This window comes from uncultured Microbulbifer sp. (assembly GCF_947504145.1).
GTDB lineage: Bacteria > Pseudomonadota > Gammaproteobacteria > Pseudomonadales > Cellvibrionaceae > Microbulbifer.
In genome coordinates this window covers 1-57,226 of sequence record NZ_CANNGQ010000004.1, presented here as the reverse complement: position 1 = coordinate 57,226, position 57,226 = coordinate 1, and the positions used below count along the sequence as shown (strand labels likewise).

The following is a 57,226-nucleotide window of genomic DNA, read 5'->3' as shown; positions in this document are numbered from 1 at the left end:
CTTTCGGACTTTCGCTTGCTGAGAAAGGCCGTAAAACGAAGATGTTACTTCAGCGCATTTCTTCCACTCGGGCTGCGAGCTCTGGATCCATCGCTACCGCGCGTGCGATTGCATTGTATTCGTCCGTGCTGAATCCCGCGTTTTCTACAGCGGTCAGCATTCGCTGATTCCCTTCTGTGCGAATTTCCATTGCCTTGCTTGGGTCATCTTCCTGCTGCAATTTCGCATTGATCTTTTCCCGGGTCTCATCTACTTCTTTGCGCACTTCAACAAACGACTTCAGTTTTTCATCGGAAAAATTAGCGGCATCGGCGGTGTCTTGGGCCGAGCTGTAGGGCGACGCTGCCTGGGCCGTGCCGTGTTCCGGTGCGTTACCGGTCTGTGCGTGGGCCGTCAGCGTAAGGGCGCCGAAAACTACCGCAGTAGTGAAGATGGCTCCGCGCGTGAGTGAAGGACGGCTGTTGAAATTGGCGGATTGAGAGTTGATGCGAAAAATGTTCATGCACAGTTCCTTTTCCAGTTGGCGTTCAATGTGTGCGGCCAGTTAATCGTCGCACTCATCCACTAAAACAATGCAGGTCTCCAGTGGGTTCCAAAAAAGAAAAATATTTTTTCAGTGGAACTGAGCAAGGGGCTCTCTTGTATAAAGAGGTAATGTCAGTAAATGTGAGCCAGATACAGGAAGCGAAAATGACATTCGAGGAGCGAGTTTGTGAACAGATTCCCAATATGCGGCGCTACGCATTGGCATTGTGTCGTGAAAAATCTTTGGCTGAGGACCTTGTCCAAGATTGCCTGGAGCGCGCATTGCGCAAGCGGCATCTATGGCGCCCAACGAGTAAAGTGAAGCCTTGGCTATTTCGGATGCTGTATCGAATTTATTTGAACTATCGAAGCTCCGCTCGCGTACGCAGGGAGTCGTTGATGGAAAATGCAGGAGAAGAAGTGCTGGTACCATCTGGTCACGAAGCCAGGCTTTTGTGCCGGGATGCCATGTCGGCGATTGAACGGTTGCCAGAAGACCAGCGTGCGGCTCTGCTTTTGATCGTGCTGGAGAACCCCAGCTACAAGGAAGCTTCCGAAATTCTCGGGATTAATTCGGGCACTCTGCGCAGTCGGATTTCTCGCGCACGCGAGTCCGTCCGCGATGCCTGTGCAGATACGTCCGATGAACGTTCGGAAGCTGTCTCTGAAGGGGCTGACGCTGAGGGTTTTGTCTCAAAAAGCGTTGCCTCAGAAGAAACGCGTTCTTCTGGCCGAATGACGTCCGGTGGCACCGTATTGCAGCGGGTGAAATGAATATGGCTCGATTTTTTTGAGTCAGACAATTCGAGGGTTGGCTATGTCTCTTTTCCGGGATAGAAACAATACGCGAAATATCACTGCCGAGGACTTATCCGCGTTTTCCGATGGCGAATTGATGCCGGAGCGCGCAAGAGCTGTCGCTGGTTTTTTGCGGCGAAACCCTGCGGCAGCGAAACAGGTATATGAGGCCTGGTGTCTGGAAGGGGACCTGCTCGGGCAATTGAGTGACGCGGCCGAGATTCCGGCAGAGGATGCTTCAGAGAGCTGCGGGTCGATAGAGAGCCAGCGCGGAAAGGAATGGGGCAACTGGTCGCCGGCACCCTGGTTGGGGGGCATGGCTGCCGGAGTGTTGTTCGCATTGGGCCTTTGGGTGGGGAGTCTCGATGGTTCCTCCGCCGGGGCGGGTGTGGGCGCGACGCCTTCTGTGAGTCACGTCGCACTTGGTGAGCAGATACGGCCGGACGTAGGGGCGGCCCAGGATTTTTCGGGCGGTGCGCTGGTACCAGTTTCGGCCGCTGCGCCGGAAACGGAAGTGCCAGACCTTGATCTGCCATCCCAGCCTCTAAACGGCCCGTCTTCTCCACAGAGCCCATCTGGTGACGAGTTGCTTCCGCAGCAGGATCTCCTTCCCAAGAGTCAGCACCCGGCCAGCGAAAGCGTTCAGCTGCATTTTCAGAGTGGGGATGGGCAAGCCTTGACGTTGGAACGTTTCTCTCTCGACCCCTCGGCCAATACGCAGTCGTTTGAGCAGCCCTCGCTGGAGGCACAGGGCGCACCAGGCGCGCAAGATGGAAAGGTGCACTGGATACAGGCCGGTAACTTATATGTGCTCTCGGGGAATGTCGGTGCGGCGGGATTGTTTGCGGTGGCATTGAATCTGCGGGAGCAACAGGGACCGAATGGAGTGCTGGGCGCCGTTCAAAGCCGCACGGCACCGCGATCGGCGGAAGCGATACCTGGCGCGACCGCAGGTGTAGCCGCTGAAACTGCTCCGGGGTTCAGCAAAATGTGATCCCCCGGCGTATAGCGAGTTTGCGGTCGGAGGGCGGTGAGCATTATCGCGGTCTAGATTGTGCAATCCGCACAGTAAAACGATTCATCTTCCAGCTTCATGGCCGTGAGGTATCCCCCCCACACGCAGCCGGTATCCAGCGCATACACATTCTTCGTATTCGCTTCCCCTTCCAGGGCTGCCCAGTGCCCGAAAATAATCCGGTCGTTTTTCGTCTTGCGGCTTTTGTAGCTGAACCAGGGTTTGTAATCGTGGTGGGCGGCCAGTGGGCCCTGTTTGGTGACTAGATCCAGAGTGCCGTCTTCCTTGCAGAAGCGCATTCGGGTGAAGTAGTTGGTGATGGAGCGCAGGCGTTCCACACCGATCAGGTGGTCGCTCCAAAGATGTGGTTCGTTACCGTACATGCCAAAGAAAAAGGCCTCGGCCATGGCCGGGTCCTGCAGGGCCCGGTGCACTTCCCCGGCTAGCTCCAGTGCTTTGCTCATGCTCCACATGGGGGGGATTCCCGCGTGCACCATGGAGAAGTATTTGTCGTTTACTTTTTTGTGCACCATCAGCGGCTGTTTCTGCAGCCAGCTCAGCAGTTTATCCGCGTCTTTGGCCCGCAGCACGTCCGCGAGGTCGTGTTCTTTGTCGGTCAGGCGCTTGGCGCCGTGGGCGATGGCCAGCAGGTGCAGGTCGTGATTGCCGAGTACCGCGGTGACCTGGCTGCGGTGTTTGTACAGGAAACGCAGGGTACCCAGACTGTCCGGGCCGCGGTGCACCATGTCACCGGCGAGCCACAGCCTGTCTTTGTCAAAATTGAAATGGACTTTTTTCAGCAGTCTTTGCAGTGGTTCCAGACAACCCTGGATGTCGCCGATTGCGTAGGTGGCCAAAGGACTTCCCCGTTTATTTTTGTGGTGACTCGGGCGTGGCCAACTGGCTGCAGTAGTTCGCCAGCTCCACGTATTCCTGGACGCTCAGGGTTTCCGGGCGGCGGCTGGTGTCTATGGGCAGCTGCGCGGGATCAAAATCCGGGAACAGCGGTTTGAGTGCATTGCGCAGGGTTTTGCGGCGCTGCTGGAAGGCGACACTGACGATGCGCTCCAGCAGGGCTTCGTCTTCTGCCGGGTGTGGCAGGGTCTGGTGGGGCACCAGGCGCACGATGGCGGAATCCACTTTCGGTGCCGGGCGGAATGACTGCGGCGGTACCGGGAATAGCCCCTGCACGCGGCAGTGGTACTGGGTCATCACACTCAGGCGGCCAAACGCTTTTACACCAGGCACCGCGCTCAGGCGGTCCACCACTTCTTTCTGCAACATAAAGTGCATGTCCTGGATCTTGCCGCGAAAACTTAGCAGGTGGAACAGCAGTGGCGTCGATATGTTGTAGGGCAGGTTGCCGACAATGCGCAGTTGCTCGCCGTCGCCCTCGGCGAGTGAACCAAAATCGAATTTCAGCGCGTCTTTTTCGATGATGCTGAATTCCGGGTATTCGCGGAATTTGAATTCCAGCATCGGGATCAGGTCCCGGTCCAGTTCTACTGCGGTCAGTGAAGGGCACTTGTCCAGCAGCAGTGCGGTGATGGCGCCCTGACCGGGGCCGATTTCCACCAGCTTGTCGGTTTCTTTGGGGCCGATGGCGCGCACGATGCGTTCAATGATGTTTTCGTCGACGAGAAAGTTCTGGCCGAAACGCTTGCGCGCCTTGTGTTGGAAAAAGTTGTCCATTCAATTTTGTTCGGTTAGGTGCATAGGGTGGGCAATACGCAGCGTGCCCACCAGGGAGTAGATTTTAAAGTTGGCGCAGCTGGACCAGCTCGATGGCCTGGCTCAGGGCGGCGTTGAGGCTGCCGGTATCGGCGGTGCCTGTGCCTGCAATGTTGAGCGCGGTACCGTGATCCACGGAGGTGCGTATAAACGGCAGCCCCAGGGTGATATTGATGGCGCGCCCGAACCCCTTGAATTTTAACACCGGCAGACCCTGATCGTGGTACATGGCCAATACCGCGTCACAGCGCGCCAGTTGTGGCGGGGTAAACAGTGTATCGGCGGGCAGGGGGCCAATGAGGTTCAGGCCGAGGGCGCGCAGGGTATCCAGTGCGGGTTCGATAATCTCGATTTCTTCCCGCCCCAGATGGCCGCCTTCTCCGGCATGGGGGTTGAGACCACATACGCCGATGCGCGGGCTCTCGATACGGAACTGGTGCTGCAGGCTGCGGTGCAGGATGGTCAGCACCTGCTGCAGTGACGACGCAGAAATGGCACCGCTCACGTCTTTCAGGGGAATATGGGTAGTGGCTAGCGCGACGCGCAGGTCGTCCGCGGCGAGCATCATCACCACCTTCTCTACACCGGCCTGCTCGGCAAAAAACTCGGTGTGACCACTAAACGGCACGCCGGATTCGTTGATTACCCCTTTGTGCACCGGGCCGGTCACTACCGCGTCGAAGCTGCGGTCTTTGCAGCCTTCGGCGGCGCGGCGCAGGGTTTCCAGCACATAGGGGCCGTTTTCTGGGTTGAGCTGGCCCGGGCTGGCGGCTTCGGCGAGAGAGACCGGCAGCAGGTGCAGGGCCCCGTCTGGCGTGGCTTCGGCGGGCTGTGCGGGATTGAAGGGGAGCAGTCGCAGGGATTTGCCCAGGCGGGCGGCTTCCTGTTGCAGCAGGTCCGGGTCGGCTATGGCAATGATCTGCGCGCGGGCAATATCTGGTGTGCGCCCGGAGTGGGCCAGTTTGGCCGCGAGCTCCGGGCCTATCCCGGCAGGTTCGCCGGGAGTGAAGGCAATGCGTGGGGTCATCCGCTTACTGACTTTCGTTTTCGCTTTCGCTGGCGCCGTCAGCGGTGGGCTCTTTCAGCTCCGGCAGTTTGATTTCCACGTAGGCCTGGTCGCGGATTTCCTGGCGCCAGTTCTGCAGCTCTTCCTCGTAGCGGCGGTTGCGCAGTAGGTTGGCAGCCTGGTTGCGGATGTACTGATCGGTCATATCTTGCTGGCGGCGGCCTTCCACTTGCAGGATGTGCCAGCCGAACTGGCTGCGGAACGGCATGGTGATCTCGCCTACCGGGGTGTTGTCCATGGCCTGTGTGAACTCCGGCACGAACTGGCCGGGGCTGGACCAGCCCAGGTCGCCGCCCTGCAGCATGGTGCCGATGTCTTCGGAGTTGTCGCGGGCGGCGTCTTCGAACTTGAGGTCGCCGGCCTGGATTTTTTCCCGCAGGTCGGCGAGTAGTTTGTAGGCGGCGTCGTCATCGCGGATGGCCGAGGTTTTCACCAGGATATGGCGCACCTTGGTCTGCTCCACCACCTGTTCGGTGGCGCCGCGCTGCTCGTGGATCTTGAGCAGGTGGAAACCGGCATCGCTGCGGAATGGCTTGGTGGTGTCGCCGACACCCAGGCCGTCCAGCGCATCGGCAAACAGGGTGGGCAGCTCTACGGTCTTGCGCCAGCCCAGGTCACCGCCCTGCAGGGCGTTCTGGCCGGCGGAGCTGGAAATGGCCAGGGCGCGGAAGTCCTCGCCAGCGTTGGACTTTTCATAGATGGACTCGGCCTTGGCGCGGGCCTCGGTCACTTCTTCCGCCGGGGCACTGGAATTGACCGGAATCAGGATATGCCCGAGTTGATACTGCGGGGACTTCCAAAATTCGCCTTCTTTGGAGCGCAGGAAGTTGTTGATGTCCTGATCGGTAATCTGGATACGGCGCCCCACACTGCCCTGTTCTACCCGGCGGATGATCAGTTCCTGGCGGATCTGCTGGCGGAAGGCGTTGTTGGAGATGCCGTCAGCCTCCAGTTTGCGCTGAAACTGTTCCGGGGATGCGCCCATATTCTGTTGTACCCGAGCGATGGCCTGGTCCAGTTCCTCTTCGGAGATGGTGACACCGGCGCGGGAGCCCATCTGCAGCTGCAGGCGCTCGACAATCAGTTGCTCCAGTACCTGGCGGCGCAGGATGTCCTCCGGCGGTGCCTGTACGTTCTGTGCGGCAATCTGCTGGGTGATGGTGTTCATGCGCTGGTACAGCTCACTGGCCATGACCACGTCGTCGTCGACGACGGCCACCACTCGGTCGAGCTTCTGTACCTGGGCAGTGGCGGGTAGCGCCAGCGCGCACAGGGCGGCGCAGGCCATCAGGCCGCGGCGAAAGGGGGTGAACATCTGCATTATTGTCATCACTGTTTCAGTACTTCTCTCTGTTCAAAGTTGGCAATGCCCTGGCTCAGGATACGGGTAACCGAGCCACCCAGGCCAGCCAGACCCTTCAACTGCAGTTCAATATAGATACCTTCATCGAACTCCAGCTCTTCCGGGGGCACTACATCGGCGAGATCGTTGTCCAGCTCGCGCCGCCACAGCACGCGGGTGCGGTAGCAGCAGGTGTCGTATTCGAGTCCGGCAAGATATTCCAGTTCCCTGTCAAAGGTGAAATCGTAGTTGGCCCGGGCGAGGATGGAAAGCCGGTCATTGATGGGCCACGCGGCGGAGACGTCCGCCTGCCGCACCGGACCCTGTACCAGGTAGGAGTCGGTAGTGTCGTAAATTTCTTCTTTGCGCAGGTAGCGATAACCCACATTGAACAGCCGGAAATCGTCATCCAGGTAGCGCAGGGTGAAGTTGCCGCGGTTAATCGTGTGGTCGGTGTCGTGATAAATCACTTCACTGCTGATGCGCAGGGAGTCCGTGGGGCGGCTTTCCAGGCGCGCGGCAAACTCCGAGCGGGGCACATCTTCGAGAAATTCCCGCAACTCGATGCGGCTGGCTTCGGAATAGAAAATCTGCCCGGCACTGGCGGAGAAAATATCGCGCCCGCTGCGCGGGTCCACAAACCGGGTGGTAAGACCGAAGGCGGCGCGGTCGGCGTCGTCGATGCGGTCGTTGCCGTTGAAGCGGCTGTCGCGGAACAGCTGATCGTAGCTGAAGGTAAACAGCGAGGTGTCGTAGAGCAGGTCGTTGCCACCGTCCGCGTTACTGGTGCTCACGTTGAGGAAGTCGGTCTGGTCCGCCTCGCTGCTGGCCATGAGGAACAGGCGCGGCTCCAGGGTCTGCACGTATTCGTAGTCGAACAGGGTGTCGTTGCGCTCGAAAAACAGGCCGCTGTCGATGGTGATCTGCCCGGCGGAGGTCTCCGGTGTGTCCATCGCCGGGTCGGCGAGGAAGGTGTCTGCCAGTTCGTAGCCGAGGTAGATACCGGTGATTTCCGGATTGAAAAAGCCCCACAACCACTGTTTGTCCCAACCGAAGCTGTAGTCCACCCGGGTGCGATTGGCGTTGACGAAATTCCGCGTGCTCGTGGTCTCGCTGGTGGGGTCGTCCACATCGGCAATGAAGCGGATGGTCTGGGTGTCATCGTGGTCGAAGCTGGTGACTTCGTGATCCATCAGCAGTTGCCAGTCACCCCATTTGTAGTTGCCGTCCAGATTGAAGCGCGGCAGTTGGCTGTAGGTGTCGAAGCGGTCCTTCACCAGCTGCTGGTATTCCTGCGCGCGAATACTGGCACGCCAGTGTTCGCTGGTGAGGCTGGCCTCTGCGGTCTGATTGAGGTTGGTGAGTGCGCGGGCACTGACATTCTGCGGGACTTTCAGCTCGGCATTGTCCAGATCGCGGAAGTAGTCCGGGTCGCTCACCTTGGAATAGTCGATACGGGTGCGCCAGAGTCCGCCGTTACCGCCGGCCTGGTCCAGGTTCAGGTACCAGCGGTCCTCGCCCTTGGCGGGTAGCACCAGTTCTTCGGGGAAGCCTTCATTGATCAGGCGTTGCGCATCCTCGTCGTCGCCGCCTTTGTCGTTCGGCAGGCCGGCCAATCGCGCCTCGGTACTGAACGAGGGGCTCAGGTGACGGGTTTCCAGTTCCAGCCCGGTGCCGCGGTACTGTATATAGCGAGGCACGATGGTGGCGTCCAGCTGCGGGGCTATGTTCCAGTAATAGGGGATGGCGATATCCCAGCCGTTCTCATCGCTGTTGCTGATACTGGGGAAGAGCAGGCCGGACATGCGGTCGTCGCCCACCGGGAAACGCAGGTACGGAAAATAGAACACCGGGATATCGGCGATCTCGAGGCGCACATTGCGCGCGGTGCCCTGGCGCTCCACATTGTCGATCGCAATCTCGCCGCCGCTCATTCGCCAGAAAACGTCGTCCGGTTCACAGCGGGTGTAGTTGCCTTCGGTCAGAATCAGCTCCCCGCTGGCCTCGCGGGAGGCAAAACGCGCCGAGCCGTGGACAAACTCCTCGTGCACCACATAGGTGGCGTCTTCGATGGAGGCGGCTTTGCTGTCGGTATGCACTTCGGCGGCCTTGCCGCGCACCAGCAGGCTGGGTTCGCGCATCTCGATGGCGCCGCTCAGGTAGGCGGTGCTCTCTTCGCGATTGACGTCTACCTGGTCGGCGAACAGCTGGCGGTAGCCCTGGGTGATATGCACATTGCCGCGCAGTTGCGCGGTTCCGTCTTCCAGCCAGTTGGAGCTGTCTGCGGTGGCGCGCAGCGGCGCTTCCTCCGGCAGCAGGTCTGAATTGGGATAAAGCCGCTGCGGTTCGATGAAGGCGCCGCCACAAACCGGTGCCAGACTGTGGCGCTCTACCGGGTCCAGCTGGGACTTGGGAAACCAGTCCAGGTACAGGTAGGGGTTTGCCGGAGTGGCGCTGGCGGAATTCGTTGTAGCCTCGGGGGAGTCGGCCTCGGTCGCGCTTGCCGCGGCAAGCCACAGCGGCTGGGCAGCGAGCAGGCCAAAAGCGAGAGAGCGCGGGCGTGATAATTGTCCAATAGCCAGCGCAAGGCGGCGCCAGCGGGAAGCTTCCAGCATCGAGTGATTGGTTCCAGCTATCTTTAGAGTCTGTTCCGTTGGCGAGAGTGTGCGATCAGATCGCAGTGCGCAGCCCGGTCTTGAGGCAATCTCCAGCCAGTGTGGCAGAATCTGCGGCGAAGTCCGCAAAATATGACGGCGCCGGCGCGATCTTGCCGACTGAAGCCGGAGCGTAAAAATCAGCGGTCGATTCTACTTGAATGGCCGCATCCATGGAAACAATAGCGGGTGATCCGCGGCGCCGGCGCAGTTACAATGCGCAGTTTTTAGGCGGCCGGAGCAGCGGGCGGGCGCTAGTTCTGATTAACTAGGCCCTTAATAACGCGTGCAGAGGTAAACAGGTGGCGGATGAATGAATGTGTAACCCAGGTCCAGGACGAGCGTCGCGAAGAGCTGCGCCTGTGGGCCGCCCGCGCCCTGGAAACCGGTCATGACGAACTGCAGGTGCCGCCACTGGCGAGCACCCTGAACCTGCAGCCCCTGTCCGGTGATGCGGGGTTCCGCCGCTACTTTCGTACGGACACCAGTCCAACGCTGATCGCGGTGGATTCTCCGCCCAGCAAGACCAACGTCAACCGCTTCGTCGCCCTCGCCGACTACCTGCGTCGCAATGGCATCCACACCCCACTGGTGATCGCTGCCGACATCGAGCAGGGCTACATGCTGCTGGAAGACCTGGGTGACACCCAGTTGCTGCGCGAGCTCAATGCCGACAGCGTCTCCGGCCTCTACGCGGAAGTGATGAACGAACTGCTCTGCCTGCAGCAGATGCGTCGCCCGGAGGGCATGTTCCGGCCCTACGACCGCGAACTCCTGCATATGGAAATGCGCCTGTTGCCCGAGTGGTTGATCGGCAAGCTGCTGCAGCGGGAGATCAGCGACGAAGAAAACCAGTTGATCGAGCGCACCTTCGCCCACCTGCTGGACAGCGCATGCGCGCAACCCCAGGTGCTGGTGCACCGGGATTATCACAGCCGTAACCTGATGATTCGCGACGGCGAGCGCCCGGGGGTGGTGGATTTCCAGGACGCCGTATGGGGGCCGGTCACCTACGACCTCGCCTCGCTACTGCGCGACTGCTATATCCGCTGGCCACAGGACCAGGTCGAACGCTGGGCGCTGGCCTACGCCTCCTCTGCCATCGATAGCGGCGTCATCCCCGAAGTGTCCGCAGAAACCTTCCTGCGCTGGTTCGACTGGATCGGCCTGCAGCGCCACTTCAAGGTGCTCGGCCTGTTTCCGCGCCTGTATCTGCGGGATGGAAAACACGGCTACCTGCCGGACCTTCCGCTGGTGATCCGTTACACTCTGGAAGTCTGTGACAAATACCCGGAGCTAAAGGCGTTTTCCGACTGGTTCCGTGAAGAAATCCTGCCATTGGTCGAAAAGCAGGACTGGTACCGCGACTATCGCAGCGCTGGCGAACGCCAGGTGACTGAAACCGAAATCCCCGAATAAACGCGAAGATGACAATCCGACAAAACACGGCGCCCGTCGCCATGGTACTCGCCGCCGGATTTGGCAAACGCATGCGCCCGCTCACCGACCGCATGCCAAAACCCATGATCCCGGTGCTGGGCAAACCACTGATCGAATACACCCTTGAGCGCCTCGCCGCCGCCGGCGTCAATCGGGTCGTCATCAACACCGCCTACCTCGGCGAGCAGATCCGCGATCACCTCGGCAATGGCGAGCGCTTCGGGGCAAGCATCCAGTATTCCGAAGAAAATGAACCCCTGGAAACTGCCGGCGGCATCACCAGCGCTCTGCCGCTGTTGGGGGGGGCGCCTTTCCTGGTAGTCAACGGCGACGTTTGGTGTGATTTTGATTTCACGAGTTGGGTCAACAACCCCCTACCGGAAAACTGCCCCGGCCGCCTGCTGATGGTGCCCAACCCGCCGCACAATCCGGAGGGCGACTTTGGTATTGACGATGGGCTTCTCTCCGGCACTACCAAACCCCGATTTACCTTCGCCGGTATCAGCTATCTGCGCCCGGAAATTCTTACCGCGTATCCCAATGCCCGCGAGCGCTACGGCCTGGGTGAAGTCTTTGCTCACAACGAAGACAAGATGCAGGCCGAAGTTTACGAAGGCGACTGGTGCGATGTGGGCACCCCGGAGCGCCTGAATAAGCTGGAAGAAAGACTAAGAGCGAGTTAACCCATCGGCTTACGAAGCACAAACGTACAAATCGAAGGCCGGGTGCCGGATGGAGCTTTTCGGGAGCGTCGCAAACAGGATGTTTGCGCCGCAGCGCCCAGGGATGGGTTTACAGCGGTCCCGAAAAGCTCCACCCGGTGCCCGGCCGCCACAAGGCCTGAATCAAAGGGGCCACGACGAAAGCACCGAGACGAGAAAATGCCAGACTACAAAATTGCACCCTCCATCCTCTCCGCCAATTTCGCCCGCCTGGGTGAGGAAGTCGACAATGTCCTCGCCGCCGGCGCCGACTGGGTGCACTTCGACGTAATGGACAACCACTACGTCCCCAACCTCACCATCGGCCCCATGGTCTGCAAAGCACTGCGCAACCACGGTGTAGAAGCCCCCATCGACGTTCACCTCATGGTCGAACCGGTCGACGATATGATCCGCATGTTCGCCGATGCCGGTGCCAGCTACATCACCTTCCACCCGGAAGCCAGCAAGCACGTCGATCGCTCCCTGCAGCTTATTCAGTCTCTCGGTTGCAACGCAGGCCTGGTGTTCAACCCCGCCTCCAGCCTCGACGCCGCCAAATACGTCATGGATAAACTCGACATGATCCTCCTCATGTCCGTAAACCCCGGCTTCGGCGGTCAGAAATTCATCCCCGCCACCCTCGATAAGCTGAAAGAAGCCCGCAAACTCATCGACGACTCCGGCCGCGACATCCGCCTGGAAATCGACGGCGGCGTAACCAAAGACAACATCCGTGAAATCGCCCAGGCCGGCGCCGACAGCTTCGTCGCCGGCTCCGCCATTTTCAACGCGGATGACTATGCGGAAGTGATCAAGGTGATGCGTTCGGAGCTGGCTCGAGCCTAATAAGCTCGAATCGAAGCCAGGGTGCCGGGTATAGCTTTTCGGAACCGTCGGCGACAGGACGTCGCCGCCGGAGCGTACAGGGATGTATTCACAGCGATTCCGAAAAGCTATACCCGGTGCCCTGGCGCCACTGAAGGTCAAAATGGCCACAGATCACCGGCGCTTGCCCACCCCACAAGAGATTTGTACACTTGCTCGCCGGAATACAGGGAAGCAACTCGACGCTGCGACCCCAACGCTGCGAGAAAGTGACATTGAACTGCACTGCCCCCCACATCAACAGCTGGCGATGGCGCCACTGATCCGCTGAAGCCTGAAGACCTGGTGAAACGAACCGGTCGCACGGGCGCATTTCTCGCGGGTAGGATTCCACAAACGATGCGTAATCCAGACCCCGTAACACGATACAAAGCATTGCACAGACCGGAGTCGCCATGACCCCCAGCGAATACGCCCAACTTGCGTCTGCAGGATACAACCGCATACCCCTAGTCCGCCGTGTACTGGCCGACATAGAAACCCCGCTCACCACCTACATGAAGCTCGCCGCCCGCGACGGCGGCCGCTACAGCTATCTGCTGGAATCCGTACAGGGTGGAGAAAAATGGGGGCGTTACTCCATTATTGGCCTGCCCGCGCGCACCGTACTGAAGGTGACCGGTCATGACGTAGTGGTCGAGCGCGATGGCAAGATCGTCGAGCAGAAACAGGTGGAAGACCCGCTGGCCTTCGTCGAAGAATTTCGCAACCGCTACAAGGTGCCGGAAATTGAAGGTCTGCCCCGTTTCAATGGCGGCCTCGTGGGCTACTTCGGCTACGACGTGGTGCGCTATATCGAGCCCAAACTGGCCGACAGCTGCCCGCCGGATAACCTGGGCAACCCGGATATCCTGCTGATGGTCAGCGACGAGCTGGTGGTGTTCGACAACCTCGCCGGTGCGGTGCTGTTTATCGTGCACGCCGACCCGGAACAGAGCGACGCGTTTGAAACCGCCCAGCGCCGCCTGGACCAACTGGTGGGCCAGCTGTCCCAGCCGCTCGCCAGTGTCGAGCCCCTGGGCATCGACGGCTACCACACCGCGGAAGATACTTTTACCTCCCATTTCGGCGAAGATGCCTTCAAGCAGGGCGTGCACAAGGTCAAGGATTACATCCTGGCCGGTGACGTTATGCAGGTAGTGCCGTCCCAGCGCCTGTCGGCACCCTTCACCGTGCCGCCACTGAATCTCTACCGCGCCTTGCGCAGCCTGAATCCGTCTCCATATATGTACTTCCTCGACCTGGGCGACCACCAGGTGGTGGGCTCCAGCCCGGAGATTCTGGTGCATTTGGAAGACGGCGACATGACCGTGCGCCCAATCGCCGGCACCCGCCGCCGCGGTGCCACCGAGGAACAGGATCAGGCGCTGGAGAAAGACTTACTGGCAGATCCGAAAGAGATTGCCGAGCACCTGATGTTGATCGATCTCGGCCGCAACGATGTGGGTCGGGTTGCACAAACCGGCAGTGTGCGGGTCACTGACAAAATGGTGGTGGAGCGTTACTCCCACGTGATGCACATCGTCTCCAACGTGACCGGGCGGATTAAGCCGGAACTCAATGCCATCGACGCCCTGCGCGCGGCACATCCGGCAGGCACGCTTTCCGGCGCGCCCAAGATCCGCGCCATGGAAATCATTGATGAGCTGGAGCCGGAAAAACGCGGTGTATACGGCGGTGCCGTGGGATACCTGGCGTGGAACGGCAATATGGATACCGCCATCGCGATTCGCACTGCGGTGATCAAGGACGAAAAAGTCTATGTACAGGCCGGTGCCGGCCTGGTGGCGGATTCCGATCCGCAATCCGAGTGGGATGAAACCATGAACAAAGCGCGGGCTCTGTTCCGCGCGGTGGCCATTGCCACCGGGCAATAACCTTTAACAAGTGTCATTGGAAGCAGTAAAGCCGATGAGTGAAATTTCCGTAGAACAGAAACGCAGTTTTTCCGAGCAATGTCGCCGTTTGGTGGAGGCACCGCTGTTCAATCAGGTGATTATCGCCCTGATCTTGGTGAATGCCGTGGTGGTGGGGCTGGAAACCTCAACCTGGGTACTGGAGCGGTTTAGCAGTGCGCTGCACGGGATCAATCAGTTGATCCTGCTGGCGTTTATGGTTGAAGCGGCGATAAAAATTTTCGCCCATGGCAATCGCCCCTGGCGCTATTTCGCCAATGGCTGGAACGTGTTTGATTTCTCCATCATTGTTCTGAGCCTGATCCCGGCGGCGGGCCCCATGGCCACACTCGCGCGGTTGGTACGGGTGCTGCGGGTTTTGCGATTGGTATCGGCCTTTCCGGAATTGCGGTTGCTGGTGGATACGCTGCTGCGCAGTCTGCCGAGTATGTTTCATATCAGCCTGCTGATGGGAATCATTTTTTACATTTACGGGGTGGCCGGTTATTTCCTGTTTCACGAAATCGACCCCACCCACTGGCGCAATCTGCCCATCGCGCTACTGAGTCTGTTCCGGATTGTGACGTTTGAGGATTGGACGGACATCATGTACACGGCGATGGAGTCCATGCCTTACGCCTGGATTTATTTCCTGAGCTTTGTGGTGATGGGCGCGTTTGTGATGATCAACCTGTTTATCGGGGTGGTGCTGAACAATCTGGAAGAGGCCAAGCTGCGCCGCCTGGACGAGCTGGCGATGCCGCCGAGCCAAACCGAAATTCTGCGCGAATTGCGCGCTACCCAGGATTCCCTGGCCCGCTTGCAGAAGCGTCTGGGAGATCTTGGGGATGAGAAAGGAAGCCAATCATGATCCTGATGATCGACAACTACGACTCCTTCACCTTCAACATCGTGCAGTATCTCGCCGAGTTGGGTGCGGAGGTTGTGGTCAAGCGCAACGATGAAATTACCGTTGCGGATATTGAGAAACTGAACCCGGAAAAAATTGTTATCTCGCCGGGCCCCTGCACACCGAACGAAGCGGGTATCTCCATGGAGACCATCCGCACCTATGCCGGCAAGCTGCCGATCCTCGGTATCTGCCTCGGCCACCAGAGTATCGGTCAGGTATTTGGCGGTCGCGTGGTGCGTGCGGGGGAAGTGATGCACGGCAAGACCTCGCCGATTATTCACAACAATCTCGGTGTGTTTAATGGTCTTTCCAATCCTTTCGAAGCGACCCGTTACCATTCGCTGGTGGTGGAGAAGGGCAGCCTTCCGGATTGTCTGGAGGTTACCGCCTGGACCGAGACCGAAAGCGGTGAGATCGACGAAATCATGGGCATCCGTCATCGCGAATTGCCGATCGAGGGGGTGCAGTTTCACCCGGAGTCGATTTTGACTCAGCATGGGCACGATATGCTGAGGAATTTTTTGGAGTCTTGAGGTTTGGGATTGTGCTTCGTAGGTGGGCTGGTGGCGGCGCTGCTGCCGGTATCCGTTTGCGAGACACGCCGTGAACCCATCCATGGGGGCTCTTCTAAAACGTCCCTGTTTTAGAAGGTCTCGCAAACGGATTCCGGCATCAGCACCTTCGCATCGAAGCGCTGAGTAATACCGGAAATCTGCTATCCAACCTGATTAGGGATTTGGGGGAGGAATAATAATGAATATCCAACAGGCCATCGGAAAACTGGTCGAGGGTGAACATCTCACCCGTGGAGAGATGCGCAAGGCCATGGGTCAGATTATGCGCGGGGAAGCGGAAGATGCGCAGATTGGTGCGTTTCTGGTGGCCCTGCGTATGGCCGGGGAATCCGTTGAGGAAATCACCGGTGCCGTGGAAGTTATGCGCGAGCTGTGCACCAAGGTCGAGATCGACCAGACCAACGCCGTGGATATTGTCGGTACCGGTGGTGATGGCGCCAACCTGTTTAACGTCTCCAGTGCTTCGAGTTTTGTTGCCGCCGCTGCTGGCGCGCGCGTGGCCAAGCACGGTAATCGCTCGGTTTCCTCTTCCTCCGGTGCCGCAGACCTGCTGGAAAAAGCCGGTATCTATCTTCCGCTGACTCCCGAGCAAGTTGCCCGCTGTATCGACGGCGTGGGGGTGGGCTTTATGTTTGCGCCTAGTTATCACAGCGCCATGCGCCACGCGATCGGCCCGCGCAAGGCGTTGGGCCTGCGCACCATTTTCAATTTGCTGGGCCCGCTCACCAATCCCGCCGGCGTGAAGCGCCAGGTGATTGGTGTGTTTGATCCGCACTACACACGCATGCTGGCAGAGGTGTTGCAGCAGCTGGGCTCTGAACATGCGCTGGTGCTACACAGCGACGATGGGCTGGACGAGGTGAGCCTCGCAGCAGATACCCGCGGTTGGGAACTGAAGAATGGTGAGCTGAAGAAAGTCACCATCGCGCCGGAAGATTTCGGTATCGAGCGGCAGAACCTGGACGGGCTGTGTGTGGACGGCTCTGAAGAGTCTCTGGCACTGATCCGCGATGCCCTCGGCAAGCGCGAGACCCCTGCGGGGGATAAGGCAGCTGATATCATTGCCATGAATGCCGGTATGGCCATCTACGCAAGTGGCGTGGCTGCGAGCCGGGCGGAAGGGGTGAGCATGGCACAGGACGCCATCTACAGTGGCCTCGCCGGAGAAAAAATTAACGAGCTGGCCGCCTTTACCAGTGCATTCCGAGAGTGAAGTAATGAGTACACCAACAATTCTGAAAACGATTGTCGAGCGCAAGTGGGAAGAGGTGGCCGAGCGCAAGCAGCGGATCAGCCTGGATGAGATGCAACAGCGTGCGCTGAAGCAGCCGCCCTGCCGGGGTTTTGTCAGTGCGATTGAAGCCAAGCGCAACGCCGGTGAAGCGGCGGTGATCGCCGAGATCAAAAAGGCCTCCCCGAGCAAGGGCGTGATCCGCGAAGATTTTATTCCCGCGGAAATTGCCACCAGCTATGAAAAGGGCGGCGCGGCCTGTCTGTCGGTGCTGACCGATGTGGACTTTTTTCAGGGGGCCGATGAATACCTGCAGCAGGCCCGCAATGCGGTGCGCCTGCCGGTGATCCGCAAGGACTTTATTGTCGATCCGTATCAGGTGTACGAGGCCCGCGCCATCGGTGCCGACTGCATCCTGCTGATCGCGGCCTGCCTCGACGATGCGCAGCTCATCAGCCTGAATGACCTGGCGATCGAGCTGGGTCTGGATGTGCTGGTGGAAGTGCACGATCGCGCGGAGCTGGAGCGTGCGCTGAAACTGCCGAACCGTTTGATCGGCATCAACAACCGCAATCTGCACACCTTCGAGGTACAGCTGGAAACCACCTTCGGGCTGCTGGATCTGATTCCTGAAGACCGTATCGTGGTCACCGAAAGTGGCATTCACACCACCGATGACGTGGCGGCCATGCGCGGTCACAACGTGGACACGTTTCTGGTGGGTGAAGCCTTCATGCGCGAAGAAGAGCCGGGCCGCCGTTTGATGGAGTTGTTCAACTAAGTCCTCCGCTTCCCCCGGCCGCCAGGCACCATCACTCTCCGTCATCCCGGACCTGACCCGGAATTCAGCCTCCAGAAGCTGGATTCCGGCATGCGCCGGAATGACGATGGTCTTTTCCCCGGCCTTTCAATACCCCCTCAGCAGACCCCGGATTTACTGCCGGTCACCCAGGCCACAACGGGACGAACGGTTGCACACGCGGGATAAGCCGCACTCGCCTGAATTCCCAGTCAGGCACAAGGTGATATATTGGCGCGTTAGGCATCTTTGTTGGTCTGATACCTGCAAGGTACCCGGACCTGAAACCCTTATCGGAGATCGAAATGCGCAAATCCCTGCTTGCCTTAGCCATCGTGGCGGTTGCCGCCTGTTCCGAGGCACCGAACGAGAACAAGTCCGCACAGTCAGCGGACGTGGAAAAAAACCAGACCGCCGCTGATCTGGCCACGCCAAATGCGCAGGACAATCCGCTGCTGACGCCCAGCAGCCTCCAGTACCAGGCGCCTGATTTCAGTGAGATCAAAGACGGTCACTTTGAGCCCGCCTTTGAGCAGGGCATGCACGAGCACCTGCAGGAAATCCAGGCCATCGCCAACAGTGCGGAGCCCGCCAGCTTCAACAACACCATCGTGGCCATGGAGCAATCCGGTGAGCTGCTGACTCGCGTTTCCCGCATTTTCTTCAACCTGGTGGGCAGCGACAGCAACGAAGCGCGCCGCGCTCTGCAGAGCAAGCTGGCCCCGAAACTGGCGGCCCACTCCGACAGCATCTACCTGAACGGCGCCCTGTTCGCCCGTGTAGAGCAGCTGTACAACCAGCGTGTTGAAAAGGAGCTGGATGCGGAGTCCGCACGCCTGCTGGAAAACACCTACGAGAAATTCGTCAAGGCCGGCGCCAAGCTGTCCGAAGAGCAGAAAGTCACTCTGCGTGCACTGAACGAAGAGCACTCCACCCTCACCACCCAGTTCAGCCAGAACCTGCTGAAGCTCAGCAAAGAAATCGCCGTAGTGGTGGATGAGAAGAGCGAGCTGGACGGCCTGACGGAAAACCAGATCAAGTCCGCCGCTGAGGCTGCCACCGCTGCCGGCCACGAAGGCAAATACCTGATCAGCATCACCAACACCACCCGCCAGCCGGTGCTCACCTCTTTGAAAAACCGCGAGCTGCGCCAGCGCATCTGGGAAGCGTCCGCCAACCGCGGCACCTCCGGCGAGCTGGATAACCGCCCGCTGGTGAAACGCCTGGTACAGATCCGCGCGCAGAAAGCCGATCTGCTGGGCTACGGCAACTGGGCCGAGTACCAGCTCACCAGCACCATGGCGGAAAAGCCGGAAAACGTGTTCAGCATGCTGAACTCCATGGTGCCGGCGGTGGTTAAAAACACCCAGGCGGAGCAGGCCGATATCCAGGCCATGATTGAAGCGGAAGGCGGCGATTTTGACGTGCAGCCCTGGGACTGGGCTTACTACGCGGAAAAAGTGCGCCAGGCAAAATACGAGCTGGATGAGAGCCAGGTGCGCGAGTACTTCGAATTTAACCGCGTACTGAAAGACGGCCTCTTCTACACCATGAACCGCCTGTACGGCGTTACCTTCAAGCCGCGCCCGGACCTGCCCGTGTACCACCCGGATGTGCAGGCATTTGAACTGTTCGATCACGACGGTGAAAGCCTGGCGATCTTCTATGCGGATTACTTTGCTCGTGACGGCAAGCGCGGCGGTGCCTGGATGAGTTCCTTTGTGGGGCAATCCGGGCTGCTGAAGCAGAAGCCGGTGGTCGTGAATGTAATGAACATTCCGAAAGGTCCGGAAGGGGAAGCGACCCTGGTGAGCTTCGACCACGTGACCACCATGTTCCACGAACTGGGCCACGGCCTGCATGGCATGCTCTCCAGCGTGCACTACCCGAGCCTGGCGGGCACTGCGGTTTCCCGCGACTTCGTGGAATTCCCATCCACCTTTGAAGAGGACTGGGCGAGCCACCCGGAAGTGCTGGCGAATTACGCCTACCACTACAAAACCGGCGAAGCCATTCCGGAAGAACTGCTGGCTAAAGTGATGAAGGCGAAAAACTTCAACATGGGCTTCGACACCCTGGAGTACATGTCTGCGGCACTGCTGGATATGGAATGGCACTCCCTGCCTGCGGACGCCAAGCCACAGGACGTGGAGAAGTTTGAAGCCGAGGCACTGGCCAAACACGGTGTGGACCTAGCGGCGGTACCGCCCCGTTACAAGTCCACCTATTTTGCCCACTCCATTGGCGGTGGCTACTCAGCCGGTTACTACGCGTATATGTGGAGTGAGATCCTGGCTGCAGATGCGTTCGCTTACCTGCGCGAGCGCGGCGGTCTGAGCCGCAAGAATGGTGACCTGTACCGCAAGAACATCCTGGAAGTCGGCAACTCGCGCCCGCCCATGGAGTCTTACGTGAAATTCCGCGGCAAGGAACCGACCACCGATGCGCTGCTGATTCGCCGCGGCCTCAAGCCGGTTGCCGGCCAGTAACCGGCGGCCAGTTGCAATCTTCGCAGGGACGCGGGATTGAGCAGGTTTGGAAAAGACACAAAAAAGCCGGGCATTTGCCCGGCTTTTTTGTGTTCGGTGTGCAGGTGTTGTCAGCGGGTGCCGTACACCACCATGGTCTTGCCCTTCACCGATACCAGTCCCTGTTCTTCCAGGGTCTTCAGTACCCGGCCAACCATCTCGCGGGAGCAGCCCACGATGCGGCCAATTTCCTGGCGGGTGATCTTGATCTGCATGCCTTCCGGGTGGGTCATGGCGTCTGGCTCGTTGCACAGGTCGAGCAAGGTGCGAGCCACGCGGCCGGTCACGTCCAGGAATGCCAGATCGCCTACTTTGCGGGTGGTGTTGCGCAGACGCAGGGCCATCTGGGTGGCGAGATTGAACAGGAATTCCGGGTGCTGACGGGTCAGTTCCTGGAATTTGGTGTAGGAAATCTCTGCCACTTCACATTCGGTCTTGGTGCGGACCCATGCGCTGCGGGTGTCCTGGTCGAACAGGCCCATTTCGCCGAAGAAGTCGCCGTCGTTCAGATAGGCAACGATCATCTCGCGGCCCTCGTCGTCTTCGATCAGCACGGTTACGGAACCGCGCATGATGAAGTACAGGGACTCACAGCGATCGCCGGCGTAGATAATCGTGCTCTTGGCCGGGTAGCGACGGCGGTGGCAGTGGGCGAGAAAGTCTTCAATGTTGCCAGTAGACAGGGTTTCTTCGGTAGCAACCGTCACGGATCTACTCCTTTTCTAGAATTTTTGTGCCTGATCCCGGTAAGCGGTGGATTATCCCGCTTATTGCGCGGGGCTGACAGGGGCTGTAGCCGGCAATGGTCCGCAATGTGATCTGGGCCACCCTTTATCGCTTTCGCTGATGTGGCCTGAGGCGTGCGGAATGTGATGTTGTTTATAACGGTTGTGCGAGGTCGATACAACCGCCGTGAGTGATGACTTACTATTCGGAAATCGGTAAGTGACGCTGGTCACGTTTTGAACAATGGTGGATCCGGCCGCAGCGCGATGGGGGGAGGGAGCGCCGGTGTGATAAGCTCCCCGCCCCATCAATTGAGAAGGAGTCTATCCCATGGCGGGTGGTGTTATGCAGGGTCAGGTGACCTGGGTCAATGGCGTTACGTTTATCGGTGAGTCCGGTAGTGGCAACGCCGTGGTGATGGAAGGTGGGCAGAAGAACAACGCGATTCGCCCGATGGAGATGATCCTGCTGGGTGTGGGCGGCTGCGCCTCCTACGATGTGGTGGGAATCCTGCAGAAGACCCGCCAGGATGTGGTCAGTTGCCACGTGGAATTGAAGGGCCACCGCCCGGATGCGGTGCCGGCACCGTTCGAGAAGATCGAGATGGAGTTTGTGGTGCGCGGGCGGGATATCAAGGAAAAGCACGTGGCCAAGGCGGTTGAGCTGTCGGCGGAAAAGTACTGTTCCGCTTCCATCATGCTGGGCAAGGCCGGGGTGGAGATAGTGCACAGTTACCGGATCGAGGAGGCCTGAGGGCTTTCGAGCGGTTGAATATGAAAAAGGGGAGCCAGTGGCTCCCCTTTTTCATGCTCGAGAATATCCGCCTGCTACAGCCTGTAGCTCGCGGAAGTCATCGCCTTGGAGACCAGCGTCATCAAGCCCTTAACGGGGCCGGGGAAGCGTGCGCCACCGGCATCCAGGGCAGCGTGCTGGTGTTTGGCTTCATCCACCAGCATCTGCTCCACCACCGCGCGGCTTCTTTCGTCCTGTGCCGGCAGTTCCTGTAGATGGCTCTCCAGGTGCTTGCACACCTGCTCTTCGGTGGCGGCGACGAAGCCGAGGCTGACCTTGTCGCTGACTTTGCCGGCCGCGGCGCCAATTCCAAAGGAAAGTCCGTACCAGACTGGGTTGAGTACACTCGGGCGGCTGCCCAGTTCGCCCAGGCGCTGTTCGCACCAGGCGAGGTGGTCGATTTCCTCGTCCGCGGCGTGTTCCATTTCCGCGCGTACCTGGGGCAGCTTGGCGGTCAGTGCCTGGCCCTGGTACAGGGCCTGGGCGCAGACTTCGCCACTGTGGTTGACCCGCATCAGGCCTGCCGCATGGCGGCGCTCGCGGTCAGACAGTTTCGCCTCATCGGTGGATTTGGCCGGCGATGGGCGCTCGTGGCAGGGCGAGCCCGGGCTCAGGGTGCGCAGGGCACGGTCCGCCTGCAGCAGCAGGCGGTCGAGTCCGGTTAATTGACGATGGCTGCTCACAGATGCGTTCCTTTGGAGTGATTATGTGGCGGAAATCAGGCTTTCTCGGATTCTTCCCGCTCTACCGCGCGGTAACCGATGTCCTTGCGGTAGAAGGAGCCTTCCCAGTAGATTTTGCGCGCGCATTCGTAGGCGTTCTCCTTGGCCTCGGCCACGGTGTCACCCAGTGCGGTGGCGCAGAGCACGCGGCCGCCGCTGGTCACTACGCGCTCGCCGTCCAGTGCGGTGCCGGCTTGGAAGACCTTGGCGTTTTCACCGTCGGCCTTGTCGAGTCCGGAGATGGCGTCGCCTTTGCGATAGCTGCCGGGGTAGCCGTGGGCGGCCAGAACTACGCCGAGCGCAGGGCGGGAATCCCACTCGACGGTGACCTGATCCAGGCGCTTTTCGATGGCGGCCATGCACAGCTCTACCAGGTCAGATTTGAGGCGCATCATGATGGGTTGGGTTTCCGGGTCGCCGAAGCGGCAGTTGTATTCGATGACCTTGGGCGCACCCTCTTCGTTGATCATCAGGCCGGCATATAGGAAGCCGGTGTAGGGCATGCCTTCACTGGCGAGGCCCTTGACGGTGGGTTCGATGACTTCTTTCATCACCCGATCGTGCACTTCTGGCGTCACTACCGGTGCTGGGGAGTAGGCGCCCATACCGCCGGTGTTGGGGCCGGTGTCGCCGTCGCCGACGCGCTTGTGGTCCTGGCTTGTGGCCATGGGCAGGATGTTTTCGCCGTCGACCATGACGATGAAGCTGGCTTCTTCGCCGGTAAGGAACTCTTCGATCACCACGCGGCAGCCGGCTTCGCCGAAGGCGTTGCCGCTGAGCATGTCGCGCACGGCCAGCTCGGCCTGTTCTACGGTTTCAGCGACGATGACGCCTTTACCGGCGGCGAGACCGTCGGCTTTGACGACGATGGGGGCGCCCTGTTCGCGCAGGTAGGCGATGGCCGGTTCGACTTCGGTGAAGTTCTGGTACGCGGCAGTGGGGATGTCGTGACGCTCGAGAAAGTCTTTGGTGAAGGCTTTGGAGCCTTCGAGCTGGGCGGGGGCTTTTTCGGGGCCGAAGATGTTGTGTCCGCGGCTGTTGAAGAAGTCGACGATGCCGTCGACAAGTGGGACTTCGGGGCCGACGATGGTGAGGTCGATGCCTTTTTCTTCGACGAGGTCGGAGAGGGCGGAGAAGTTGTCGACGCCGATGTTGACGTTCTGGAGTTTGGGTTCGCGGGCGGTGCCGGCGTTGCCCGGGGCGACGAAGACGGTGTCTACGGCGGGGTTCTGTGCGGCCTTCCAGGCCAGAGCGTGTTCGCGGCCACCAGAGCCGATTACCAGGATGTTCATTCTTGAGTTTCCCCGTGCCTGTTATTTAGGTGGGCTAGTTTAGCATTCAGAAGTGCAAATCTGACTTCGAACCGGCATCGGAGTTTCGAGGTACCTGGCCAGTCCGTGGCGGGGCTGCAACTGGTGGCCATTCGCGAGACACGCCGTGAACCCGTCCTTGGGGGCTCTGCACCGCCATCCATGGCGGTGAAGGTCTCGCGAATGGCCACCAGTCACAGCCCCTTCGCGCCTGACTCTGCGGGTTGTTTGCTGCAGAGTCATGACAGATCGCGTCGATCAGTGACGGAAGTGACGCATGCCGGTAAACACCATCGCCATGCCGTGCTCGTCCGCGGCGGCGATGACTTCTTCATCGCGCATGGAACCACCCGGTTGGATTACGGCGCTGATGCCGACCTTGGCGGCGTTGTCGATGCCGTCGCGGAAGGGGAAGAAGGCGTCGGAGGCCATAACGGCACCCTTCACTTCGAGGCCGGCGTGCTCGGCTTTGATGGCGGCGATGCGGGCGGAGTTGACACGGCTCATCTGGCCGGCGCCGACGCCGATGGTGCGGCCGTCTTTGGCGTAGATGATGGCGTTGGATTTAACCATTTTGGCGACTTTCCAGGCGAACAGCAGTTCGTCCATCTGCTCGTCGGTGGGCTGTGCCTTGGTGACGACTTTGAGGTCGTCTTTGGCGACCATGCCGTTGTCTTTTTCCTGCACCAGTAGTCCGCCGGTAACGCGCTTGTAGTCAAACGCGGTGGGGCGATTGGCGCTCCATTCGCCACACTCCAGCAGGCGTACGTTCTTTTTGGCGGAGACAGCTTCGGCAGCAGCGGTGCTGACTTTGGGGGCGATGATGACTTCGGAGAACTGCTTGTCGACGATCAGCTGGGCGGTTTCGGCGTCCAGCTCGCGGTTGAAGGCGATGATGCCACCGAAGGCGGATTCCGGGTCAGTGGCGAAGGCCAGTTCGTAGGCGGTTTTGATGTCGCCGGCTACGGCAACGCCGCAGGGGTTGGCGTGTTTGACGATGACGCAGGCGGGCTCGTCGAACAGTTTGACGGTTTCCAGGGCGGCGTCGGTGTCGGCAACGTTGTTGAAGGAGAGCTCTTTCCCCTGAAGCTGGTTGGCACTGGACACGGAGGCTTCTTCCGCGTCGGCTTCTACGTAGAAGGCCGCCTTCTGGTGTGGGTTTTCGCCGTAGCGCATGTCCTGGGCTTTTTCGAACTGGACGTTAAAGGTGTTGGGGAAGGCACGGGCTTCGTTCTTGGTATTACGCGCGCCGAAGTGGTTGGCGATCATTCCGTCGTACTGTGCGGTGTGCTCGAACGCCTGCACCATCAGGTCGTAGCGGGTTTCGTAGCCCAGCTGGCCATCATTGGCTTTCATTTCTTCGATCACGGTGTCGTAGCTGTGGGCATTGACGAGGATGGCGACGTCTTTGTGATTCTTGGCGGCTGAGCGGACCATGGTGGGGCCGCCAATGTCGATATTTTCGATAGCGGTGGGCAGGTCGCAGCTGGGATCGGCAACGGTGGCCTTGAAGGGGTACAGGTTGACCACGACCATGTCGATGGGGTTGATGTCGTGCTCGCTCATCACCGCGTCATCGGTGCCGCGGCGGCCGAGGATGCCGCCGTGTACTTTCGGGTGCAGGGTTTTGACACGGCCGTCCATCATTTCGGGGAAGCCGGTGTAGTCAGAGACTTCCACTACCGGGATGCCGGCTTCGCCGAGCTTGCGGTAGGTACCACCGGTAGAGAGGATCTCCACGCCCATGTTGGAAAGTTCGCGGGCAAATTCCACAATGCCGGTTTTATCGGAAACGCTGATCAGCGCGCGGCGAACGGCCACCTTGTCAGTCATATCGCTTGGTCCATCTAGAGGTATAAAGAGCAGGTTAGAAACGTCGGAAATACAAATAGCGAGGGGGGATGAGCCTGGCTCATCCCCCCTCGTCGAATTTTTACCGCTCCGGCTTATGCTTGCCGGTAGCGGTTGGCTGCCTTACAGCAGGCCGTAGCGCTTGAGCTTTTTGCGCAGGGTACCCCGGTTGAGGCCCAGCAGCTGTGCGGCGCGGGTCTGGTTGTGGCGGGTGTGTTTCATTACCACTTCCAGCATCGGCGCTTCAATCTCAGACAGCACCATATCGTACACATCGGTCACCATCTGACCGTCCAGGTGACGGAAGTAGTTTTCCATCGCCTGTTCAACCGCATCGCGCAAGGCCTGCGGTTGTTGTAGTTGAGTCTGGCCCCCAGTGGATACCACATCGCTGGTATCCGGAATTAGTGCTTCGTTAGTCATGCCGCTTTTGCCCCTCTAGTTATTCGGCGTTCAAACCACTCACGAACGCTGGCATGTTGTGCTTCTGCGCTATCCAATCGGTTAAAGGTCTTGCGAAAGGACTCGCTGTCGGCGAGCGTCTTTACGTACCAACCCACATGTTTGCGGGCAATACGTACCCCCATAACCTCACCGTAAAACCGGTGTAACTCACCCAGGTGAGTGATCAATATATCCCTGACTTCTTCCAGTGAGGGCTCCGGTAAATGCTCCCCTGTTGCCAGGTAGTGGGCAATTTCCCGGAAAATCCATGGACGTCCCTGAGCCGCGCGGCCAATCATGACCGCCTTGGCGCCGGTGTAGTCCAACACCGTGCGGGCCTTTTCCGCGCCGGTAATGTCGCCGTTGGCAAAGACGGGTATCTTCACCGCGGACACAATCTCGGCAATGGTATCGAATTCGGCCTGACCATGGTACCCGCAGGCGCGGGTGCGTCCGTGGACTGCCAGGGCAGAAATTCCGAGATCCTCGGCCATTTTGGCCACCGTCACTCCGTTGCGGCTATCCGTGCACCAGCCAGTGCGAATTTTCAGCGTCACTGGGACTGAGACGGATGAAACCACCGCTTCCAGAATGTCGGCGACCAGTTTTTCGTCGCGCAGCAGGGCGGAGCCCGCTGCTTTTTTGCACACCTTTTTTGCCGGGCAGCCCATATTGATATCGATGATCTGGGCGCCACGTTCGACGTTCGCCCGGGCCGCATCGGCCATCATCTCCGGGTCGCCACCGGCAATCTGTACCGAAATGGGCCCCGTTTCACCGGCGTGGTTGAGGCGCATCCGCGATTTGCGGCTGTTCCACAGGCTGGTGTCAGAGGTAACCATCTCGGATACCACGAGACCGGCGCCGAGTTCACGGCACAGTTTGCGGAAGGGGCGATCGGTAACGCCGGCCATGGGCGCCAGGATTACTGGTGCCTTTATTGTGTAAGGGCCTATGGCGAAGCTGCTTGGCAATTCCGTGGGCAACTCGCCCTCCCGCGGGTCTGGTCTCATTCGGTGTCAAAGAGCGGCCTATGATAGCGGCTGGCTGGCCGCTGGAAAAGCGAAAAAGCGCGCAAATTGTTCGATGGCTGGCCGTTTAGGGCGAAGTTTGTGCAACATTTTGTAGCAATATGCGCCACCAGCAGGCTCTCGACGGTTGTCTGCAGCTTTACTGGGTGGCGATGCGCAGCTCGTAGTTCACTGCGTCGGGGCCCGGGTCGACAATGTCGAGGGCGATGTGCACGGGGTTGCCGGCGGGCATCAGCTTGCGCCCGGACAGTTCGCCCTTGAGGTAGTCCTTCGGGGTGAAGCGGCGGCTGGCCACCGGGGCGTTCTTGAGGTCGGTAAAGCGCAGCTGCAGAGTGGGGAAGGGCTGATCGAAGGGGGCGCGATTCAGCAGCACCGCCTCCACCGCAAGCGCGCCGGGAATCTGCGGGTGGCTGCGCACCACCAGATTGGATGTGTGCACGGCGTTGATGTCCACCTGCGCGGGCAGCCTGCAGCCGAGTAGTGGGCAGATCTGGGCGTAGATGGCGCGCCAGGGGTCCCGCTTGCTCAGGGTGTCAAAACGGAAGTAGGCGGTCTGTGCGGCCAGGGCCAGCATCAGCAGTACCACACCCAGGGTCCAAAGCCAGTTGGGCACGTGATTATGTCGCTTGGGTTGCCAGTTCACTTCGATGGGCGCCGCGCCGATGGCGGAGATCAGCTGGTCTCTGGGTAGTAGTGGGGCCTGGTCCCGCTGGCGCGGGTCGATGTGGTCATCCGCTTCGGGTCTGGTGGTTTCTGCGGTTGCGCCGCCGGAGGCGGGTGGAGGCAGGTCGTCGCTGAACAGCGGTTCTTCGCTGTGATCTGGCTGTTCGAAGCCGTCGGCCAGGTGATCTGCGGGCAGGATGCCGGTGGACTCTTCGCGGGCGATTTCTTCGGCCCAGGGTGCGTCACTGGCGCGGCTCAGGTCGTCAATTTCATCGTCTAGGCTGCCGCTGAGGTGGAGCTCCTGCTGGGTGGCTTCCTCGTCTTCGCTGTCCTGCCACTGGTGCTCGCCGAAGGCGTCGTCGATCAGCGGGTTCTGGCGGCTGGAGTCGTCGGCTTTCTTTTCGGGCTCGCGTTTCGCCGGATTGGTGGTGGCGGGTTTGATGGCGGCGGAATTCTGCTTGGGCAGTGCGTCTTCGTCGTCGCTGTCGTCGCCGTCCAGCTCGATGTCGTCGTGGATGAGGAAGTCGTCGTCTTCGAGCAGTTCGTCGATGGCCTTCCGGGTGGCGGCGGGGGTGGGGTCACCTTCGTTGAAGACGATGTTTTCGTCGGCGCGGAATACCTGCAGGCAGGAGCCGCAGCGCACGGCACCACGAGCGGCGCGGAGTTGCTGTTCACTGACGTGAAAGGAGGTGCTGCAGTGGGGGCAGCGGGTGACCAGTTGCGACATGGAATTCGACGATTATTGGTTTGGCGGGGAAGTTTATCAGTCCCGTGCCTTCTGGCGTAGTGTTGTGGTCTGGGCGCTGTGTCGTTGCTTCTGTGGCAGCAGCGCCTTCGCATCTGAGCGCAGTGTTTTATCGTGCTCTTGTCCCGCTCAGGCGCACCCATTCTTCTTTTTCGCCATCCGTATCAAAGTCGATCCACTGGCTGTAGGCCGCTTTCACCTTCTGTGCCTGGCTGTTGAGAATCCCGGAAAGGCAGATGCGACCGCCGACCCTGGTGCGCTCGACCAGTTGTGGCGCTAGCTCTACCAGCGGCCCGGCGAGGATATTGGCGAGCATGATGTCCGCACTGGACTCTTCCGGCTTGGGGGCTTTTTCCGGCAGGTAGACGGGGAAGCGCTCCGGGTCGATGCCGTTGCGCACGGCATTGTCGCGGCTGGCGAGTAGGGCCTGGGGGTCGATGTCGGTGCCCATGGCGGACTCGGCGCCGAGCAACAGGGCAGCGATGCCGAGGATGCCGGAGCCGCAGCCGAAGTCGATAGCGGTTTTGCCCTGCACCGGTTCGCCGGCGAGCCATTGCAGGCACAGGAAGGTGGTGGGGTGGGTGCCGGTGCCGAAAGCGAGACCGGGATCGAGCATGAGGTTGACGGCATCCGGTGCCGGCGGTTCACACCAGCTGGGGCAGATCCAGAGGTTGCTGGCGCATTGGATGGGTTTGTAGTGGCTCATCCATTCCCGTTCCCAGTCTTTGTCTTCGAGCTGTTCCCAGCGGGCGTTCGGTAAGAGCTCGCAGAGATGGGAGGCGGCTTTGGCCTCGGTAACGTTGGTGTCTACCTGGGCGTCGAACAGGCCGGTGACGAGGGTCTCGTCCCACAGGGGTGTTTCGCCGAGGCCAGGTTCAAGGATGGGCTGGTCGGCGTTGTCTTGCAGGGTGACGGAGACGGCGCCGGCGAACAGCAGGGCATCTTCGATTTTCTCTGCCTGTTCGCGGTTGGTATTTACGCGGAGTTGGAGCCAGGGCATTTGTCTTTGGGTTTCCGGGTAGTGGTCTTCGGGTGCTTGGGGCGTATGTGGCGGCTGGGTGTTTTTGAAAGCGTCGCAAACAGGGACGTTTGCGACGCAGCGTACAGGGATGTATTCACCGCGGTTTCAAAAACACCCACCCGGTGCTTTGCCGCCCGGTGCTAGCAAAAGAAGCACTACCAGCGGGCTATATATAAGGCAGAGAGGCTTATTCGAGTCCCAGTTTCTTCTCGAGGTAATGGATGTTCACCCCACCCCTGGCAAAGGCCTCATCCCGAACCAGGTCTTCCTGCAGCGGGATGTTGGTTTTGATGCCGGTGATGATCGTTTCGCTCAGCGCCACACGCATCCGCGCCAGCGCGGTTTCGCGGTCTTCGGCGTGGGTAATGATCTTGGCGATCATGGAGTCGTAGTTGGGCGGTACGGTGTAGCCGGAGTAGAGGTGGGAATCCACCCGTACGCCGAGGCCGCCGGGAGCGTGGTAGTTTTCCACTTTGCCGGGGCAGGGGAAGAAGCTCTTCGGATCCTCGGCATTGATGCGGCACTCGAAAGAGTGGCCGGTGATCTTGATGTCTTCCTGTTTGAACGACAGCTTTTCACCGGAGCAGACGCGGATCTGTTCTTTGATCAGATCGACGCCAGTTACCATTTCCGATACCGGGTGCTCTACCTGGATACGGGTGTTCATCTCGATAAAGTAGAAACGCTCGTCTTCGTACAGGAACTCAAAGGTGCCCGCGCCGCGGTAGCCGATATCGATACAGGCCTGTACGCAGGAGTCCTGAACGCCTTTGCGTACGTCGTCGGGAATGCCCGGTGCCGGCGCTTCTTCCAGAACCTTCTGGTGGCGGCGCTGCAGGGAGCAGTCGCGGTCGCCGAAGTGTACGGCGTTGCCCTGGCCGTCGGACATGACCTGGATTTCCACGTGACGCGGGTTCTGCAGGAATTTTTCCATGTACACGGTGCTGTCGCCAAAGGCCGCGCCCGCCTCAGATTTGGTAACCGAGATGGCGTTTACCAGCGCGCCTTCACTGTGCACCACCCGCATACCGCGGCCGCCGCCACCGGAGGCCGCCTTGATGATGACCGGGAAGCCGATCTTGCGCGCGATCTCCAGGCATTTCTCGCCATCGTCTGGCAGTGGGCCGTCGGAGCCGGGGACGGTGGGGACGCCCGCTTTTTTCATGGCGGCAATTGCGGAAACCTTGTCGCCCATCAGGCGGATGGTGTCCGCGTCGGGGCCAATAAAGGTGAAGCCGCTTTTCTGTACCTGCTCGGCAAAGTCGGCATTTTCCGCGAGGAAGCCGTAGCCGGGGTGTACCGCCATGGAGTCGGTGATTTCCATCGCCGCAATGATCGCGGGGATGTTCAGGTAGCTCTGGGGAGACGGGTTGGGGCCGATACATACGGCTTCGTCCGCCAGGCGTACGTGTTTCAGGTCGCGGTCGACCTGAGAGTGCACCGCGACGGTGGCAATTCCCATCTCTTTACAGGCGCGCAGGATGCGCAGGGCAATTTCGCCGCGGTTGGCGATGAGTATTTTTTCAAACATGTGCGATCACCCCGATCAGGAAATGGTGACGAGGGGCTGGTCGAACTCTACCGGTTGACCGTCTTCCACCATGATGGACTCGATGGTGCCGGCCTTGTCTGCTTCGATCTGGTTCATCATCTTCATGGCTTCGACGATACAGATGACGTCGCCTACTTTGACCTGCTGACCGACTTTGACGAAGGGATCAGCGCCCGGGCTGGAGGCAGCATAGAAGGTGCCAACCATGGGGGATTTTACCGGGTGGCCGGTCAGGGCGGGGACGGATTCGCTTTCGGCCGGGGCCGGCGCGGGTGCCGCGGCGGGAGCTGCCGGAGCCGCAGCCGGTGCTGCGGGGGCCATCATGGGCATGGCCATCTGCGGCATCATTTGTGCAGCGGCGCCGCTGCTGCCGCGGCTGATGCGTACGGATTCTTCCCCTTCCTTGATTTCCAGCTCGCCGATGTCGGACTCCTCGAGCAGTTCAATCAGTTTTTTGATCTTGCGAATATCCATAACAGTGTCACTCTCAATTTGTGAATACATAATCGCCGGCACGCAGCCGGCGAATGAAAAAAACTGGTGTTAAAGCCGCTTCAGGGCCCCTTCTAGTGCCAAAGTGTAGCTATCTGCTCCGAACCCGCATACAACACCCAGCGCCAGATCCGACAGATAAGAGTGGTGTCGGAAGGTTTCGCGGGCGTGGGGGTTGGAGAGGTGCACTTCGATGAAGGGGATCGCCACGCCGGCCAGCGCATCGCGCAGGGCCACACTGGTGTGGGTAAAGGCGGCGGGGTTGATGACGATGAAGTCCGCCTGGTCGGCGTAGGCCTGATGGATTCGCTCCACCAGTTCGGCCTCGCTGTTGCTTTGCAGGCAATCGAATTCGCAGCCGGCAGCTTCGCACTGGGTGCGGGCGGCTTCATTGATCTGGGCGAGGGTGGTGGAGCCATATATTTGCGGCTCGCGGGTGCCCAGCAGGTTCAGATTGGGGCCATGTAGCAAAAGCAATCTAGCCATTCTGTGCCTCGCTCTATGCCTCGCTCTTTCATTGGGAGGGGCGCACGAAATTGTGACTAAAATCCGGAAAAAGTCATGGAACTTGCCGGTAAACAACGTCAATCAGCGGGTTTGCCGAAACTGGACCGGAGTTTGCCGCAAAAGTGACCCCCTGTCCATGCCCCAAAGCTGGAAATAGAGACGTTGTGCGCAGTTCGCCGAAATTCACCGCCTATTTGCTGCAAAGTTTTACGGTGGGTGGCCTATTCACCTATTTGAATGGCCACAAAGGCATGGTGGGGCGGATCTGGGGTCTGGCCAGGGGGCGTCAGGGATTGGGCATGTCGGAATCGACAAGGGCTTCCGCGCCGGCGGCACCGCGCATGGCGCTGAGCAGTCCGTCGCGGGTGAGAATCTGCGGCAGGATCTGGGGCTCACCACCATCGGCGGGAAACAGCAGATAGAGGGGGACGCTGGTGCGACCGTAGCGCGCCAGCAGGTCGGTGATCTGCGGGTCCTGATTGGTCCAGTCGCCCTTGAGCGCGGTAATGCCGAGGTCGCCTACGGCGGCGCTGACGACATCGCTGGAGAGCACGACTTTTTCATTGGCGAGACAGGTAATACACCAGGCGGCCGTCATATTGATCAGTACCGGGCGCCCTGCACTGCGGGCGGTTTCCAGTGCTTCTGGGGAGTAGGTTTGCCAGTAGTCACTTTTCCCTGCCTGGGTGGCCTGCCCACCGGCGCTGTGCAGGTTCGGTAATACCCAAACGGCGCCGACGACTGCGGCGATGGCCGTGCCATTGCGCAGCCACTTGCGCTTGCCGTCGGCAGCAGATCCTGGCCACAGCCAGAGGGCAAAGGCGATGGCGACTGCGCCGGCCAATACCAGTGCGACGCCGTCGCTACCGGTCTGGCGGCCGAGCACCCACAACAGCCACACCGCAGTCAGGTACATGGGGAAGGCCAGCAGCTGTTTCAGGGTTTCCATCCAGGGCCCCGGGCGCGGCAGGCGCTGGGCCAGGGCCGGTACATACGTCAGTAGAAGGAAGGGGGCGGCCATACCGGCACCGAGGGCACCAAAGACCGCCAGTGCCACCGGAGCCGATTGGGTGACGGCAAAACCCAGTGCCGAGCCCATCATGGGTGCAGTACAGGGGCTGGCCACTACGGTGGCCAGTGCGCCGGTGCTGAAAGAGCCGCCGAGGCCGCTGTTCTGTGTGCTCTGGGCGCCCAGGCCCATCAGGCGCCCACCGAATTCGGTTACCCCGGACAGGCTGAGGCCCATGGCGAAGAACAGGTAAACCAGTGCCGCAACGACCGCGGGTGACTGTAGCTGGAAGCCCCAGCCCACTGCCTCGCCAGCGGTGCGCAGGGCCAGCATGATCGCGGCGATCAGTACAAAAGTACCCACCACGCCCGCGGTATAAGCCCAGCCGTGCAGGTGCTGGCGGTCGCCGGCATGGGTGATCGCCAGCGCTTTGATCGACAGGACCGGAAATACACAGGGCATCAGGTTCAGAAGCAGGCCGCCGCCGAAGGCCAGCGCCATGGCCAGCAGCAGGCTGCTCATGCCGCTATTGGTGGTGGGTAACGGGGTAGTAGGCAGGGAGGAGCCCTGCGCAGCCAGTGGGCCGGTACCGCCCGCGGGCGGGTTGCCGTCGATGGGTGCAGCGGTTTTTGCCGTCGGGTCCAGTTCGAAGTTGCGCACCTGCGGCGGGTAACAGAGGCCCGCGTCGGCGCAGCCCTGGTAGTGCACCTGGAGGTAGGTCTTGCCGCTACCGGCAAGTTCAACCGGAACCTCCAGTTGCCAGCGGTACACCTCGGTTTCCTTTTCGAAGTAATCGTCCCAGATGACTTCGCCTTTCTCCAGGTTCAGCGGCAATGCCGACTTGTCGTCGCCGTCTACCCGGTAGAGCGCCAGTTTGTCGCGGTACAGGTAATACTCGGGAGCGATCTGGAACAGCACGTTGGCGCTGTTGTCAGTGAACAGGACGTCCAGCTGGTAGGCCTGGTCCACGGGCAGAAAATCATCCTGACCGCTACTGAGCGCATCAAACGGTGAGGAGGGCTGCGCGGCAGCCAAGCCATCGCGCGCCATCGCCGGCGCAGTGAGCAGGGTCAGTAGCAGCAGCAGGGTGGCGCTCAGCAGGGTGCCGGTTGAGAATTGTGACGCTGCTTTGGTTCGCAAGCCGGAGATCTTCGCAGTCATGGGCAATAAAATTCTTTATAGTCGGGCTGGTTTGGACTGGTGTTGCTGGCTCCCGTTCCCTGGGGGCGCTTGCTGGTCATCCCTCGCGGTGAGCGATTGGATCCAGTATACCGGGGTGGCCGAGTATAGCGGTGCCCGCGGTACAAAAAAACAACAGCTCGTAATGAGTGGGTGGTAGATTGGAGGCGGCTATCAGAATTGTGAATTGGGACAGACTTGTGGGTTGGGACAGGCGAGTGTTGTTGGTGTCACTTGTCGTGCTCTCGGGAGGTTGTGCAACGCCGTCACCACCACCGGAGGTGCCCCAGGCGGTGGCGCCGCCGCAGCCGAGTGGTCCGAGCCCGGAAGAGATCCGTCAGCGCGCGGTGCAGCATTTTCTCGCCCGCGCGGAGCGGGCCCAGCGGGAAGGGTTTATCACCATGCCCGCCGGCGCCAGCGCCTATGACTTCTATCTGCAGGTGCAGCAGTTGGATCCGGGCAACAGTCAGGCCACCGCCGGTATCCAGATTCTGGTGATGGATCTGGTGAGCCGCGCACGGGATGCCCTGCGCCAGCGTTCCTTTGGACAGGCCAGCAGCCTGCTCAATACCGCCGATGAAATATCTCCGGGTAACCCGCTCTCCAAAGAGGTCAGGGATCAGTTGCGAAGAGAGCAGCAGCGAGCGCGCCAGGATGCCACCCTGGACGGCCCCGGTGCGCAGACGGTGGCGCTGCCGGAACGCGAACTGAGCGCGCGCTCGGAGGCCATGATGCAGATGCTGGGGTCGATCGCCCAGCGTATACGCGAACACCAGCTGCGCGTGGTGATTGTGGCGCGCACCGATGCCGAGGGGCGCTGGGTATATAGCCAGCTGCGCCAGGCGGTACCCGGTTATCGGGTGCGGGGTGATATAAAACTCGGCAATCCTCCGCGATTGCTGTTACAAAAGAGCCCTTGAACCCCGGGCGAATACCGGAGTCGAACGAAGCCGCAGCGGAAACGTGAAAATACGGGGTGTTAGGCGGCACAGTATGTGGGAGAGAATGATGAAAAAATTATTGTCAGATTTCAGCCATTATCTGTTGGCCCTGCTACTGGCTGCGCCTTTGGTGGCTGCTGCGGCTGCGCAAGTACATGTGAACCCGGCAGACCTGGAGGCCGACGGCTATGCGCTGGAAATGCCTCCGGGGGTGCCCATGGGGGCTGCTTATGTGGCCCTGAGAAACCTGTCGGACGATGCGCGGATACTGGCGCGAGTGGAGCTGCCCTCCCATCCTGAGGGTAAGGTTGAAATGCACACTACCCGTCAGCTGGACGGCGTAAGTCAGATGCGCGCATTGAAAAAAATTGCGCTTCCCGCTCGCGGCAGTATTGAAATGCGCCCAGGCGCCACCCATCTGATGGTACACGGTGTGGCCCTGAAGGCCGGGGACTCCCTGCCGCTGCGCCTGGTATTTGCCGACGGTTCCGTGCGCGAAATGCAATTGCCCGTGTACAGTCGCGAACGGCAAAAAGAAAACTCAAACCATGATGCCGGTCATCACCATGGCCATCACGATCATGGTTGAGTGCCGGGTTTAACCGGGAATTGAACAAATGGCGGTCGCAACACTCTGTGTGTGCATCACGCGATAAAACAGACTCAGTCGAATAAATACTGGAGGGAATGTATGAAAGGTTTTGCCACTTTGCTGGTAACGGGGTTTGCGTTCATGCTGGCCGCCTGTGCGCACAGCCCGGTACAGGTGGCAGTCAAGCCGCAGGTCACTGTAGCGCCGGACAATATTGGCGCGGGGTATACGGTGCACGCGCGCGGCGTTAACCAATTGCCTGGCGGCGGCCTGGGGTCCCTGGGAGGGATCTATGCGGACTCGTCCAACGTGACGCTGGCCAACGATATTGAAAATTCCATGGCGGGCGCGCTGTATCAGGGGCTCGAATCCTGGTCTTTCCGCAGTGTGGAAACCGGTGGCGATGTGCAGGTGGTCGCGAACCTGACTGACCTCAGCTACGACAGCCCCAGCAAAATTTACACCACCAAAGTCAACTCCGGCGCCTCGATCCAGTTGCAGGTTACCGTCAAAGGCGCGACCTTCTACGGCAACTACAGCACCAGTGGCAACGATCGCAACCTGATCAAGCCCAGTGCCGAAGAGGTGGAGAGCACAGTAAATCGCCTGCTCAGTGCGACCCTGCAGCGGGCATTTGAGGACGAAAAGCTGAAGTCCTTCCTGCGTCAGCACCTGTAAATGGTACTGACGGAGTGACGTCGCCGGTGGCGTGTGATACCGATCACAAATGCCGCCGGGGCACCTCAGGAGGTTTCCGCGCCGGTGAATATGTCGGTATTATTTTCCCTAATCGAGAGCGAGCGCACTTTGCGCTTAATTATTCCGCAGCCCCAATGCAGGGTTGCATCGGCAAAACCGGGCGGGAGCCCCGGTTGATTTGGAATTCCATTGACTGAGTTCACACCCCAAAATGCCGCTTATCACGGTCAGCTGGAGGATTCCGGTTCTGGCACCGTCCCTGATGGGCAATTGAACCTGGCGGCGGCGGAGCTGGCGCTGGGTGAAGTGGCCGATGGTGTGATTGTGACCGACCGTCACGGGCGGGTCTGCTACAGCAATCCCCTAGTGAGTGAGCTGTGCGGCAATCTCGTCGGATTGCTGCCCGGGCAGGTGCTGGCCGAAAGCCTGCCGCTTTTCGACGACGAAGGGCAGCCGTTGGATCTGAACCTGGCCAGTGGTGACGGCGAGGAAGATATCCCCGGCCGGCGCGAGTTGCAGGCCAATATCCGCCGGGAAGAGGGGGAGCTGCTCGAAGTCAGCGTGCAGATCAATGCGCTCAAGAATGATTCGGCACTGGATGGTTACGTTCTGGTGTTGCGCCACACCACCGACGCCCGCCGGATTTCCTCCCGTCTCAGCTGGCAAAGTAGTCACGATGCCCTCACTCGCCTTCCCAACCGCCAGACCTTTGAACACGCTCTGCAGCAACTGCTGAATACCGACACCGGCTCGCGCCAGCACCATATCCTGCTGTACCTCGATGTGTACCAATTCAAGGTGGTGAACGACACTCTTGGCTACAGCGCCGGCGATGCCCTGTTGATTGCCCTGGCGAAGATTCTTACCCGCTGCCTGGGCAATGGCGACCTGCTTGGTCGGGTGGGCAGTGATGAATTTGCGCTGCTGCTGAAAGACTGCACCCTGGAGGAGGCCAAGCGCATCGTCACCCGTTTGCGGGAGGCGGTGAACGATTTTGTGTTCCACTGGGAAGACAGTGAAACCCGCCCGGCACTTTCCATCGGCGCGGTCAGCGTGGACTGCCATGCACCACCGGCGAGCCAGTTGCTGGCATCCTCCCACGATGCCTGCGGTGCGGCGCGGGATCAGGGGCGCAATCGGGTGAAATTCTTCGGGGACTCGCGCAAGGCGCTGGAGAAGCGCCGCGAGAGTACCTGGCTGGCAGAGATTCACGCGGCCATTCGCGAGGATCGTTTGCTACTGTACCGGCAGCCGGTAGTGGCACTGCAAGATCAGAATCGCGTACATCATTATGAAGTTCTGGTGCGCATGCAGGGGCGCGATGGGGATGTGATTTCTCCGGGGTTGTTCCTGCCAGCGGCGGAGCGTTACGGGATGATCGATGAGGTGGATCGCTGGGTGATCCGCAATATTTTCCGCTACATGGCGCTGGAGCAGAGCAGCGGTTCAGGCGGCTTCCATTATGCGATCAATATTTCCGGGATCAGCCTCGGGGATGAGTTGTTCGCGGATTTTGTGTTGCGCGAGTTGACGGAGGCGGGTGTGGCGCCGTCGCGGGTGCAGTTCGAGATTACCGAGACCAGCGCAATCAACAATCTGGATCGGGCGCTGGTGTTTATCCACAAGTTGCGTGCGGCGGGGTGCAGTTTTGCGCTGGATGATTTTGGCCGCGGTGCTTCGTCGCTGGCGTATCTGCGCCAGTTGCCGGTGGATTACCTGAAGATCGACGGCTCGTTTGTGCGCAATATGCTGGAAGATGAGATCGACAGTGCGATGGTGAGTACGGTGGATCACCTGGCGAAGCGTATGGGGATCAGCACCATTGCGGAGTTTGCGGAGACGCCGGAACTGCTGGAAAAACTGCGTCTGATGGGGGTGGATTACGCCCAGGGCTTCGGCATTGCCGCCGCGGCCTGTTTACCTGAAATCAGTGGGCCTCGGCCGACTTCAGTCAACTAATTTCGCTCACTGGCTTTCATTGCCTGTTTCCGGCCCGGCGACGTCCCTGTCGCCGACGCTTGCGAAAACCGATCCCCAGCACTTTCCCTTCGCTTTTGCCAATGAGCTTTGTAGCGCGCTCCGCTCGGACTATGCGCTCGCTTCCTGCTCGAGTAATTCCCTGTGCTGCTCCGCACCCAATCTCGGTCCATACTGACTCACCACCTGCGCGGCCGCGCGGCACGCCAATTGGCCCGCTTCAGGGAATCCCATGTCCCGGTTGATACCGTACAGGAAGGCGCCTGCGAACATGTCGCCGGCACCGTTGGTGTCGATGGCTTTTACTTTCGGGGAAGCTACGCGGTATTCCCGCTCACCGTCCCACAGCAGTGCGCCGTCGGCACCGAGGGTGATGGCGAAGGCGCGGCAGTGTTGGCGCAAAATTTGTGCGACCTCTTCGAGGGAGTCAGTGGCACAGAATTTCAGGGCTTCTTCGCGGTTGCAGAACAGCAGGTCGACGCCGTTGTCGCCGATCATTTCTTTGAGGCCGTCGTGGAACAGTTGCACCATCATGGGGTCGGATAGGCTCAGGGCGGTTTTTACCTCGGCGGCTTCAGCCTGTTTGCGCAGCTCGATGGCGGCGGCGCGGCCGGTGGGGGAGGAGACCAGGTAGCCTTCGATGTAGGCCCAGCGGGACTGGCTGAGGGCATCGCGATCGAGTTCATTGACCGACAGCTCGGCGCTGATGCCGAGGTAAGTGTTCATACTGCGCTCGGCGTCCGGGGTGATCAGCACCAGGCATTTGCCGGTGGTGCCGCGTTCGGCACTGTGCAGGGCTTTGGGGTAGCCGACGCCGGCGGCGGTGAGGTTTTCGCGGTAGAAGTCGCCGTTGCTGTCATTGGCGACTTTGCAGGAATAGAAAGTGTCCAGGCCAAAGTAGCTGGCGGCGATGACGGTGTTGGCGCCGGAGCCGCCGCAGGCGTGACTGGCGGTGACCAGGTGGTTTTTCAGCTCGCTGACCAGTTGCTGCTGTCGCGCGTCGTCGACCAGTGTCATGACCCCTTTGCCGACGCCCAGGTTTTGCAGGTCGCTGTCGGTGACTTCGATTTCCGTGTCGAGTAGAGCGGCGCCGATGCCGTAGAGGTCGTACTGGTGCATAGGGGGTCCGTTGCTGAATGGTGGTTGGATCAACATGCCCGAGTAGCGGGCGCTGGGCGCATTATGGCCGGCGCTGGATCAAGTGCAAGTGGACGCCGGCGCGGGGTAAGCGACGCCTCTACTGGAATTCTGTGACTGGTCGGGTTTGACTTGTGCAGAAGTGACCTTATAAATGCCGGCTATAAATGCCTCTGGTGTGTCCCTCATTCAATGTAAGAAACGAGTTTATCTGAACGTTTATGGCATCAAACAAGCGCCGTACTAAAGCGAAAAGTGCAAATGGAAAAGGCGGCTCGGGCCGTCTGCGCCGCTGGCTCAAGCGTCTCAGCCTGCTGGCCCTGCTCGGAGTGTTGGTCCTGGCGGGTTATATGGTATGGCTGGACGTGCAGCTGCGCGAACGTCTGGACAGCCGTCAGTATCAGTTGCCGGCCAGGGTGTATGCGCGCCCGCTGATATTGAAAGAAGGTATGGTGATGCGCCCGGATGAATTGGCATCCGAGTTTGCCGCGCTCAATTACAAGAAAGTGCCGGCGATCGAGGAGCCGGGCCAGTGGCAGCAGGAGGGGATGGAATATCTGGTATGGCGGCGCGACTTTATCCACGCGGATAAACGGGAGCCGGCCACCAAGGTGCAATTCCGTCTGCGCAACGACGAGCTGAGTAATTTGCGCAGTGAGAGCGGTGAGCAACTGAAAGAATTCCGTCTGGACGCCGCCCCTATCGGCACGCTACTTGGCGGCGGGGATGACCGCACACCGGTGCGTATCGAAGATATACCCCCGCTGCTCGGCGCCACCCTGATTGCAGTGGAAGACCAGGATTTTGTAGATCATTTCGGGGTGTCCCCCCGGGGGATTGCCCGCGCCATGGTGGCCAACTTCAAGGCCGGCGGTGTGGTTCAGGGTGGCTCCACGATTACCCAGCAGTTGGTGAAGAATATTTTCTTCGACCACAAGCCGAGCCTGTGGCGCAAATTCAATGAAGCGTTGATGGCGATCCTCATGGAGGTCCACTACGACAAGGCCTATATCCTGCAGGAGTACATCAATGAGGTGTGGCTTGGGCAGCAGGGCAGCCGGGCCATATACGGTTTCGGGTTGGCGTCGGAGTTCTATTTCCAGAAACCCCTCAATCAGCTGGAGCCGCATCAGATCGCACTTCTGGTGGGCCTCGCCAAGGGTGCTTCTTTTTACAACCCCTGGCGCAATCCGGAGCGGGCGCTGGAGCGGCGCAATACAGTGCTGGATGTGATGTTCGAGCAGGATCTCATCGACAAGGAGCAGCACGACCGTCTGCGTAAAAAACCACTGGAAGTAGCCGCCGCCGGTGCTGCTGCGCAGAACCCCTATCCGGCGTTTACCGAACGGCTACTGGAAGAGTTGCGCCCTTACTACTCCGTGGAGGAATTGCGCACCGCCGGTTTGCGGGTCTACACCACCCTGGCCCCATCGGTACAACAGCTGGCCGAGGATGCGGTAAGTAACGGCGCCAGCAAACTGGAAAAAGACCGCGGTATCCAGGAGGACTCCCTGCAGGGGGCCACGGTGGTGTTGGAGAATCACAGCGGTAACGTCCTCGCGATGGTGGGAGACCGCCGCCCGCACTATCCCGGCTTCAACCGCGCGCTGGAAGCTCGTCGCCAGGTGGGTTCGCTGATCAAGCCGGCGGTCTACCTGACCGCACTGGAGCGGGCCCACGAATACAACCTGGGTACTCTGATCGACGACGCCCCCATCCGCGAGGAGACCGAAGATGGTCAGGTGTGGATGCCGGCCAATTTCAGCAATCGCAGCCACGGCCTGGTGCCGCTGTATGTGGCCCTGTCCCGTTCCTACAATCAGGCCACCGCGCGCCTGGGGCTGGACCTGGGGATTGAAAATGTCCGCCAGACCATCCGGCGTTTGGGCGTGCAGGCGGGCCTGCCGCGGGTGCCGTCGCTGTTTCTGGGTGCGGTGGAACTGACCCCGTTCGAGGTGGCCGGCATGTACCAGACCATGGCCAATGGCGGTGAGCATGTGGAGCCGCGTACCTTGCTCGCGGTGTCCGATGCGGACGGCGCGCAGGTGCAGCGCTTCCGGCCCAAATCCAACCGCGGTGTGGATGAGGTTCCAGTGTATCTGTTGCGCTATGGTCTGGAGCAGGTCATGCGCGAGGGCACCGGTAAAAGCGCCTATCGACGTCTGCCCAACAGCGTGCCCTTCGCCGGTAAGACTGGTACCACCAACAATTATCGCGACAGCTGGTTTGCCGGTTTCAGCCCCGGTGTGACAGCGGTGGTATGGCTCGGGCGGGATGACAACGAGCGCACCAGCCTCACTGGCGCCACCGGCGCACTGCAGGTGTGGACGGATATCATGCGCAAACTGCCTCACCGCCACGGGCGTATAAAAGCGCCGCGTGGGGTGGAGTGGAAACCGCTGAATGCGCAGGGTCAGTATATGGACCCGCGCAATTGCGAGGGTGGCCGCGAGATTCCAGTGTCGGTGGAAAGCCGGCTGGAAACCGATCCCCGCTGCCAGCGTCGCGGCTGGTTCCGCAACTGGTTTGATCGGGATGAAGAGGACACCGACGTCGCGCCGCGGGAGGACATGACCCCGGGCTGGGGGATCGACCCGGAACAGCAGCGCAGGGAACAGCAACAGAATCAACAACGGCAGCGGGAGCAGCAACTGCGCGACCAGTTGCAGCGCGAGCAGCCCGGGGTACCGCAGGAGCAGCCGGAGGTTGACCGCGGCCAGATCCCGCAGACTGAGAGCGAGCGCCTGCGCCGCCTCGAGGAATCGGGCCGGCTGCAGGAGCAGCGCTATCTGGAGGAAGAGCGCAGAGCCCAGGAGGAGCGTAGGGCCCTGGAAGAGCGGTTGCGACAGGAAGAGCAGCAGCGAAACCAGCCAGGTCGCGGTGCGCCCGTGGAAGAGGCGCAGCCCTGGCCGCCAGAAGGTGCTGAGCAGCAACCGGATCAGTGGCCGTAGCAGTCGTCCGGGGTTCCCGAGCGGTTACAGCGGGCTGGCCATACGATCAGACGATCGTTCATAATCCACCGCTGAACACGCTTCCTCTTTTCCAGACATCTGACCAATGCAGTACCGTTTTGACAAGTTTGTTCTGGACTCGGAGCAACTTTACCTCACGGTCGACGACAAACCCGTCGACGCCGATGCGCGACAGCTGCAGCTGATATCGCTCCTGATCCAATGTTACCCCGACTGCTGTGAGCACGACGCCCTGCTGGCACAGCTGTGGCCGAGTACCGTGGTTTCGCAATGGTCCCTGGGGCGGCTGGTATCCGATACCCGCAAGTTATTTCGCGAGCTGGGCTACGAGGGCCCGGTGATCCAGACGCTGCACGGACGCGGCTACCGCCTGTCCCCGGAGCTGGCTGAGCAGCTGCTAGCGGGAACTCCAGAGCCTGAAATGGGGCAACCTGCAGGGGGACGCTCGGAAGTTGTTTTGCCTGAACCGGCTTTGCCGCCCGCGGGGAAGTCCGCGGCTCCGGCTCCCGTTGCCCCAGCGCCGATCTATCGGCGATTGTGGCTGGGAATGGGCCTGCTGGTTCTGATAACCGCGCTGGTGGTTTACCTGGTAACCGCCCGCCGTATCCCGGATAACGGCGCACCGCTGGTGATCGGCGAAGCCGCGGATGTGCGTGGGCGCATCCTGTGGGTTGATGACCACCCGGGAAACAATCTCAGCGAGCGCAGTCACTTTGAATCCCTGCGCATCGCCGTCTATATCGCCACCAATACAGAAGATGCCCTGACGCTCCTGTCGATGTACCGCTACGATGCGGTGATCTCGGATATGGGGCGCGGCAGTGAGCCGCTGGCAGGTTTCAAATTGATGGAGCAGCTGCGCGCACGGCGGGATCAGACCCCTTACTTCCTGTATACCATCATGCCTTCCGAGTCCCAGCGGGCGCTGGTCAAGCGGCGCGGGGGCAATGGTGTTGCCGTCACCTCCGATGAGCTCTACGGGATGTTGCTTCCGCTGTTTGAGCGGCCGCTGGCTGAACCGCTACCCGCTGCTACGGACCAGTAAGCAATCTTTTCGACGTTTTTTTCCTTTCGTTTTCTCCCGTCACTTTGCTCCGTTTGAATCGGTGAAAGCCCCGCCAGCCGGGCGTTTCAAAACAATTCAAAAGCTTTCAAAGACGCCTGTTACGTCTTCCCGGTAGATTTCATCGCCATGCTGTTTTGGCATCGGCAATGAACTGGAGGGAGGCTATGTTGGGATCGGGTTTGGGCGTGTTGATTGCCGGTCAGCGGGGCGCCGAGTTGCCGGCGAAGGCGCCACAAGCGGGCAAGCAAGAGGCGAGCAGTGTTGGGGAGAGCAGCCGGATGCCTGCATCGGTGACCACACTGATGCCGAGAGCCCACGAAGCGGCGCAACTGGCGGGAGCACTGTTCACTGCGCGGGAGCGTCAGGTGTTGTCTCTGGTTGCCGGGGGCGCCACCAGTGTCGAGATTGCCAAGCACCTGAACATCTCGGTGCACACGGTCAAAAACCACCGTAAAAACCTGCTGCGTAAAGCGGGTTGCCGAAACGCCGGGCAGTTGATCACCAAGTGTTCGGCAATGGGGATGATCTGACCTGATCAGAGCAGGCCTGCAATCGCGAGCCGGCCTGGTCCGACGGGTGGTCAGCGTTGTAGAAGCTTTGCGGCTTCTTCGGCAAAGTAAGTCAGTACACCATCGGCGCCGGCGCGCTTGAAGCCCAGCAGGGATTCCAGAATCACCGCCTCGCGCGCCAGCCAGCCATTCTCGAATGCGGCGCAGTGCATGGCGTATTCACCACTCACCTGGTAAGCGAAGGTGGGCACCTTCAGTTCGTCCTTTACCCGTCGCACCACGTCCAGATACGGCATGCCCGGCTTCACCATGATCATGTCCGCCCCTTCCGCCAGGTCCAGTGCACACTCGTGCAGGGCCTCGTCGCCGTTGGCGGGGTCCATCTGATAGCTGAACTTGTTCGCGCCCTTCAGGTTGCCGGCAGAACCGACTGCATCGCGAAACGGACCGTAGTAGCTGGAAGCATATTTCGCGGCGTAGGACATGATCTGGGTATTCACATGGCCATCCCGCTCGAGCGCGCGGCGCACCGCACCAATGCGCCCGTCCATCATGTCCGAGGGCGCCACGACATCGGCACCGGCTTCCGCGTGAGACAGCGCCTGCTGCACCAGCACCTCCACCGTATCGTCGTTGACGATGTAACCGGCGTCGTTCATCAGTCCGTCCTGGCCGTGGCTGGTGAACGGGTCCAGAGCCACGTCGGTGATCACACCCAGTTCCGGCGCGGCATCTTTCAGCGCGCGCACCGCGCGTTGCGCGAGGCCGTCCTTGTCGTAGGCAGCGCGTGCGTCGTCGGACTTGGCCGAAGGATCGACCACCGGGAACAGCGCTACCGCAGGAATGCCCAGTTTGATCAGCTTCTTCGCTTTGGCGGTGAGCAGGTCCACGGTCAATCGCTCAACGCCCGGCATGGAGGCGATCTGCTGGGTTTCGCTGCGCCCCTCGATCACAAACAGCGGCAGGATCAGGTCATCAGTGCTCAGGCGATTTTCTCGTACCAGGCGGCGCGAGAATTCGTTCGCGCGCAGGCGGCGCGGGCGGCTGTGCGGGTAGGGGCCGCGATGTGAAGAAAAAGTCATGGGCGCCCCGCTTACTTTAGTTTGGCGAAAACATTTTTCGCCGCTTGAATGGTGGCATCAATGTCTGCGTCGCTGTGGGCGGCGGACATAAAGCCAGCCTCATAAGAAGCGGGCGCCAGATACACACCTTCTTCCAGCATGCCGTGGAAGAAACGGTTGAAGCGCTCGGTGTCGCAGGCCATGACCTGTTGGTAATTGCTCACCTGCTCCGCATCGGTAAAGAAGAATCCGAACATACTGCCCACCTTGTTGGCGGTGAGCGGAATGCCGGCTTCTTTTGCCGCGCCAAGAACACCTTCCACCAGACGGTCGGTTTTTGCGGTCAGTGTGTCGTAGAGGCCCTCTTCCTGAATCAGCTGCAGGGTTTCGAGTCCCGCCACCATCGCCATGGGGTTACCGGACAAGGTGCCGGCCTGATAGACAGGGCCCAGCGGGGCGATCTGCTCCATGATCTCGCGTTTGCCGCCGAAGGCGCCCACCGGCATACCGCCGCCGATCACCTTGCCGAGGGTGGTGATGTCGGCCTCGATTCCGTAGTGGCCCTGGGCGCCGGTGAGGCTGACGCGGAAGCCGGTCATTACCTCATCCAGAATCAGCACAGCGCCGGATTGGTCACACACCTCGCGCAGGGTTTCCAGGAACCCTGGCAGCGGTGGAATGCAGTTCATATTGCCCGCCACCGGCTCGACGATGATGCAGGCAATCTGGTCGCCGATTTCGGCGAAGCATTTTTTCACACCCTCGATATCGTTGTAGGTAAGGGTGATGGTGTGGTCGGCGAGTGCAGCGGGGACGCCGGGGGAGGACGGCACACCCATGGTGAGCGCGCCGGAGCCCGCCTTGACCAGCAGGGAGTCGGAGTGGCCGTGGTAGCAGCCTTCGAATTTCACGATCTTGTCGCGGCCGGTGTAGCCGCGGGCCAGGCGAATGGCGCTCATGGTCGCTTCGGTGCCGGAGTTGACGAAGCGCACCAGATCCATGTTTGGCCATACCCGGCAAAGTTCTTCCGCCAGTTCGGTTTCCAGTTCCGTGGGCGCGCCGAAGCTCAGGCCGGATTGGGCCTGTTCGATTACCGCGTCGATCACGTCCGGATGGGCGTGGCCCAGCACCATCGGCCCCCAGGACTGTACGTAATCGATGTAGCGTTTTTCGTCCGCATCAAACAGGTAGGCGCCCTCGGCGCGCTCGATAAATACCGGGGTGCCGCCCACCGCGCGGAAGGCGCGCACCGGCGAGTTGACGCCGCCTGGGATGACTTTCTGGGCTTCGGCAAAGAGGGATTCGGATTTGCTCATAGAGATTCGGACACCGGATTTGGAGTGGTGAAGGGAGGTTCGGGATTGGAAATTGCGCGTATTATCCGCGCCGCGGGCGGCAGTCGCAAACGGTGAACAAGCCCCCAGGGTAGATAAGCGCAGCGCATCCACCATCGGTCATCGTTGGTTACGGGGAATTCGGCGGATACGCTGGCGCTTATCCACCCGGCAAAAGGGGGGCTAGTCCTTGCAGGTCCAGAACAGGCGGTTGGGTACCGGTCGCCCCATCCCCAGGCGGCGGCTGCCGGCAATGGCGCTCCAGGTGAACTGCTGGCTGCGATTGACCGCTTCCAGCATGGTCAGCCCGTGGGCGATATGGCAGGCGATGGCCGTGGTGAGGGTGCCGCATGCACCGTAGCTGGCTGGAGGCAAGCGCTGCCAGCGAAATTCGCGCACCAGTCCGCGCACGTCGTACAAGCGATTTTCCAGTTGCTGGTCGCCAGCGGGCACACCGGTCAGCAGCAGATAGCGGCAGCCACTTTCCAGGAGTTCCTGGGCCTGGGCGTCGTGCACGTCGGCTTCACCGGCCATGGCGCGGGCTTCGCGTCTGTTCGGTGCCACCAGGGTTGCCAGTGGCAATATCAGGTCGCACATGGCGCGCCAGAGCGGAGGCGCCAGGACGCTTTCTTTGTCGGCGAGGGTGGCGTCCGGGTCGATGATCAGCGGGATATCCGGGTAGTCCCGCAACACGCTGTGCAGGGCGTGCACATTTTCCACCGAGCCCAGATAGCCGATCTTGATGGCGGCCACCGGCATATCTTCGAGCACGGCGCGGGCCTGCTCTACCAGCAGGTTTTCGTCTACCGGCGCCACACCCGCCAGGTCGCTGGTATCGCCCACGGTAATGGCGGATACCACGGAGGCACAGTGGCAGCCGAGGCTGGCGGCAGTTTCCGTATCCGCAGCGATGCCGGCACTGCCACTGGGGTCGTGGTGGGTTACGGTTAGAACGATGGGCTGGCGTGTATCCATGAGCGTTTGGGAACTCCTCGCAGGTTTCCTAATTCTAGTCTCGTCATACACCGGGGCGGCGTGGCCGGGTAGCCTCGCGCGCCCCTGTTACCGCGGATGCGTCGGTTAAAAGGGCTTCACCACTGCGAGAATGACGATGGCCAGCAGTGCCAGCACCGGCAGCTCGTTGAAAATGCGGAAATAGCGCCCGCTTTTGGTCATGGTCCCGGCGGCGAATTTCTTCACGTAGCTACCGCAGATGTGGTGGTAGCCGATCAACAGGACCACCAGCGTCAGTTTGGCGTGGAGCCAGGCCGCGGACTTGTAGTATTCCGGGTTGAAGGTGGTCAGCCAGATGCCGAACACGATCGTGGCGATCATAGAAGGTGTGGCGATCCCCCGATACAAGCGGCGCTCCATAATTTGAAAGCGGTCTTTGCTGAGCGCGTCGGTGGCATCCACGTGGTACACGAACAGGCGCGGCAGGTAGAAGAGTGCGGCAAACCAGCACACCATGGATACTATATGAAAAGCCTGGATCCAAAGCATCGTTGCTCCTTAATCCGGAACGCATTCCGGTTTGTTCCGTTATTGTTTTACTACCTTCGCTTTGCCGCTGATCAGCGCTACTGGCGATAATAGTGTTCGATATGCTGCGGCAGGATGATACCCGCCACATCGGTATCCAGTACACCGGTACTGCCGTGATCGTAATCCCGCCCGATATACAGCGCGCCGGCACCCTGGCTTTCCAGCTGTTGCTGGGCTTCCAGTAATGTGGCGCGCCAGCTTAGTGGTGCCAGTTGCAGTCGCTCACCGGGTAGGCGCAGCAGATCAATTTTTTCCGCCTCTTTCTGTCTGTCTTCTTCGCGCTCATGTTCGGGCTCTTTCACCGGGCGCTGAAGAAAATTGGCCAGGTCTGCGGTACGCAGCGCCTGTGGGGCCTCGTCGCCGCCGATCAGTAGCCACGCCGGTTGTTGTTCAATCAGGCGCTCCGCCTGCGCTCTTTCCAGCAGGCGCGGCGTTGTCGCCACTGCTCGCTCCATCACGCTGGCGACGCCTACCCGGCTCAGCATCTGCGCGCGCCAGCTGGGGGTGCCGCTTTTTCCGAGCGCCTTGAGCGATTCCTGATAGATACCCTCACTGCCGAATAACTGCCGGCTGACCAGGCAGGCGACCACAATCGTCATCATGCCGGGGAACAGGACATTCGGGTTGTAGGTGAGTTCGAGAATCGTCAGTAGAGCGGCCAGGGGCGCGTTGAGCAGTGCGGCCATCATCGCCGCCATCCCCACCATGGCATACAGGCCCGGACTGGCGGTGGCTGCTCCCAGCCACAGGTTCGCCAGGTGTCCCGCGGCTCCGCCCACGCAGGCGCCCAGGATCAGGCTCGGGCCGATAACGCCGCCGGGAATGCCCAGCCCTGTCGCCAGTGCCGTGGCCGCAAGCTTGGCCAGTACAATCGCGAAGAGCGCGGCGATACCGAGCTGTCCGAGCATGGCCAGCTCCAGGGTGTCATAGCCCGTACCGAGAATTTCCGGCACCCACAATGCCAGTATGCCGGTCGCGGTTCCCGCCACAAGGAATCTCGGTATTGGCGAATGTTTCTGTTGCAGTGGGACCAGGTGGCGTTGGCTGAAAATAAACAGAGAGGCCAGTGCGCCGATGATCAGTGCCGCCACAAACAGAATGGGTAGCTCTGCCAGGGATTGCAATTGCGAGGCTGGTACGCTGAATGCAGCCTGGTGGCCAAACGCCAGGCGGGTAGCGGCGCTGCCGCTAACCGCGGCAATCATCACCGGCAGGAAGCCGGCGACCGTATATTCCAGCATCACCACTTCCATGGCGAAGATCACTCCCGCCAGGGGCGTATTGAACGAAGCGGCGATGGCCGCCGCCACGCCGCAGGCGAGCAGGGTGCGCGCGGAGTTGTCTGGCAGTCGCAGCCGCTGCGCTACCCAGCTGCCACTGGCTGCCCCCAGGTGCACCGACGGGCCCTCGCGGCCGATGGACTGGCCGCTGAGCAGTGCCAGTGCGCCGCCAAAGAACTGCAATACCGCGTTCTTGATGGGCATGCGGCCCTGGTGGTTGTGCAGCCGGTCCAGTACATGCACCACACCGGTCGGCCGTCCCGAGGGGGCCACCCAGTGAAACAGCAGGCCCAGTACCAGCGCACCGGCCACCGGTAGGCCGAAGCGCCACGCCGCGGACAGCGATTCAAAATCTTCCAGTTGCGGCAAATAAAAGATCGCCGGCCCCTCGCTCAGCTGGCGGAAACTGATCACGACCAGTCCGGCGCATACGCCGATCACCAGCGCAAGGAATACCAGCAGGGCCAGTGCCTGCTGTGCTGAGAGCTTCACCCGGGCCCGCTCGAGCAAACCTGACTGGCGCTGGCTAGGCAGGGCGGAGAGTAAAGTTTCGGGATCTGGCTGCTGGCGAGGCCGCACGGTTAGTCCTTTAAGTTCGATGGCTTATGGTAAAGTGCTCGGCTCAGTATACAGGGGCGATCACCCGCCATCAGGCAGCGGTGGCGGCCCCGCGAAGGATTTGGATCATCGAGGAGTGAACGTGAGCGTCATCAAAGCGGCAATTGTAGGTGGGACGGGTTATACGGGCGTGGAATTGCTGCGCCTGTTGTCTGGCCATTCACAGGTGGAAGTGCGCGCAATCACGTCGCGAGCGGAAGCCGGCACGCCCGTCGCGGAACTCTTCCCCAGCCTTCGCGGTCACTACGACCTGAAGTTCAGCGCGCCGGATGTAGACGAACTCGCCCAGTGTGATGTGGTGTTTTTCGCCACCCCGCACGGCGTTGCCCAGGCCCAGGTGCCCCAGCTGGTGTCGCGCGGTGTGCGTGTGATCGATCTATCGGCGGATTTCCGCCTGCAGGATATCCCCACCTGGGAGCAGTGGTACGGGCAGGAACACGCCTGCCCGGAGCTGGCTGCGCAGGCGGTGTACGGGCTTCCGGAAGTGAACCGAGCGCAGATTGGCAGCGCGCAGTTGATCGCCTGTCCCGGCTGCTATCCCACAGCCATTCAGCTGGGTTTTATTCCGCTGCTGGAGGCTGGGCTGGTGGAGCCGAGTGGTCTGATCGCCAACGCTGCCAGTGGTGCCAGCGGTGCCGGTCGCCAGGGCAAGACCGATCTGCTGTTTGCGGAGAACAACGACAGTTTCCGCGCCTACGCGGCCGCCGGTCACAGGCACCTGCCGGAAATCGAGCAGGGCCTTGCTCAGGCCGCCGATGGTAAGGTGGATATGACCTTTGTGCCTCACCTGCTGCCGATGGTGCGCGGTATCCACGCTACCCTGTACGCCAGGCTGAAAGACCCGGCTGCGGCTGAGGCGACTCAGGAGGCGCTGCAGTTACTGTTTGAGCAGCGCTATGCGTCCGAGCCGTTCGTAGATGTCATGCCCGCCGGCAGCCACCCGCAGACCCGCAGTGTGCGTGGTACCAATATGTGCCGAATCGCGGTTTTACGGCCTCAAAACAGGGATACCGTTGTTGTCCTTTCGGTCATCGATAACCTGGCCAAGGGGGCGTCCGCGCAGGCGGTGCAGAACCTGAACATCATGTTTGGCTTAAATGAGAACCAGGGGCTGGAGAGCCCGGCATTGCTGCCTTAGAATCGAAGGCTGTAGCAGAACAAGAAAATACGCGACACCGCGAAAATACTATTCAGATAACGATATTTACAACTCATGGCGCGTAAAGTTAAAGGCAGTAAACAGTATCGCATGAAGGTGGTGCCCCACAGGCCCATCCACGGCGTATTCTCTGTGCTGGGGGTGACCATGCTGGTGTTGTCCACCAGTGCGGGGGCCTTCTTTGCCGGGCAGTATCAGCTGAGTAAAAGCCTGGACGAAAAGACCCGCGCGCATATCCGGTCGCAGGACGAAGTGGATCGCCTGCGCACCGAGATCGAAAACCTGCGGGTAAGGGCGGCCACCGCAGAGCAGTCTGTGGCTATCGGCGAGCAGGCCAGCGAGTCGGTGCGCGGAGAGCTGGTTGCGAAAGAGAACCAGATTGCCGAATTGCGTCAGGAAATATCGTTTTACCGCGGCATCATGGCGCCCTCTGAGGGCAGCGACGGCGTGTCCATTGGCCGCTTCAGTATTTCCGAGGCCGGAGAGCGTCGCTACCAGTACAAGTTGCTGGTACAGCAGTCCGCCGCTCGCCACCAGGTGGTGACCGGTGCCGTGCGTTTCACAATTGTCGGTCAGGTCGATGGTGAGGCCCGTCGCTATGCGCTGGCGGATCTGTCCTCGCAGGTGGACAGTGAGTCCATTCCGCTGCGCTTCAAGTATTTCCAGAATATCGAGGGAGAGTTGCAGTTGCCGGAAGGCTTTGTACCGGAAGGTGTCGAACTGTCGCTCAAATCCAGCAAGCGCAAAGGGTTCAGTATTGACCAGCGTTACGGCTGGCTGGTGCAGCAGAGCTGATTTCTGAAGCGGGCGCGCTGGCGCGCTCTCAGTGGAGTTACCAGGCTCCACGCAATTCACGAGGTTTTGGTTGAATTATGTTGAAAAAGAAAGAGAAAACTATGGCTAACACTGGTGGTAATCACACGACTCTGATCGCCCGTCATACCGAAGTTACCGGTGATCTGCACTTTCGCGGCAACCTGGTAGTGGAAGGCCGGGTAAACGGAAATGTATGCGCCCACAGTGACAGCGATGCCCGCCTGCAGATTGTTGATGGCGGTGTGGTCGAAGGTGAGATTCGTGTGCCCAACGTGGTGGTCAACGGCAATGTGAAAGGTGATGTTCACGCCAGCGGGCACCTGGAGCTGGCTTCCAAAGCCATCGTCGAAGGTAATGTGCACTACAAGTTGATCGAAATGGTGAAGGGTGCCCAGGTGAATGGCTCCCTGGTCTCCAACGTAGAAGTGGATGACACCAGCGAGCCGCGTATGCTCGGCTACTCCGAAGAGGCCATTGTCGACGCGGAATAACGCGACTGGTGAAACCCGGTCTGATGGGCAATACTTGACCTGTTTGCTGGGTTTTACCCATAATGCGCCCGCACCGCTGCCATTCGGCAGTGGGCAGCCCCCTCGCGTGAGGGCCGGGCTGCGAACCTGTTTCGAGAGTGATTTATGTCTGAAGCTGTTTCCTTTTCTCCCGATCCAATTCAGGTGACCGAGAAGGCCGTTGCCAAGGTCAAAGGCCTGCTGGAGGAGGAAGGTAATCCGGAACTGAAGCTGCGCGTCTTCGTGACTGGCGGTGGCTGTTCAGGCTTCCAGTACGGTTTTACCTTCGATGAGCTGGTGGCAGAAGATGATGCCGTAGTGGCAAAAGAAGGCATCGAAGTGCTTGTAGACGCGATGAGCTACCCGTATCTGGTGGGTGCCAGTGTGGATTATGAAGAGGGGTTGTCCGGCTCCCGCTTTGTAGTGCAAAACCCGAACGCTTCTGCAACCTGTGGCTGCGGCTCTTCCTTCTCCATCTGAACCTTATCTGAGCTTGCTCAGCTGAAAGGTCCGATCAGGCGGAAAATATACCGCCCAGTATTGCCTCTTTTTCTGCCCCGGTAACTGCGGGGCAGTTGCCATTCAGGCCGAGCATAGTCTGCCGCGCCAGCCAGGCAAACCCTGCCCCCTCTACCCAATCCGCATTGATCCCGTAATCGTCCGTGGCCGCGACCGACCAGGTTGGCAGGCGGCGGCGCAGGCGGTGCATCAGATCCTGATTGCGCGCTCCACCACCGCACACCAGCAGTTCACCGCCGCGGGCAAATTCGTGCACACCGTCGGCAATGGAGGCTGCGGTGACTTCGGCAAGCGTGGCCTGGATGTCGGCGGGGGGCACTTCCAGCCCCGCGCAGGCGCGCTCCAGCCAGGATGGGTTGAAGGCTTCCCGGCCAGTGCTCTTGGGTGCGGGTGCGGAAAAATAAGTGTCGGACAGGAGGCGGTTGAGCAGTTCCGGGTGCGGTGTGCCACTCGCCGCCCAGGCGCCGTCTGCATCGTACGCTTCGCCCCGGTGCAGATTCACCCAGTAGTCCAGCAGGGCATTGCCCGGCCCGGTATCGTATCCGCGCACTCTGCCGTCGGCGGCAAGTTCGGTGATATTCGCCATACCGCCAATATTGACCACAGCCCGGTCGCGATCGGTGCGGAATACGGCATTGTGGAAAGCGGGCATCAGTGGCGCGCCGTGGCCGCCAAGCGCCATGTCGCGGCGGCGGAAGTCTGCCACAGTGGTGATGCCGGTAAGGGCGGCGATGGTGTTGGGGTCGCCCAGCTGGACGGAGAAAGCGGTAGAAACACTGCCCGGCGGGCGGTGCCTTACAGTTTGGCCGTGGCTGCCGATGGCCGTGACAGCGGAGGGTTTGACCTTCGCTTCCTGCAGCACGGCCAGGGTGGCTGCGGCAAATTCTTGGCCGAGTTGTCGGTCGAGCTGCCCCGCGCGGTCCAGTTCAGACGGTCCCGGTGCGCACAGCGCGAGGATGGCCTCGCGCATGGAGGGTGAGATAGGGTGCCCGAGGGCGGCCCGGGTCTGGCACTGCAGCTGGCCCTCAGTCTCGGAAAATTCCACCAGCACGGCGTCGATACAGTCGACGCTGGTGCCCGACATCAGGCCAATGTAGAGGTCCGTCATTCAGTTTACGGAGTCCTTCTCATCGGCGTTCTGCGCCAGTGCCGGTTGCTCGAAGCGCTCTAGCTGCGCCATCAGCGGCTGAGTCTGGGTCTGGAAGCGGGCCATTTCGGATTGCGGGATGGCTTTCGCTTTGGGCAACTTGCGCACGATGGTGGCCGGGTTGCGGTGATGGCCGTCCACCAGGAACTCGTAGTGCAGGTGTGGGCCTGTGGCATAGCCGGTGGCACCCACCGTGCCGATCACCTGGCGCTGCTTGACCCGTTGGCCGCGCTTCACGTTGCGCTTGTTCAGGTGCAGGTAGCGTGTGATATAGCGCTCGCCGTGCTGGATAAAGACGTAATTGCCATTGGCTCTGGTGTAGCCCGCTTTGATGACTCGGCCGTCACCGGCTGAGTAAACCGGTGTACCGCGCGGCGCGGCGTAGTCGGTACCGTTGTGTGGGCGGCGGGTCTTGTGGATCGGGTGCAGGCGGCGCGGATTGAAGTGGGAGCTGATGCGGGCAAAGTCCACCGGGGTACGGATGAATGCCTTGCGCATGCTCTTGCCGTCAGGGGTGTAGTAGTTGGTGTCGCCGTTGCTGTCGGTATAGCGTACCGCGCTGAAGGTCTTGCCTTGGTTGGTGAAGGTCACTGCCTGAATAGCGCCGTTGCCGATCTTTTCACCGTCGAGAAACTCTTCGTCAAACACAACGCTGAACTTGTCGCCCTTGCGGATATCCAGAGCGAAGTCGATATCCGAACCGAAGATGTCCGCCATCTCCATAATCAGGTTGTTGCTCAGTCCCGCCTTGCTCCCATCCACAAACAGGGAGTTGGTGATCTCCGCCTGGCGGAATGCGGTGTAGCGTTCCGGGTCGCGCTGGTGGAGTGCATATTTGTACTCGTTGGAATTGTCGCGGCTGAATTCCACCTTGCTCAGGCGATCGCGGTGCAATTCGAGGCTCTGCAGGCTGCCTTCGCCGTCGATCTGGAAGGTGAGCTCTTCACCGGGAACCAGTCTGGCGAGCTGCTTTGCTTCCTGGCCGCTGGATAGCAGCTGGTACATCTCGGCGCTGCTGATCCCCGCGCGCTGAAACAGATCGGACAGGGTATCCCCGTTACGCACGGTTTCCTGCACGACGCGCAAGCCTTCCATCACGCTTGGTGGCGCTGCAGCGGCGGTCGTGGGCGCTTCAGGCTGCTCGTGAATCTGCTGTACCGCGGATTCAGGCAGGCTGAGCGACACCTCGAGCGCGGTGCGTTTGGCTTCCACGTCTGGAGTGGAGATAAACAGGGTCAGCGCCAACGCAAAGCTGGCGACGCCGGCTGCCAGAGCGTGGGTGCGAGGAAAGTGTTTGCCCAGTGCGCCCAGCAGGCGTGGGTTTTTGCGGTGATCTTGCATGATACTAAACGAGTGCGCTGACAGTGATTGTTATGGAGTTCTGGCCCAGTTGTTGAGGCTGATGCCTAAAAAACGAACACCGGGGCGACTTTATAACAAAATTCCCGCCGTGGTTCACGGGGTAATTGACCTGACTGTCCATGATTCAGTTCCTCTGCCTTGCAGACAAATTCAAGCGCGCTGGTCGATGTGCGGGGTTTCCGCGCCAGCGCCCGGCCGCGCTTGTATTTACCGCAGGATTCGGTACATTTGCAGCCCAATTTTTGCCCGCCAACTCAGGTTGTCCGGGCTTTCTTGAGCACATCTGAACTTACCGCAAGGGGATACAATGGCCGGAGTGGATGCGACACTGCTGGAAGACCTTACGCGCCGTGGGCTGGTCAATCAGGCCACCGGTGATGGCGAATTGGAACAGCACCTGGCGGAAGGCAGTCGCACACTCTATTGCGGCTTTGATCCCACTGCGGATTCCCTGCATATAGGCAGTCTAGTCCCGCTGCTGACGCTCAAGAGGTTTCAGGCGGCAGGACATAAGCCAATCGCGCTGGTTGGCGGCGCAACCGGCCTGATTGGCGACCCTTCCTTCAAGGCCCAGGAGCGCTCCCTCAACACCCCGGACGTGGTATCCAACTGGGTGGACAAGATAAAGGCGCAGGTTAGTGCTTTTGTCGATTTTGACGCCGGCGCAAACAGCGGTCTGGTTGCCAACAATCTCGATTGGACCAAAGATCTGAATGTGCTCGATTTCCTGCGGGACGTAGGCAAGCACTTCTCCATCAATAATATGGTGAACAAGGAGTCCGTCAAGCAGCGGATCGAGCGCGAGGGTGAGGGTATTTCCTTTACCGAGTTTGCCTACATTCTTTTACAGTCCATGGACTTCTCGGAACTGTACAAGCGCCACAACTGTACCTTGCAGATTGGTGGCTCGGATCAATGGGGCAATATCACCGGCGGGGTAGACCTGACCCGTCGCCAGCATCGCGGCAAGGTGTTTGGTTTGACCCTCCCGTTGGTGACCAAGTCCGATGGCACCAAATTCGGCAAGACCGAAGGCGGTACCATCTGGCTGGATCCGCAGCGCACGTCGCCTTACGCCTTCTATCAGTTCTGGTTGAATACCGCCGACGCCGATGTGTACAAGTTCCTGCGCTACTTCACCTTCCTCAGTGTGGATGCCATCGATGAAATCGAGAAGGCAGATGGCGAGCGCGCCGGGCGCCCGGAAGGTCAGGGTATCCTGGCGAAAGAGGTGACGCGACTGGTGCACGGCGAGGAGGGGCTGCTTGCGGCCGAACGTATCTCGCAAGCCCTGTTCTCCGGAAACATTGATGATCTGTCGGCGAGCGACCTCGAGCAGTTGCGGCTGGATGGCTTGCCCAGCTCTGACCTGCCTGCCGAATTTGGTGAGCAGAGCCTGATTCAGCTGTTGGTCGATGCGGGCATGGCGCCTTCCGGCAAGCCGGTAAAGGATGCACTGGGTCGCAACGCGGTACTGGTCAACGGTGCCGGTGTTGGGCTGGAGAGCAATGGGGATCCGGCGGCGGTATTTTCCGCCGATAGAGCCCTGCACAAGCGTTTCTTTATCGTTCGCCTGGGCAAGAAGAAATATCACCTGTTTTCAGTGGCGAGTTGATCGCAATTTAAGCGGTCTTGGGTCGGAATATGCTTTTTTACAGTTTTGTCATAAAAGTGCTTGCGCCGCCCCCGCCAGGTTCGTATAGTTCGCGCCCTCGCTGCTTGAGCGGCAACGCAAAGCGCGGCGAGATGGCAAGATAAGCAATTGATTTTCAACGAGTTTTTCTCGGAAAAAGAAATTCAAAAAGCCCTTGCCAAGGTCGAAGAGGTCGCTATAATGC

The 57,226-nt window shown here is 60.3% G+C and carries 50 protein-coding genes; 24 read left to right on the top strand and 26 right to left on the bottom strand.

What is annotated here, in order from left to right; translation table 11 throughout:
* Positions 1-49: 49 nt before the first annotated feature.
* Entirely contained in the window at positions 50-502 is a 453-nt protein-coding gene (locus Q1A74_RS13650) for a DUF4168 domain-containing protein (protein ID WP_299597159.1), read from the bottom strand.
* Between the two features lie 83 nt (positions 503-585).
* Here Q1A74_RS13650 and Q1A74_RS13645 point away from each other — a divergent pair, with 83 nt between their 5' ends.
* Both Q1A74_RS13645 and Q1A74_RS13640 read left to right on the top strand, forming a co-directional pair.
* On the top strand, positions 586-1,299 hold the full coding sequence (locus tag Q1A74_RS13645) for an RNA polymerase sigma factor (protein WP_299597156.1): 714 nt from the start codon (positions 586-588) through the stop codon (positions 1,297-1,299).
* Between the two features lie 43 nt (positions 1,300-1,342).
* The gene (locus Q1A74_RS13640) at positions 1,343-2,317 is read left to right on the top strand and encodes a hypothetical protein (protein WP_299597154.1); all 975 of its coding nucleotides are present in this window, start codon (positions 1,343-1,345) and stop codon (positions 2,315-2,317) included.
* A gap of 53 nt (positions 2,318-2,370) precedes the next feature.
* On the opposite strand, the gene Q1A74_RS13635 is transcribed toward Q1A74_RS13640, so the two are convergent.
* The 5 genes from Q1A74_RS13635 to Q1A74_RS13615 form a co-directional block, all read right to left on the bottom strand.
* A complete protein-coding gene (locus Q1A74_RS13635; protein WP_299597151.1) occupies positions 2,371-3,195 on the bottom strand; it encodes a symmetrical bis(5'-nucleosyl)-tetraphosphatase in 825 nt (274 codons plus the stop codon).
* Positions 3,196-3,208: 13 nt separating this feature from the next.
* Positions 3,209-4,030: a 16S rRNA (adenine(1518)-N(6)/adenine(1519)-N(6))-dimethyltransferase RsmA gene (rsmA, locus tag Q1A74_RS13630; protein WP_299597148.1), complete on the bottom strand. Its 822-nt coding sequence runs from the start codon at positions 4,028-4,030 to the stop codon at positions 3,209-3,211.
* A gap of 64 nt (positions 4,031-4,094) precedes the next feature.
* Positions 4,095-5,096, bottom strand: a complete 1,002-nt coding sequence (gene pdxA / locus Q1A74_RS13625) for a 4-hydroxythreonine-4-phosphate dehydrogenase PdxA (RefSeq protein WP_299597145.1) — start codon at positions 5,094-5,096, stop codon at positions 4,095-4,097.
* 4 nt (positions 5,097-5,100) lie between these two features.
* Positions 5,101-6,465 carry a peptidylprolyl isomerase gene (locus Q1A74_RS13620; RefSeq protein ID WP_299597142.1) on the bottom strand — a complete coding sequence of 455 codons (1,365 nt, stop codon included), beginning with the start codon at positions 6,463-6,465 and terminating at the stop codon, positions 5,101-5,103.
* Complete coding sequence (locus tag Q1A74_RS13615) at positions 6,465-9,092, bottom strand: LPS-assembly protein LptD (RefSeq protein ID WP_299597139.1); 2,628 nt, start codon at positions 9,090-9,092, stop codon at positions 6,465-6,467. Before Q1A74_RS13615 ends, Q1A74_RS13620 begins: the two co-directional genes overlap by 1 nt.
* Before the next feature lie 348 nt (positions 9,093-9,440).
* On the opposite strand from Q1A74_RS13615, the gene Q1A74_RS13610 reads away from it, so the two are divergent.
* The 9 genes from Q1A74_RS13610 to Q1A74_RS13570 all read left to right on the top strand — a co-directional run bounded on the left by Q1A74_RS13610 (position 9,441) and on the right by Q1A74_RS13570 (position 20,062).
* Positions 9,441-10,550, top strand: a complete 1,110-nt coding sequence (locus Q1A74_RS13610; RefSeq protein WP_299597136.1) for a phosphotransferase — start codon at positions 9,441-9,443, stop codon at positions 10,548-10,550.
* 8 nt (positions 10,551-10,558) lie between these two features.
* Complete coding sequence (gene murU, locus Q1A74_RS13605) at positions 10,559-11,254, top strand: N-acetylmuramate alpha-1-phosphate uridylyltransferase MurU (protein WP_299597133.1); 696 nt, start codon at positions 10,559-10,561, stop codon at positions 11,252-11,254.
* A gap of 198 nt (positions 11,255-11,452) precedes the next feature.
* Positions 11,453-12,121: a ribulose-phosphate 3-epimerase gene (gene rpe, locus Q1A74_RS13600; RefSeq protein ID WP_299597130.1), complete on the top strand. Its 669-nt coding sequence runs from the start codon at positions 11,453-11,455 to the stop codon at positions 12,119-12,121.
* A gap of 434 nt (positions 12,122-12,555) precedes the next feature.
* Entirely contained in the window at positions 12,556-14,037 is a 1,482-nt protein-coding gene (gene trpE, locus Q1A74_RS13595; RefSeq protein WP_299597127.1) for an anthranilate synthase component I, read from the top strand.
* Between the two features lie 34 nt (positions 14,038-14,071).
* A complete protein-coding gene (locus Q1A74_RS13590; protein WP_299597124.1) occupies positions 14,072-14,926 on the top strand; it encodes an ion transporter in 855 nt (284 codons plus the stop codon).
* On the top strand, positions 14,923-15,501 hold the full coding sequence (locus Q1A74_RS13585; RefSeq protein ID WP_299597121.1) for an aminodeoxychorismate/anthranilate synthase component II: 579 nt from the start codon (positions 14,923-14,925) through the stop codon (positions 15,499-15,501). The genes Q1A74_RS13590 and Q1A74_RS13585 overlap by 4 nt, the downstream gene beginning before the upstream one ends.
* Positions 15,502-15,721: 220 nt before the next feature.
* Positions 15,722-16,756, top strand: a complete 1,035-nt coding sequence (trpD, locus tag Q1A74_RS13580) for an anthranilate phosphoribosyltransferase (protein WP_299597118.1) — start codon at positions 15,722-15,724, stop codon at positions 16,754-16,756.
* A 4-nt stretch (positions 16,757-16,760) separates the two neighbouring features.
* Positions 16,761-17,555, top strand: coding sequence for an indole-3-glycerol phosphate synthase TrpC (trpC, locus tag Q1A74_RS13575; RefSeq protein ID WP_299597115.1), 795 nt, complete (start codon positions 16,761-16,763; stop codon positions 17,553-17,555).
* A gap of 323 nt (positions 17,556-17,878) precedes the next feature.
* The gene (locus Q1A74_RS13570; RefSeq protein WP_299597112.1) at positions 17,879-20,062 is read left to right on the top strand and encodes a M3 family metallopeptidase; all 2,184 of its coding nucleotides are present in this window, start codon (positions 17,879-17,881) and stop codon (positions 20,060-20,062) included.
* 110 nt (positions 20,063-20,172) lie between these two features.
* Here Q1A74_RS13570 and crp read toward each other — a convergent pair whose 3' ends face one another.
* Complete coding sequence (gene crp / locus Q1A74_RS13565; RefSeq protein ID WP_299597109.1) at positions 20,173-20,808, bottom strand: cAMP-activated global transcriptional regulator CRP; 636 nt, start codon at positions 20,806-20,808, stop codon at positions 20,173-20,175.
* Between the two features lie 364 nt (positions 20,809-21,172).
* Between crp and Q1A74_RS13560 the strand changes: the two genes are divergently transcribed.
* Complete coding sequence (locus Q1A74_RS13560; RefSeq protein ID WP_299598374.1) at positions 21,173-21,580, top strand: OsmC family protein; 408 nt, start codon at positions 21,173-21,175, stop codon at positions 21,578-21,580.
* Between the two features lie 74 nt (positions 21,581-21,654).
* Here Q1A74_RS13560 and coq7 read toward each other — a convergent pair whose 3' ends face one another.
* The 11 genes from coq7 to Q1A74_RS13505 form a co-directional block, all read right to left on the bottom strand.
* Complete coding sequence (coq7, locus tag Q1A74_RS13555; protein ID WP_299597106.1) at positions 21,655-22,302, bottom strand: 2-polyprenyl-3-methyl-6-methoxy-1,4-benzoquinone monooxygenase; 648 nt, start codon at positions 22,300-22,302, stop codon at positions 21,655-21,657.
* A 35-nt stretch (positions 22,303-22,337) separates the two neighbouring features.
* Positions 22,338-23,633: a phosphoribosylamine--glycine ligase gene (gene purD / locus Q1A74_RS13550; protein ID WP_299597102.1), complete on the bottom strand. Its 1,296-nt coding sequence runs from the start codon at positions 23,631-23,633 to the stop codon at positions 22,338-22,340.
* A 276-nt stretch (positions 23,634-23,909) separates the two neighbouring features.
* Complete coding sequence (gene purH, locus Q1A74_RS13545) at positions 23,910-25,484, bottom strand: bifunctional phosphoribosylaminoimidazolecarboxamide formyltransferase/IMP cyclohydrolase (RefSeq protein ID WP_299597099.1); 1,575 nt, start codon at positions 25,482-25,484, stop codon at positions 23,910-23,912.
* Between the two features lie 141 nt (positions 25,485-25,625).
* On the bottom strand, positions 25,626-25,925 hold the full coding sequence (gene fis / locus Q1A74_RS13540; protein ID WP_226704799.1) for a DNA-binding transcriptional regulator Fis: 300 nt from the start codon (positions 25,923-25,925) through the stop codon (positions 25,626-25,628).
* The gene (gene dusB / locus Q1A74_RS13535; RefSeq protein WP_299597093.1) at positions 25,922-26,959 is read right to left on the bottom strand and encodes a tRNA dihydrouridine synthase DusB; all 1,038 of its coding nucleotides are present in this window, start codon (positions 26,957-26,959) and stop codon (positions 25,922-25,924) included. Before dusB ends, fis begins: the two co-directional genes overlap by 4 nt.
* 157 nt (positions 26,960-27,116) lie before the next feature.
* Positions 27,117-28,367, bottom strand: a complete 1,251-nt coding sequence (locus Q1A74_RS13530; RefSeq protein WP_299597091.1) for a DUF3426 domain-containing protein — start codon at positions 28,365-28,367, stop codon at positions 27,117-27,119.
* 127 nt (positions 28,368-28,494) lie between these two features.
* Positions 28,495-29,385 (bottom strand): 50S ribosomal protein L11 methyltransferase, encoded by an 891-nt coding sequence (gene prmA, locus Q1A74_RS13525; protein WP_299597088.1) that lies wholly within the window; start codon positions 29,383-29,385, stop codon positions 28,495-28,497.
* Between the two features lie 208 nt (positions 29,386-29,593).
* On the bottom strand, positions 29,594-30,937 hold the full coding sequence (gene accC / locus Q1A74_RS13520; protein ID WP_299597086.1) for an acetyl-CoA carboxylase biotin carboxylase subunit: 1,344 nt from the start codon (positions 30,935-30,937) through the stop codon (positions 29,594-29,596).
* Positions 30,938-30,952: 15 nt separating this feature from the next.
* Positions 30,953-31,432, bottom strand: coding sequence for an acetyl-CoA carboxylase biotin carboxyl carrier protein (accB, locus tag Q1A74_RS13515; RefSeq protein ID WP_299597083.1), 480 nt, complete (start codon positions 31,430-31,432; stop codon positions 30,953-30,955).
* Positions 31,433-31,501: 69 nt separating this feature from the next.
* Complete coding sequence (gene aroQ, locus Q1A74_RS13510) at positions 31,502-31,936, bottom strand: type II 3-dehydroquinate dehydratase (protein ID WP_299597081.1); 435 nt, start codon at positions 31,934-31,936, stop codon at positions 31,502-31,504.
* 307 nt (positions 31,937-32,243) lie between these two features.
* Positions 32,244-34,127 (bottom strand): protein-disulfide reductase DsbD, encoded by a 1,884-nt coding sequence (locus Q1A74_RS13505; RefSeq protein ID WP_299597079.1) that lies wholly within the window; start codon positions 34,125-34,127, stop codon positions 32,244-32,246.
* A gap of 245 nt (positions 34,128-34,372) precedes the next feature.
* Here Q1A74_RS13505 and Q1A74_RS13500 point away from each other — a divergent pair, with 245 nt between their 5' ends.
* The 4 genes from Q1A74_RS13500 (at position 34,373) to Q1A74_RS13485 (ending at position 38,336) form a co-directional block, all read left to right on the top strand.
* Positions 34,373-35,065, top strand: coding sequence for an N-acetylglucosaminyltransferase (locus Q1A74_RS13500; RefSeq protein WP_299597076.1), 693 nt, complete (start codon positions 34,373-34,375; stop codon positions 35,063-35,065).
* Between the two features lie 88 nt (positions 35,066-35,153).
* On the top strand, positions 35,154-35,675 hold the full coding sequence (locus Q1A74_RS13495) for a copper chaperone PCu(A)C (RefSeq protein WP_299597074.1): 522 nt from the start codon (positions 35,154-35,156) through the stop codon (positions 35,673-35,675).
* A gap of 102 nt (positions 35,676-35,777) precedes the next feature.
* Positions 35,778-36,356, top strand: a complete 579-nt coding sequence (locus tag Q1A74_RS13490) for a YajG family lipoprotein (RefSeq protein ID WP_299597071.1) — start codon at positions 35,778-35,780, stop codon at positions 36,354-36,356.
* A 210-nt stretch (positions 36,357-36,566) separates the two neighbouring features.
* A complete protein-coding gene (locus Q1A74_RS13485; protein WP_299597069.1) occupies positions 36,567-38,336 on the top strand; it encodes an EAL domain-containing protein in 1,770 nt (589 codons plus the stop codon).
* A 129-nt stretch (positions 38,337-38,465) separates the two neighbouring features.
* Here Q1A74_RS13485 and Q1A74_RS13480 read toward each other — a convergent pair whose 3' ends face one another.
* The gene (locus tag Q1A74_RS13480; RefSeq protein WP_299597066.1) at positions 38,466-39,473 is read right to left on the bottom strand and encodes an adenosine kinase; all 1,008 of its coding nucleotides are present in this window, start codon (positions 39,471-39,473) and stop codon (positions 38,466-38,468) included.
* Positions 39,474-39,712: 239 nt separating this feature from the next.
* Between Q1A74_RS13480 and mrcB the strand changes: the two genes are divergently transcribed.
* From mrcB to Q1A74_RS13465, 3 genes are all read left to right on the top strand, one after another.
* Positions 39,713-42,442 carry a penicillin-binding protein 1B gene (gene mrcB / locus Q1A74_RS13475; RefSeq protein WP_299597064.1) on the top strand — a complete coding sequence of 910 codons (2,730 nt, stop codon included), beginning with the start codon at positions 39,713-39,715 and terminating at the stop codon, positions 42,440-42,442.
* A gap of 106 nt (positions 42,443-42,548) precedes the next feature.
* On the top strand, positions 42,549-43,508 hold the full coding sequence (locus Q1A74_RS13470) for a response regulator (protein WP_299597061.1): 960 nt from the start codon (positions 42,549-42,551) through the stop codon (positions 43,506-43,508).
* A 185-nt stretch (positions 43,509-43,693) separates the two neighbouring features.
* Complete coding sequence (locus tag Q1A74_RS13465) at positions 43,694-44,059, top strand: response regulator transcription factor (protein WP_299597058.1); 366 nt, start codon at positions 43,694-43,696, stop codon at positions 44,057-44,059.
* A gap of 50 nt (positions 44,060-44,109) precedes the next feature.
* On the opposite strand, the gene hemB is transcribed toward Q1A74_RS13465, so the two are convergent.
* The 5 genes from hemB to Q1A74_RS13440 form a co-directional block, all read right to left on the bottom strand.
* Positions 44,110-45,120, bottom strand: coding sequence for a porphobilinogen synthase (gene hemB, locus Q1A74_RS13460; RefSeq protein ID WP_299597055.1), 1,011 nt, complete (start codon positions 45,118-45,120; stop codon positions 44,110-44,112).
* Between the two features lie 11 nt (positions 45,121-45,131).
* Positions 45,132-46,415: a glutamate-1-semialdehyde 2,1-aminomutase gene (gene hemL, locus Q1A74_RS13455; protein WP_299597052.1), complete on the bottom strand. Its 1,284-nt coding sequence runs from the start codon at positions 46,413-46,415 to the stop codon at positions 45,132-45,134.
* A 201-nt stretch (positions 46,416-46,616) separates the two neighbouring features.
* Positions 46,617-47,408, bottom strand: coding sequence for a hydroxymethylpyrimidine/phosphomethylpyrimidine kinase (locus tag Q1A74_RS13450; protein WP_299597049.1), 792 nt, complete (start codon positions 47,406-47,408; stop codon positions 46,617-46,619).
* Positions 47,409-47,513: 105 nt separating this feature from the next.
* The gene (gene hemJ / locus Q1A74_RS13445; protein WP_299597046.1) at positions 47,514-47,936 is read right to left on the bottom strand and encodes a protoporphyrinogen oxidase HemJ; all 423 of its coding nucleotides are present in this window, start codon (positions 47,934-47,936) and stop codon (positions 47,514-47,516) included.
* A 77-nt stretch (positions 47,937-48,013) separates the two neighbouring features.
* Entirely contained in the window at positions 48,014-49,750 is a 1,737-nt protein-coding gene (locus tag Q1A74_RS13440; protein WP_299597043.1) for a chloride channel protein, read from the bottom strand.
* Between the two features lie 208 nt (positions 49,751-49,958).
* On the opposite strand from Q1A74_RS13440, the gene argC reads away from it, so the two are divergent.
* The 4 genes from argC (at position 49,959) to erpA (ending at position 52,840) form a co-directional block, all read left to right on the top strand.
* Entirely contained in the window at positions 49,959-51,014 is a 1,056-nt protein-coding gene (gene argC, locus Q1A74_RS13435; RefSeq protein WP_299597041.1) for an N-acetyl-gamma-glutamyl-phosphate reductase, read from the top strand.
* A gap of 75 nt (positions 51,015-51,089) precedes the next feature.
* Entirely contained in the window at positions 51,090-51,830 is a 741-nt protein-coding gene (locus Q1A74_RS13430; protein WP_299597038.1) for a DUF6776 family protein, read from the top strand.
* Positions 51,831-51,931: 101 nt separating this feature from the next.
* Positions 51,932-52,342, top strand: coding sequence for a polymer-forming cytoskeletal protein (locus Q1A74_RS13425; protein WP_299597036.1), 411 nt, complete (start codon positions 51,932-51,934; stop codon positions 52,340-52,342).
* 144 nt (positions 52,343-52,486) lie between these two features.
* A complete protein-coding gene (erpA, locus tag Q1A74_RS13420; RefSeq protein WP_299597033.1) occupies positions 52,487-52,840 on the top strand; it encodes an iron-sulfur cluster insertion protein ErpA in 354 nt (117 codons plus the stop codon).
* Between the two features lie 34 nt (positions 52,841-52,874).
* On the opposite strand, the gene Q1A74_RS13415 is transcribed toward erpA, so the two are convergent.
* Both Q1A74_RS13415 and Q1A74_RS13410 read right to left on the bottom strand, forming a co-directional pair.
* Positions 52,875-53,987, bottom strand: a complete 1,113-nt coding sequence (locus Q1A74_RS13415; protein ID WP_299597030.1) for an anhydro-N-acetylmuramic acid kinase — start codon at positions 53,985-53,987, stop codon at positions 52,875-52,877.
* Complete coding sequence (locus Q1A74_RS13410; RefSeq protein ID WP_299597027.1) at positions 53,988-55,367, bottom strand: peptidoglycan DD-metalloendopeptidase family protein; 1,380 nt, start codon at positions 55,365-55,367, stop codon at positions 53,988-53,990.
* A 328-nt stretch (positions 55,368-55,695) separates the two neighbouring features.
* On the opposite strand from Q1A74_RS13410, the gene tyrS reads away from it, so the two are divergent.
* Entirely contained in the window at positions 55,696-57,003 is a 1,308-nt protein-coding gene (tyrS, locus tag Q1A74_RS13405; RefSeq protein ID WP_299597024.1) for a tyrosine--tRNA ligase, read from the top strand.
* Positions 57,004-57,226 lie beyond the last annotated feature (223 nt).

Excerpts from the sequence above, each read along its gene's own strand:
- Q1A74_RS13505 (WP_299597079.1), bottom strand. The coding sequence starts at position 34,127 with ATGACTGCGAAGATCTCCGGCTTGCGAACCAAAGCAGCGTCACAATTC.
- trpE (WP_299597127.1), top strand. The coding sequence starts at position 12,556 with ATGACCCCCAGCGAATACGCCCAACTTGCGTCTGCAGGATACAACCGC.
- rpe (WP_299597130.1), top strand. The coding sequence starts at position 11,453 with ATGCCAGACTACAAAATTGCACCCTCCATCCTCTCCGCCAATTTCGCC.
- trpD (WP_299597118.1), top strand. The coding sequence starts at position 15,722 with ATGAATATCCAACAGGCCATCGGAAAACTGGTCGAGGGTGAACATCTC.
- erpA (WP_299597033.1), top strand. The coding sequence starts at position 52,487 with ATGTCTGAAGCTGTTTCCTTTTCTCCCGATCCAATTCAGGTGACCGAG.
- Q1A74_RS13615 (WP_299597139.1), bottom strand. The coding sequence starts at position 9,092 with ATGCTGGAAGCTTCCCGCTGGCGCCGCCTTGCGCTGGCTATTGGACAA.
- Q1A74_RS13590 (WP_299597124.1), top strand. The coding sequence starts at position 14,072 with ATGAGTGAAATTTCCGTAGAACAGAAACGCAGTTTTTCCGAGCAATGT.
- Q1A74_RS13620 (WP_299597142.1), bottom strand. The coding sequence starts at position 6,465 with ATGACAATAATGCAGATGTTCACCCCCTTTCGCCGCGGCCTGATGGCC.
- hemB (WP_299597055.1), bottom strand. The coding sequence starts at position 45,120 with ATGACTTTTTCTTCACATCGCGGCCCCTACCCGCACAGCCGCCCGCGC.
- hemL (WP_299597052.1), bottom strand. The coding sequence starts at position 46,415 with ATGAGCAAATCCGAATCCCTCTTTGCCGAAGCCCAGAAAGTCATCCCA.
- prmA (WP_299597088.1), bottom strand. The coding sequence starts at position 29,385 with ATGCCCTGGCTCCAACTCCGCGTAAATACCAACCGCGAACAGGCAGAG.
- purD (WP_299597102.1), bottom strand. The coding sequence starts at position 23,633 with ATGAACATCCTGGTAATCGGCTCTGGTGGCCGCGAACACGCTCTGGCC.
- Q1A74_RS13430 (WP_299597038.1), top strand. The coding sequence starts at position 51,090 with ATGGCGCGTAAAGTTAAAGGCAGTAAACAGTATCGCATGAAGGTGGTG.
- hemJ (WP_299597046.1), bottom strand. The coding sequence starts at position 47,936 with ATGCTTTGGATCCAGGCTTTTCATATAGTATCCATGGTGTGCTGGTTT.
- Q1A74_RS13530 (WP_299597091.1), bottom strand. The coding sequence starts at position 28,367 with ATGTCGCAACTGGTCACCCGCTGCCCCCACTGCAGCACCTCCTTTCAC.
- aroQ (WP_299597081.1), bottom strand. The coding sequence starts at position 31,936 with ATGGCTAGATTGCTTTTGCTACATGGCCCCAATCTGAACCTGCTGGGC.
- Q1A74_RS13490 (WP_299597071.1), top strand. The coding sequence starts at position 35,778 with ATGAAAGGTTTTGCCACTTTGCTGGTAACGGGGTTTGCGTTCATGCTG.
- Q1A74_RS13585 (WP_299597121.1), top strand. The coding sequence starts at position 14,923 with ATGATCCTGATGATCGACAACTACGACTCCTTCACCTTCAACATCGTG.
- purH (WP_299597099.1), bottom strand. The coding sequence starts at position 25,484 with ATGACTGACAAGGTGGCCGTTCGCCGCGCGCTGATCAGCGTTTCCGAT.
- dusB (WP_299597093.1), bottom strand. The coding sequence starts at position 26,959 with ATGAGACCAGACCCGCGGGAGGGCGAGTTGCCCACGGAATTGCCAAGC.
- rsmA (WP_299597148.1), bottom strand. The coding sequence starts at position 4,030 with ATGGACAACTTTTTCCAACACAAGGCGCGCAAGCGTTTCGGCCAGAAC.
- trpC (WP_299597115.1), top strand. The coding sequence starts at position 16,761 with ATGAGTACACCAACAATTCTGAAAACGATTGTCGAGCGCAAGTGGGAA.
- Q1A74_RS13640 (WP_299597154.1), top strand. The coding sequence starts at position 1,343 with ATGTCTCTTTTCCGGGATAGAAACAATACGCGAAATATCACTGCCGAG.
- Q1A74_RS13570 (WP_299597112.1), top strand. The coding sequence starts at position 17,879 with ATGCGCAAATCCCTGCTTGCCTTAGCCATCGTGGCGGTTGCCGCCTGT.
- Q1A74_RS13495 (WP_299597074.1), top strand. The coding sequence starts at position 35,154 with ATGAAAAAATTATTGTCAGATTTCAGCCATTATCTGTTGGCCCTGCTA.
- tyrS (WP_299597024.1), top strand. The coding sequence starts at position 55,696 with ATGGCCGGAGTGGATGCGACACTGCTGGAAGACCTTACGCGCCGTGGG.
- Q1A74_RS13415 (WP_299597030.1), bottom strand. The coding sequence starts at position 53,987 with ATGACGGACCTCTACATTGGCCTGATGTCGGGCACCAGCGTCGACTGT.
- Q1A74_RS13610 (WP_299597136.1), top strand. The coding sequence starts at position 9,441 with ATGAATGAATGTGTAACCCAGGTCCAGGACGAGCGTCGCGAAGAGCTG.
- Q1A74_RS13425 (WP_299597036.1), top strand. The coding sequence starts at position 51,932 with ATGGCTAACACTGGTGGTAATCACACGACTCTGATCGCCCGTCATACC.
- murU (WP_299597133.1), top strand. The coding sequence starts at position 10,559 with ATGACAATCCGACAAAACACGGCGCCCGTCGCCATGGTACTCGCCGCC.
- Q1A74_RS13470 (WP_299597061.1), top strand. The coding sequence starts at position 42,549 with ATGCAGTACCGTTTTGACAAGTTTGTTCTGGACTCGGAGCAACTTTAC.
- Q1A74_RS13450 (WP_299597049.1), bottom strand. The coding sequence starts at position 47,408 with ATGGATACACGCCAGCCCATCGTTCTAACCGTAACCCACCACGACCCC.
- Q1A74_RS13465 (WP_299597058.1), top strand. The coding sequence starts at position 43,694 with ATGTTGGGATCGGGTTTGGGCGTGTTGATTGCCGGTCAGCGGGGCGCC.
- Q1A74_RS13560 (WP_299598374.1), top strand. The coding sequence starts at position 21,173 with ATGCAGGGTCAGGTGACCTGGGTCAATGGCGTTACGTTTATCGGTGAG.
- fis (WP_226704799.1), bottom strand. The coding sequence starts at position 25,925 with ATGACTAACGAAGCACTAATTCCGGATACCAGCGATGTGGTATCCACT.
- pdxA (WP_299597145.1), bottom strand. The coding sequence starts at position 5,096 with ATGACCCCACGCATTGCCTTCACTCCCGGCGAACCTGCCGGGATAGGC.
- mrcB (WP_299597064.1), top strand. The coding sequence starts at position 39,713 with ATGGCATCAAACAAGCGCCGTACTAAAGCGAAAAGTGCAAATGGAAAA.
- Q1A74_RS13410 (WP_299597027.1), bottom strand. The coding sequence starts at position 55,367 with ATGCAAGATCACCGCAAAAACCCACGCCTGCTGGGCGCACTGGGCAAA.
- Q1A74_RS13650 (WP_299597159.1), bottom strand. The coding sequence starts at position 502 with ATGAACATTTTTCGCATCAACTCTCAATCCGCCAATTTCAACAGCCGT.
- accB (WP_299597083.1), bottom strand. The coding sequence starts at position 31,432 with ATGGATATTCGCAAGATCAAAAAACTGATTGAACTGCTCGAGGAGTCC.
- Q1A74_RS13480 (WP_299597066.1), bottom strand. The coding sequence starts at position 39,473 with ATGCACCAGTACGACCTCTACGGCATCGGCGCCGCTCTACTCGACACG.
- accC (WP_299597086.1), bottom strand. The coding sequence starts at position 30,937 with ATGTTTGAAAAAATACTCATCGCCAACCGCGGCGAAATTGCCCTGCGC.